The organism is Kitasatospora sp. NPDC048715, from assembly GCF_043198905.1.
GTDB lineage: Bacteria > Actinomycetota > Actinomycetes > Streptomycetales > Streptomycetaceae > Kitasatospora > Kitasatospora lactacystinica.
This window is the reverse complement of sequence record NZ_JBICVH010000015.1, coordinates 182,497-239,546: the sequence shown is the minus strand read 5'-3', so window position 1 is coordinate 239,546 and position 57,050 is coordinate 182,497. Positions and strand designations below refer to the sequence as shown.

Below are 57,050 nucleotides of genomic sequence, written 5' to 3'. Positions count from 1 at the left end.
GCAGCAGGAGCAGCAGGCTCAGCGCGCCGGCCTCGGCCGGGCCGGCCCAGCCGTCGGCGAAGGGCAGCACGGTCAGGCAGACGGCGCAGACGGCGCCGATCGCGGTGTGCAGGGCCATCAGGTAGTCGTCGGCGACCAGGGCGCGGGGCAGCACGGCGGCGGCCGGGACCGGCTCGATGTTCTCCTGGAGCTCGTCCGCGTTGCGCGGCAGCATCGGCAGCCGCAGCCCGGACAGCCGGAACGCCAGCGAGGGCACGAAGGCGCCGACCAGCACGGCCACCACCCCGACCACCGCCACCAGCTGGGCGAGCGTCATCCCGGCCAGCACCAGCACCCCCGACAGCACCCCGAGCAGCGCGACCAGCGCCACCCCGAGGAACAGCGGCGCCGCCGCCCCCACCGCTGCCAGGGCCAGCACCGCCGCCCCGGCCCCGGCCGAGGAGGCCGCCAGGATCCGGGCACCGAGCAGCTCGCCCCCGCCGCCCCCGCCGCCCCCGCCGGACCCGCCCGGCCCGTTCGGCAGCAGCAGCGCGGCGAGCGCCAGGTACGGGACGGCGGCGGCGCCCAGCGCGGCGCCCGCGCCCGCGTCGGCCATCGCCCGGGAGGCGCTGGCCGCGCCGAGCAGCAGCAGGACGGCGACCGCCGCGGCGGCGGCCTCGCGCGGGGCGGCCGGGCCGGACAGGGCGAGCAGCACCCAGCCGGCCGCCAGCGCCGTCAGCGCCAGGGCCAGCGAGAGGACCCGGGTGAGGGCCGGGCGCCAGGTGTCGCCGCGCTCGTTCATGCCGGTGGCGACGCCGTCCACCAGATCGTCGAAGTGCACCTCCGGCAGGGCCTCGTGGCGGGCCCGCAGGTACAGGGCGTCGCCGTCGTGCAGGCCGAGCGCCTCGGCGGTGCGCTCCTCGTCCAGCGGCTCCTCGCCGAGCCGCTGGAGCACCCAGCCGCCGTGCTCCAGGCCCTCCTCGGCGAGCCCGGGCCCGGCGTGCCCGAGGACGGCGGGCAGCAGGTCGGCCAGGGGCACATCGGCGGGGACGGCCAGCTCGAAGGCCGTCCCCGGCGCATGGAACCTCAATCGGCACAGTCCTGCCACGACACTGCTGCTCACGCCGGTCCTCCGGTTCGCTGGGCGGTGGTCCGCCTCTCCGCCCGGATGAACGGCCTGCCCGGCGTGCTGCGTTCAACCGGTGTGCCGCGGCCGAACCCCGCACCGCTGAACCTCCGGTGCCGCGCCGTCCGTCACCCAGAGGGAACGGCCGTGGTGAGAAGGAGCCCTGAGTGAGCGTGGAGCTGATCAACCGGACGCCCCGGCGTCCGGGGCCCGAGATGCCGGACGGCGAGATCCAGCTCCAGGAACCGCCGGGTCTGCCGGAGAAGCAGAGCGGCATGGCCAGCGTGATCAGCATGGCGCCGATGGCGCTCGGCTCGCTGTCGATGGTGTTCATGTTCCTGCACCCGGGCGGCGGCGAGGGCAGCGGCGGCATGCTCAGCTACGTCGCGATGGGCATGATGGCGCTGTCCGCCGTCGGGATGCTGGTCACCCAGCTGATCCGCGGCTCCAGCGACCGCAAGCAGCAGCTGCGCGCCGAACGCCGCGACTACCTGCGCTACCTCTCCCAGATGCGCCGTCAGGTGCGCCGCTCGATCGACGCCCAGCGCAAGGCCCTGGCCTGGCGGCACCCGGCACCGTCCGAACTGGGCTCGCTGGTCGGCACCACCCGGCTGTGGGAGCGACGGGCCTCCCACCCCGACTTCAGCGACGTCCGGATCGCGCTCGGCGCCCAACGCCTGGCGACCCCGCTCGCTCCGCTGGCCACCAAGCCGGTGGAGGACCTGGAGCCGCTCTGCGCCCACGCGCTGCGCCGCTTCATCCACGCCTACGGCACGCTCGCCGACCAGCCGATGGCGATCCACCTGCGCGGCTTCGCCCACCTGCTGCTGCGCTCCGACGACCCCGAGGCCGCCCGCTCGCTGGTGCGGGCGGTGCTGGCCCAGCTCGCCGTGGTGCACGGCCCGGACGAGCTGTGCATCGCCGTCGTCACCGACCCCGAGCGGCGGGCCGAGTGGGAGTGGGCCAAGTGGCTGCCGCACGCCCTGCACCCGACCGACACCGACGGCGCGGGCCCGGTCCGGCTGGTCGCCGGCAGCCTCGGCGAGGTCGAGCAGCTGCTCGGCGAGGAGTTCACCGGCCGTCCCGGCTTCGAGCCGGACGCCGTACCGGCCCGGGACGAGCCGTTCACCGTCCTGGTCCTGGACGGCCCCGGCGCCCACTCCGGCAGCCGCGCCGCGCTGGCCGGTTACCGCAACGCCGTCCTGATCGACCTCGCCGACTCCCTGGAGTGGCGCCCGGCCCGCACCACCCTGCGGCTGCGGATCGAGGACGGCCGGCTCACCATGGTCGGCGCCGACCGCAACCGCAAGGACGTCGTCACCGACCTCGGCCGCCCCGACGGGCTCCCCCTGCCCGCGGCGACCCGCCTCGCCGCCCGGCTCGCCCGCTACCGGATCGCCGACGGCGTCGACGCCGCCGAACCGCTCGCCACCGACTTCGACCTCACCGCCCTGCTCGGCATCCCCGACCTGCACGCCCACGACGTCGAGGCCCTCTGGGCGCAGCGCGGCATCCCGCAGCGGCTGCGCGTCCCGCTCGGCCTCGGCCCGGACGGCCGGCCCGTCGACCTGGACCTCAAGGAGTCCGCCCAGGGCGGCATGGGCCCGCACGGCATGCTGATCGGCGCCACCGGCTCCGGCAAGTCCGAGCTGCTGCGCACCCTGGTGCTGGCGCTCGCCGTCACCCACTCCTCCGAGGTGCTCAACTTCGTCCTGGTCGACTTCAAGGGCGGTGCGACCTTCCTCGGCCTGGACACCCTGCCGCACACCTCCGCCGTGATCACCAACCTCGCCGACGAGGCCGCCCTGGTCGACCGGATGCGCGACGCCCTGCACGGCGAACTCGTCCGCCGCCAGGAGGTGCTGCGCGAGGCCGGGTACGCCTCGCTGCTGGACTACGAGACCGCGCGCGCCGCCGGCACCGCGCTGCGGCCGCTGCCCACGCTGTTCGTGGTGGTCGACGAGTTCAGCGAACTGCTGTCCGCGCACCGGGACTTCATGGAGCTGTTCGTGATGATCGGCCGGCTCGGCCGCTCGCTCGGCGTGCACCTGCTGCTGGCCTCGCAGCGGCTCGACGAGGGCCGGATGAGCGCCCTGGAGTCCCACCTGTCCTACCGGATCGGCCTGCGCACCTTCTCGGCGATGGAGAGCCGCGGCGTGCTGGGCGTCCCGGACGCCTACCAGCTGCCCTCCCAGCCCGGCAACGGCTTCCTGCGCAGCGACATCTCCACCCTCACCCGGTTCAAGGCCGCGTACGTCTCCGGCCCGTACCGCCCCAAGCGCCGTGCCGCCCAGCAGGCCGCCATCGCCGGACAGGTCGTCGCCTACGGCACCGAGTACGTGATGCCCCGGCAGCTGCCGGTGGCGGCGGCCGAGACAGAGGAGGAGCAGGTCTCGGCCGGCTCGCTGCTGGAGATCGCGTCCGGCCGGCTCCGCGACGCCGGGCCGCCCGCCCACCGGGTCTGGCTGCCGCCGCTGGACGTCCCGCCCACCCTCGACGAACTGCTGCCGCCGCTCGTACCGCACCCCGAGCGCGGCCTCACCACCGAGGACCGGGCCCGGCACGGCACCCTCGGCCTGCCGGTCGGCGTGGTCGACCGCCCCTTCCACCAGCTGCGCGACCTGCTCACCGCCGACCTCTCCGGCGCCGGCGGCCACGTCGGCATCGCCGGCGCCCCGCAGAGCGGCAAGAGCACCCTGCTGCGCACCCTGATCACCGGGCTCGCACTCACCCACACCCCGCGCGAGGTCCAGTTCTACTGCCTGGACTTCGGCGGCGGCACGCTCTCCGCGCTGCGCGGCCTGCCGCACGTCGGCGGAGTCACCGGCCGGCACGACGGCGAGCGGGTGCTGCGGACCGTGGCCGAGGTCAACGGGATCATCACCCGCCGGGAGAAGTACTTCGCCGAGCTCGGCATCGACTCCGTCGCGTCCTTCCGCCGCCGGCGGGCCGCGGGCGAGCTGCCCGACGAGACGCACGGCGACGTCTTCCTGGTGGTCGACGGCTGGAACACCCTGCGCCAGGAGTTCAACGACCTCGTCCAGCCGCTCACCCTGATGTCCCAGCGCGGCCTCAACTACGGCGTCCACCTGGTCGTCGGCACCACCCGCTGGGGCGAGATCACCGGCGGTCTGCGCGACCAGCTGCAGACCCGCTTCGAGCTGCGGCTCGGCGACTCCGTCGACTCGATGATCAACATGCGGGCCGCCGCCAAGGTGCCCAAGCTGCCCGGCCGCGGCCTCACCGACGAGCAGCTGCACTTCCTCTCCGCACTGCCCAGGATCGACGGCTCCGGGAACACCGACGACCTCGGCGAGGGCGTCGCCGACCTGGTCGACGCCGTCGCCGCGCACTGGACCGGGCCGCGCGCCCCCGAGGTGCGGATGCTGCCGCTCGTCCTGGACGCCGAGCGGCTGCCCGCCCCCGAGGGCCGGCTGCGGGTGCCGATCGGCCTGGAGGAGACCGAGGTCTCGCCGCTGTGGCACGACTTCGAGGAGAACCCGCACCTGCTGGTGGTCGGCGACAGCGAATCCGGCAAGACCAACCTGCTGCGGCTGATGATCAAGGCCATCACCACCGCCTACACCCCGGCCGAGGCCAGGATCATGCTGGTCGACTACCGGCGCGGCCTGTACGACGCGGTGCCGGAGGAGTACCGGCTCGGCTACGCGGTGGCCGTCGACAAGCTCCGCCAGATCGTGGACGGCGCGTCCCGGGCGATGAAGAACCGCGTCCCGCCCGCCGACATCACCCCCGCCCGGCTCAGGCTGCGCGACTGGTGGACCGGCCCCGAGCTGTTCATCCTCGTCGACGACTACGACCTGGTCGGCTCGGGCAGCGGCGGCCACCCCTTCAACGTGCTGCTGGAGGACCTCGCCCAGGGCACCGAGATCGGCCTCCACGTGGTCGTCGCGCGCGGCGCCAACGGCATCGGGCGGTCGCTGGGCGACCCGCTGATCCGCAAGCTCCAGGAGGTCAACTCGCCCACCCTGCTGATGTCCTGCCCGCCCTCCGAGGGCTACCTGTTCGGCAACCTCAAGCCCCGCCAGTTCCCGGCCGGCCGCGGCCTGTACATCACCCGGCGGCGGACCGTGCAGGTGCAGACCGGGCAGCTGGCGGAGGAGGAGTGATGGGCGCCTCGACGCTGCGGGCGCTCGGCCCGCACTACGTGATCGCACCGCCCGGCGCGGAGGCGGACGGCCTGGCCGAGGCACTGGCGCCGGTACGGGCCGAGCCGCGGGCCCTGCTGCTGCTCGCCGCCGCCGAGGACGCGGCGCCCGTGTTGCTGGCCTCGCTGGACGACCTCGCCCGGGCCGCGCGCGAACGCGACGCCGACGTGCTGGTGCTGGCCGCCTCCGGGCTGGCGGCACTCGGCCCGGACGGCCGCCGGCCCGCCGAACTGCTCGCCAGGCGCTGCGGGTTGACCGTCGTCGCGCCGGACGCGGTGGTCAGCGTCGAGCCGGACGGCACCCTGCCGGCCGTGAACGGGACCTGGTGGCGCTGCCGGCCCGGCGGGGGAGCGGAACCGCTCGGCGGCCGCTGGCCCGCCGCCGCGACCATCACCCCGCTGGCCGGCGGGGCGTTCTGGGTCACCGAGGCGGGGGTGGGGCCCGCCCGGCCCGCCGTGCTGGAGCGGGCCGCCGCACCGCGGGACGGGCTGCTGCTGATCATCGGCGAACCGACCGGGCCGCTGCCCAGCGGTGCCCAACTGGCCAACGCGGCGGTGCTGCTGCAGGAGACGGCCGGACGGGCGGAACACCTCGTGCTGAGCGCGCCGTGGGCCGCACCGGTCGAACTCATCGAACTGGCGGCGGTGTTGGCGGCCTCGCTCGGGCAGGAGGTGCGGGCGGCGATCGGCGTGCCGGTGAGTGCGACGGGGGCCGCCGGGCCCGACGTGCGGACCGTCCACGTGGCGGCGGACGGCGGCGAGGGCTGGGAACCGTACCTCACCGAGCTGGTCGCCCGCCCGAGCGAACGCACCGTCACCGCCGTCGGCTGGCGCACCCGCCCCGACCTGCCCCCGGCCCCCGGGACGGCCCGCTACCCGGCCTTCCCCGGCTGGGAGCTGGAGGCGGTGGCGGCCGGACTGTGGCTGCGCCCGGCCGCCGCCGCGGACCGCGGCCCCCGGCTGCGCCGGCCGGACCCGGCGCGGCCGGTGCTGGTCGTCGGCACGCCGGGCCGGCCGGTGCCGGAGACGGTCTGGGACCACCTCGGTGCGCTGCTGGGCTCGCTCCCGACCGGGGCGGCGCGGCTCGGGCTCGCGGTGGCGGGGATGCTGGACGTGGAGTCGGCGGCGGTGGGGCGGTTCTGCGCGCGGCTGTACGGGCTGGACTGGATCGGGGCGGAGTCGGTGGCGGCGGGTGCGGCGGTGGAGCCGTGGCCCCGGGTCGAGGTCGAGGCCGAGGCTGCGGTGGAGCCGGAGCCGGAGCCGGAGCCTGCGCCGGTGGCCGTGCCCGATCCCGAACCCGAACCGGTGACGGTGCCGGAGCCCGCCGCCAGGGTGTCGACCTCGGGCGGGGCCTTCGTGGCGGAGACCCCGGGGGAAATCAGCGAAGGAACAATATTGCTCCCTGAGGCGATCGGCGAGGAGCCCGAGGCGGCCCCCGAAGCCCCGGCCCCCGAGGCCGGTCCGGCTCCCGAGCCCGAGCCGGTCCGCGAGCCCGAGCCCGAGCCCGACCCGGTCCCCGAGCCCGAGCCCGACCCGGTCCCCGAACCCGTGACACCGGTGGCGCCCGTGACGCCCCCGCCCGCGCCGTCCTCGGCGGGGCCCGCCACCCCCGCCGAGGACGGCGCGGCCCTGGCCGCCCGGCTCGGCCCCGCCTACCAGCGCCTGGCGCGGCGGGCCGAGGACGTCGCCTCCCGGCTGCCCGCCCTGCGCGCCCGGGCGGAGGAGGGCGAGCAGGGCCCCGAACTGGTCGCCGTCCTGCTGCAGCACGGCGACTGCGGCCCGCTGGCCCCGCGCGCCGAACTCCTCGCGGCGGCCCGGTCCGGCGCGCCCGGCCCCTACGGCCCGTACCTGCGCTGCCTGGCCGCGGGCCTGCGGCGGCTGCCCAGCCACTACGGCGGTGTGCTGGTCGCGGGCCCGGCGCAGGACTGCGACCTCGCCGGGTACGCCCCGGGCGCGGTGCTGACCGAGCGGGCCCCGGTGACCGGTCTGGCGGCGCCCGGAGCGGATCTGGGGGAGGACATCGGGATCGAGTTCGCCATCTGGTCCGTCAGCGGCCGCCGCAGCTCGGCCTTCGGCGGTCCGGGCGACCAGCCGACGGTGATCTTCGCCCCGGGCACGGAGTTCGAGGTGGTCGAGGTCGAGCCGGCCGCCCCGGAGGAGGGCCGTCCGGCCCGGGTGCTGCTCCACGAGATCGGCGGCGTCCGCCCGGGCCCGGACCGGCTGCGCACCTGGCTCGCCCGCCGCGACGCCGTCGCCCCCGCCGACCGCGTCCGCCCCGCCGACCCCTCCCGCTACGCCCTGGACCTGGGCGCCGCCTAGAGGTCGAACAGCGCGTCCTGCGGCTCGGGATCGGGTGCGAGCACGGCGCGCAGGCGCCTGACGGCCTGGCGCCACTTCGTGCCGTCGGGCGCCTCGTCCCAGAGCTCGGCGAGCTCGGACGCCCGGGCGACCACGCGGTCGAGTGCCTCGACGGCGAGCGGCCGCAGGTCGGTGGCGAGGACGGGAAGCGCCCGGTCGGGCCAGTAGCTCGTGGTGACCGGTCCGTCGCCCGGGCACCGGGCGGCGATGAGGGCCGCGGCGGCGACGGCCTCCGTTCCCTCGCGGTACTCCAGGTGGTCCCGGGTCCGGACGGTGCGGATCAGCGCCGTGCGGACCAGGGCTTCCCGTGCGTCCTCGGCGGTCTCGTCCAGGGCGTCGGCGAAGTCCGCGGCCGTGTCGTTCTCGAACGGGCCGATGCCCCAGGTGCCCATGGCGCCTCCTCGTGTCACTGTGCGGTGATCCTCGCAGAGGGCACCGACAGCGGCGGCCTCGCGTGCCCCGGTGAACCCCGGGCCGCCGGTCGGCCGTCGGACGGAACGTAGGGCTGTGGTGATCGGCAGGAGGAGTACGGGGATGGGCGAGACGGTGAACGGCGGGTTCCGGCTGGCGGCGGTGTTCGACGCGGTGGATCCGGTGACCGGGCCCGGGTTCGCACCGGACCGGCCGCGGCTGGCGGCGGGCGCGGATCGCGAGGCCGTCGCCCGGTACCTGCGGGCCGGGGCGACGGTGCTGCTGACGCCGATGCTGATGGACGACGTGGTCGACCCGGGGCGGCGCGGCGTCGTGCCGATGGGCTTCCGCACCGACGGCCGGTGGATCTGGACCGACACCGTGACGTACTACCTGGAGGAGTACGGGCTGGCGCCCGACCCCGAGCTGCTCGCCCACGTGCGCGAGCAGCTCGACGAGCCGTGGACGCAGCCCTCGGCGGCGGTGCTGGAACAGGCGGTGTCCTTCGTGCTGTCCCCGCCGGAGTCGGCCGCGGAGCCGGTCTGGACGGTCGGGACCTGAAGCGCGCCGGCCGGCCGAACCGGTCCGGCTGAACCGGTTCGGCCACGCGGGCCGTAGCTCCCCACAGGAGTGTCGTCGAACGCAGGGGATGCATGGTGGGCGAGGAGCAGCGCGGCGAGCCGGAGCGGAGGGCGGGCGGCTTCCAGCTCCCGGCGGTGAACTGGGCGTTGGCGGCCGAGGCGGACCCCGGGGAGCGGGCGGAGCCGGCGCAGGAGCCCGCGAGCGCCGCGACGGCGGTGCTCCCGGCGCCGTCGGCTGCGGCTGCCGGTGCCGGTGCGGGTGCCGCGGGCGCCGCGACGGGCGGGGCACGGACCGGACCGAAGCCCGAGGCCGGATCGAAGCCCGAGGCCGAGGCCGAGGCGGAGCCCGAGTCCGCGGCGCCGACGGGTATCGGGCCGGCGCCGCTGCCGTCCCCCGTCGCGGCCTCGACCGCCCCCGGGGCGCCCGAGGCGGTGGCACTCGCCGCCGTCGCGTCCGCCGAGCCGGCCGGTGACGGCGCCACGGACCCGGGGCCGCGCCCCGGCCGGGTCTCCCGGCCGATGATCGCCGCGGCCGTCGCCGTCGGCCTGGTGCTGGTCGGCACCTCCGTGGTGGTCACCCAGCTGGGCGGCAACGACCCCAAGCACGGGCCGGCCCAGGCCGACGTCCCGCCCGGCTACGGGCAGGGCGGCGGGGACGGCGGCAACGGTTACGTCCCCGGCTTCGACGAGCACGGCGGCACCGGCGGGGGCGCCCCGCCGGACGGGCAGCCGGGTGCGGTGGTCCCGCTGCCCGACGGTTCGGCCGCACCCTCGCCGGGCGACCAGGCGGCCTCGGCTCCCAACGGCGCCGTCGTCCCCAACGGTGCCGGCGGTGCCGGTACGGCCGCCCGTCCCGGCGGCGGCGCGGCCAACCCCGCCCCGGGCGGCGGGACGGACCGCTCCCAGGGCGGTGCGGCGGCCGCCTCGGGCGGCTCGGCCTCCGGCGGCACGGGTGGCGGCGGCGCGGCCAACCCGGCCCCCAACCAGCCCCCGGCGAACCCGCCGGCCGCGCCGCCACCGGCGGCCCAGCAGCCCGCGCCGCCGCCGGCCGCCGCCAAGCCGCCGGCACCGGTCACCGTGATCGCCGGCCCGTACTGCTCGGGCGGCGGCCAGTACAAGACCAACGGCTGGTACGACCAGGGCACCAAGGGCTGGCGCAACAACTCGGGCGGCTACGGCGGCGACGGCTGCAACGGCACGTACGCCTCGATGCCGATGTCCGGCGACGCGAACAAGGACGACAACAGCAACTCGGTGGTCTGGACCTTCACCGTGGACAAGGTCAGCAGCTGCACCCTGTCCGTCTACATCCCGGCCAGCGGCGACGTGAAGCAGGTCGGCGGCAACCCCAGCCTCTACACGGTGCAGAGCGGTGGCGGCCAGATCGGCTCGTTCTCCATCAACCAGACGGCCAGCCGGGGAAGTTGGGTGAACCAGGGCCCGTTCTCCTACCGCGGCCCGATCTCGTTGACGCTGCACAGCCGCGGCCTGGACTGGTCGGGCAGCACCGAGACGTTCGCCCACCACGCCGCCGCCGCCGTCCGCGCCACCTGTACGGCCTGACCCCGCCCGAACCCCCTGAACCACCAGACCAACCCGAACAACCCGAACAACAACGCCCCACGACGAAGGGAACCCCAGGCATGTCGCGCCCGGTGCTGACGGTCTGTGCGGAGCAGCGGGAGCCCGGCTCCTACCGCACGATCGGCGAAGCCCTCCAGGCTGCCCGCAGCGGCGCGGTGATCTCGGTCCGCCCCGGCCGGTACGACGAGAACCTGGTGCTCACCAAGGTGGTGAGCATCACCGCCGAGGACGTCCGGGGCAGCGTGCGGATCAGTCCCCGCCGCGGTTCGGTGGTCCAGGTGCTCACCGAGGCCGTCCAGCTCACCGGCCTGGTGCTCCAGGGGCAGGACGACGACCTGCCCGCCGTCGACGTCCCGCGCGGCCAACTGGCCATGCAGGACTGCGAGGTGATCGGCAACGCGTGGACCGCCGTGCTCACCCGCCAGCAGGGCGAACTCGCCATGCGCGGCAGCCGGGTGACCAACCCGGCCGGAGCCGGGCTGGTGGAGACCTCCACCGGCACCAGCGTGATCGAGGACAGCGTCATCGAGCACCTGGGCACCTCGGCCGTGGTCATCGGCGAGCGGGCCAACCCGACCGTCCGGCGCTGCGTGCTGCGCGACGCGCGCGGCAACGGCCTGTGCGCCAACGGCGAGGCGCGCGGCCTCGTCGAGGACTGCGAGATCTCCGCCACCGACAAGCCCGCCGTCGCCCTGGAGGAGCAGAGCACCACCCGGCTGCTGCGCACCGAGATCCGGGACAGCGCGCTCGGCGTCTTCATCGGCTCCACCGCCCGGGTCGTGCTGGAGGACTGCACCGTCACCGCCGTGCGCGCCCACGGCTACGTCCTCACCAACGGCACCGACCCGCTGCTGCGCCGCTGCCGCGCCGTCCGCCCCCAGGGCCACGGCCTGCACATCGCCGGCCGGGCCCGGGGCACCCTGGAGGACTGCGAGGTCACCGCCCCCGCCCTGGCCGGCATCCACGTCGGCGAGTCGGCCGGGCCCAGCCTGGTGCGGGCGGTGGTGCGCGACGCCGGGACGGACGGCGTCGAACTCACCGGGGAGAGCGCCGCCGAGTTCGACCGCCTGGAGGTCCGGGACGCGGCCGGCGTCGGCATCGTGGTGCGCGACGGCGCCAACCCGCTGCTGCGCCGCAGCACCGTCACCGCCGCCGGCGGCCACGGCATCGAGGCGCTGCGCGACGGGCGCGGCCGGCTGGAGGACGTCACCGTCGTCGACGCCGGTGGGCACGGGGTGCGGATCGCCGACGGCGCCAACACCTACCTCGGCGGCAGCCTGGTGCGCGGCAGCGGGTCCTGCGGGATCTCGGTCGGCGCCGAGGGCATCGCCACCCTGCGCGACGTCGAGTCCGCCGACAACGCCCTGGACGGCGCCGAGGTCGAGCACGGCGGCGACCTGACCGCCACCCGCACCCGGCTGCGGACCAACCGGCGGCACGGGCTGCACCTGCGGTCCGGCGCCCGCGCCACCCTGACCGCCTGCCAGCTCAGCGACAACACCGTGGACGGGCTGCGCTCCGACTCCGTGGAGCCCGTGCGGCTCACCGACTGCGTGGCCGCCGAGAACCAGGGCGCCGGGCTGCGGCAGACCGAGCCGACCGACCGCCTCGCCGTGGAGAACCTCGACAGCCGGGACAACCGCTCTCCGGACGCCCACGGCGCGGCGGCCGTCGCCACCACCGAGCCCGGCGAGGCCCCCGCCGCCGACGGGTCGGACGCCCCGGCCGAGGGCGCCGCGGCTCCCGCGCCGGCCGCACCGCAGGGCCCGCAGGCCGTCCTCCAGACCCTGGTCGGGCTGCAGGGCGTCAAGGAGCAGGTCGCCACCCTGGTCAACCTCAACAAGCTGGCCCGGCGCCGGGAGCAGGCCGGGCTGCCCGCCCTGCCGATGAGCCGGCACCTCGTCTTCGCCGGCCCGCCCGGCACCGGCAAGACCACCGTCGCCCGGCTCTACGGCGCGATCCTCGCCGAGCTCGGCGTGCTGCGCAGCGGCCACCTGGTCGAGGTCGCCCGGGCCGACCTGGTCGCCTCGATCATCGGCGGGACGGCCCTGAAGACCACCGAGGTGGTCAAGGAGGCGCTCGGCGGGGTGCTGTTCATCGACGAGGCGTACACCCTGTCGGCGGGCTCCGGCGGCACCGGACCGGACTTCGGCCGCGAGGCCATCGACACCCTGGTCAAGCTGATGGAGGACCACCGCGACGACCTGGTGGTGATCGTCGCCGGGTACGAGGCCGAGATCCGCGAGTTCCTGGCCTCGAACCCGGGCCTGGCCTCCCGGTTCAGCCGCACCGTCGAGTTCCGGAACTACAGCGACGAGGAGCTCACCACGATCGTCGAGCACGCCGCCGCCGGGCACGGGTACGAACTCGTCGAGGGCACCCGGGAGGCGCTCGCCGCGCACTTCGACCGGATGCCCAAGGGCGCCGACTTCGGCAACGGCCGGGCCGCCCGCAAGGTGTTCGAGGAGATGGTCGACCGGCAGGCCTCCAGGCTCGCCGAACTGGAGCACTTCGACAACGAGGCGCTCACCCGGCTGCTGCCCGCCGACGTGGGCGAGCAGGCCGCCGCCGACGAGGCGAAGGCCGACGAACCCGGCCTGCTCGACCGGCTGCGCGCCATGGTCGGCCTCGCCGCCGCCAAGGAGCAGGTCGAGGACCTGGTCAACCTGACCCGGCAGACCCGGCGCCGGGTCGAGGCCGGGCTGCCCGCCGCCACCATCAGCCACCACCTGGTGTTCTCGGGCCCGCCCGGCACCGGCAAGACCACCGTCGCCCGGCTGTACGGCGAACTCCTCGCCGAGCTCGACGTGCTGCCCTCGGGCCAGCTGATCGAGACCGCCCGCGCCGACCTGGTCGGCCGCTACATCGGCCACACCGCCCAGCTCACCCGGGACGCCTTCGAACGCGCCCGCGGCGGCGTGCTGTTCATCGACGAGGCGTACACCCTGACGCCCCGCAACGGCTCCGGAGGGGACTTCGGGCAGGAGGCCGTCGACACCCTGATGAAGCTGATGGAGGACCACCGCGACGAGGTCGTGGTGATCGTGGCCGGATACCAGGAGGAGATGCGCGGCTTCCTCGCCTCCAACCCCGGCCTGGCCTCCCGGTTCTCCCGGGAGATCACCTTCGACCACTACGCGGACGACGAACTCGTCACCATCGTCCGGGTGCAGGCCGAGGCCGCCGGCTACACCTGCACCCCGGAGACCCTGGCCGCGCTCGGCACGCTGTTCGCGGCCGTCCCGCGCGACCGCTCCTTCGGCAACGGGCGGTTCGCCCGGCAGGTGCTGGAGGCGATGATCACCCGGCAGGCGGGCCGGCTGTCCCGGCTGGACATCGCGGACCTCGACGAGCTCAGCCTGCTGCTGCCGCAGGACATCCCGGCCGAGCGGATCGGCAGCCTCGCATGAAGCGGGCGCCCCTGGCCCGGGCGGTGGCCGCGCCGCTCCTGGCCGGGCTGCTGCTGCCCGTGGCGGGCCCGGCCGCCGCCGACACGCCCGCCGGCCCCGACGCCCTGCCCGGCGTCAGCCAGCAGCGTCGCGACGCGAGCGGCCGGTCGGCCGGCTGCCTGCCGCCGTCGACCAAGGGCACCCAGCTCACCCCCTGGCCGCAGACCTTCCTGCGGCCCGACCGGGTCTGGCCGCTCAGCCGCGGCGAGGGCGTCACCGTCGCCGTCCTCGGCTCCGGGGTCAAGGACGGCAGCGGCCTGCTGGCCGGCCGGCTCGACCTGGCCCAGCTGCCCGGCGGCCCCGACCCCGCCCAGGACTGCGTCGGCCACGGCACCTTCCTGGCCGGCCTGATCGCCGCCGACCAGCGCGAGGGCGCGGGCTTCGCCGGCCTCGCGCCGCGCGCCCGGATCCTCGCCGTCCCGGTCACCAACGACGCCGGAACCCCCTCGGCGGACCTGCTGGCCCAGGGCATCACCGCGGCCGCCGACCGCGGCGCGCGGGTCATCGCGGTCGGGGTGGCGCTGCCGAACGGCACCGACGCCCTGGCCGCCGCGGTCCGCGCGGCGCGCGGCAAGGGCGCGCTGATCGTCGCCCCGGCCGCACCCGACACCGTCCCGACCGACGGCTCCGGAACCGCCAAAGCCGTCCCGGCGGTCTACCCGGCGGCCTACCCCGAGGTGCTCGCCGTCCGCGACCTCGCCCCCGGCGGCGCGCTCCCGGACGGCCCCTCGGCCGTCCCGGTCGGCGGCCGCGTCGACCTCGCCGCCCCGGGCGACGCCGTCACCGGCCCCGGCCCGGCCCCCGGCGGCTACTACACCGGCGCCGGCCCCAGCTTCGCCACCGCCTTCGTGGCCGGCACCGCCGCCCTCGTCCTCGGCTACCGTCCGGACCTGACCGTCGACCAGCTGACCCAGCGCCTGGAAGCCACCGCCTACCGCAGCCCCGACCCCCAGTACGGCCACGGCACCGTCGACCCCGTCGCCGCCGTCACCCGCCTCGCGGCGCCCGGCGCCCCGGCCCCGCCGACCGCGGCCGCCGCCCCCACCATGCCCCCCGTCCCGCCCGCCGGCGACGCCGGTCACCGGGCGGGTCTGATCGCGCTGTCCTCCCTCGCCCTCGTCGCCCTGGTCGCGGCGGCGGGCGCGGTGGCCCCCCGCGCCCGCGCCCGGGGCTGGCGCCCGGGCCGGGCGGAGGAGAGCTGACGGGTCGGCGGGGACGGGAGGGGCCGGCGAGGTCGACTTCCCGCTGGGCTCCCGTGCTTTCCCGCCATTGGCTCGCCCCGCCGCTTCCCCGGAACCCGGCAGGGAAGGCAGGTGGTGCCACCTACCTCCAAGGAGAGCTGTGAATCTTCGGATCGGTAAGGGAACAGCGGCGCTTGTCGCCGGAATCGCGATCACCACGGGCTTCGCGGCCGCACCGACCGCCGGCGCCGCGACAGCGCCTGCGCTGTCGGCCGGGGAGAGGACCTTCGTCAACGTCAACTCCGGCAAGTGTCTGGAGATCTGGGGCGACGCCACCGGCAACGGCGCCCGCGCGGGCCAGTGGGACTGCAACGGATCGGCCACCCAGCAATGGCGGCTGTCCTACAACGGCGTCTGGGCCACCATCGTCAACGTGAACTCGGGCAAGTGTCTGGAGATCTGGGGCGACGCCACCAATGACGGCGCCCGCGCCGGCCAGTGGGACTGCAACGGGTCGGAAACCCAGCAGTGGTACTGGTATTCCACCGGCGAGCTCGGAAACGCGAACTCGGGCAAGTGCCTGGAGATCTGGGGCGACGCCACCCACAACGGTGCGGTCGCCGGCCAGTGGCAGTGCAACGGGTCCGCCACCCAGAAGTGGCGCTGAGCCGCGCCCGGACGCGGTAGCGGGGGCCGCCTGCCGCGCGGGCTTCCCGGCGTGGACCGCGGGGGAAGGCCACCTCGTGAGTGGGCGAGGCGGTGCCCTGCGGCGGATCGCCGTCCTCTCCCCGGCCTCCCGGCCTCCCGGCGCCCGCCGGGAGGCCGGGGAGCGGCTCGGCCCGCGCCCGTCCGGTGGGTCGCTCCCTCTGCGGCCCCGCTCAGCCCCGGCGTTCGGCCATGGCGTCGCCGACGAGGGCGGCGAGTTCGAGGTAGTCGAGGCGGGCCCGGGGGCGCAGGGCGGCGGGGGCCGCCTGGGGGCGGCCCGGGAGCGGGAGGGCGAGGGCGCCGCGGCAGCGGGTCCGGAAGTGGAGGAGGAGGTCGCGGCCGGCGACCGGGCGGTCGGTGGGCGGGGCGGGGGTGAAGACGGCGGTCGCCCCGCGGGCCAGCTGCTCGTGGCCGAGGGCGGTGAGGTGGTCGAGGAGGTCTTCGGCGGTGCGGGCGCCGTCGGCGCTGGCCCGGGCGCAGAGGATCAGCTGGTCGGCCCGGTCGACGGCGGCGAGCTGGACCTCGGCCGGGGCGTCGGTGGTGTCGGCGAGGACGACCGGGTAGTGGCCGCGGGCCTCGTCGAGGGCCTCCCGCACGGCGGCCGGGTCGGGTCGTACGGATCGCAGCACGAGCCGGCCGCCGGTACGGCACTCGCTCCCGGCGGGCCCGGCGGTGGACAGGACGAGCACCGGGTCGGCCCGGTGCTCGGCGAGCAGGGCGCCGAGGACGGCGGCGGCCCCCTCGGCGGGGCCGCCCAGGACGGCGATCCGGTGGCAGGCCCGCAGCGGCACCCGGACGCGTTCGACCAGGCGCCGCCGCCGTGCCTCCCCGCCGCCGGGCAGGACGAGCCGCAGGGCGCGCGGGAGGTCCGTGCCGGGGCGTTGTGCGGGCGGCTCGGGCAGCGGTCCGGGTGCCGCGCCGGTGTCGGTGTGCCGGGCCGGCGGCTCCGCCGGCGGGACGGCCGAGGGCGCCGCCGAGGGGGGTTCGGCGGTCTGGGCGCGGGTGAACAGCTGGCGTTCGGCGGGCGGGATGAGGACGGTGCCGAGCGGGTCGAGCGGGCGCCGGGGCAGCAGGGCGACCGGCTCGGGCCAGGCGGCGGGCGAGTAGTCGGGTGCGGCCGGGGTGGTGCTGCCCGCGCCCGCGGTGCCGTCGGAGAAAGCCATCGGATGACCTCCCGGTCCAGGGTGCGCCGGACCGGTGCCTCCGGTCCGGCCGGCCCGTACAGCCGGGAGTACGGCTGAAGGCGCCGCTCCGGTTCACTGAACCGCCCTCGGTGGGGGGCCCGTTGAGCGGGGCAGGGTGCACGGAGCACCCTGGTCGCATCGGGAGGTCCGCATCGGAAAACCCTCCGCCCCACCGGCTACCGATCGGTACCGTCATCCGGTGGCACCCGGCGCCTGCCGAGTGCCACCGAGTCGGAAGGAGCGTGAGTCCCGTGAACGGGACGGGGGAGGGACGCGGCATGGCCGCGGACGGGCCGGAGGCGCGGGAGTTCGTCGCGGCCCTGGTGCGGGCCGGGGCGCCGAGCGCGGACGGGCCGGCCGCGCTGGCGGTGCCCGAGGCGGAGGCGGAGGAGGTGATCGCGGTCGCCCGGAGGATGGCGCTGCGCGTGGTGCCGGAGGGCCGGTGGTGGCCGCGGCCCGCGACGGCGCTGCTGGACATGGCGACGGCGCTGGTGGTGGACGAGCACCCGTCGGCCCCGCAGTGGTCGGCGGCGGAGCGGCAGCGGCTGACGGGCTGGGTCGCGGTGCTGATCGAGCACCGGGGCGAGGACGGGGTGCAGGAGCTGCTCCGGGCGCTCGGCGGGGGCTGAGACCGCCGGGCCCGGGGCGGTGGGGGCGCCGTCCGGGCGGTGGCGCGGGCGCCGCGGCTCACGGCCGCTAACGACCGGCCAACAGTCGTCGGCGCCCGCCAACGGTGGCACCCGGGACCGGTCCGAGTGCCCCGGGCGGGGGCGTTGGTGCTGCCTTGGTGCGGACTTGGCGGCCTCCGGCAGTGTGCTGTTGCAGCCACCGCCGGGGGATGTCCGGTCGCTGCCCAGCACGCCCTGCCCGTGCTGCGCCCCTGCCCGACCTGAGAGGTAGCGCGTGTCGAAGCCGTCCGTCGCCCAGCCCACGTCCGTCACCCCGTCGTCCGAGGGTCCGGCGGACGCGCCGGAAGGCGTCACCGCCCCGGCCCGTCCGACGCTCGACCCGGACACGCTCGCCGAGATCCACCGGCTGCACGGCGGCTACCTGCTGCGCGCGCTGCTGCGGGCCACGGGCGGGGACCGCGGCAAGGCCGAGGACATCCTCCAGGAGACCCTGCTGCGCGCCTGGCAGCACCCGGAGGCGCTGTCCGCCGGGCCGGAGGCGAGCCGGCCCTGGCTGTTCACGGTGGCCCGCCGGATCGCGATCGACCACTACCGGATGGCCGCCGCCCGCGCCAAGGAGGTGATCGGCGAGCCGATGGAGGACCGGCCGGTCGCCGACGACCCCTACGAGCGGGTGGTGGTGGCCCGGGACATCGCGCTGGCGCTGCGCCGGGTGCAGAAGCACCACCGCGAGGTGCTGGTCGAGCTGCACCTCAAGGACCGCTCGGTGCTGGAGGCCTCGGCCCGGCTGGGGGTGCCGCCGGGGACGGTCAAGTCCCGCAACTTCTACGCGATCCGGGCGCTGCGCCCGGTGCTGGCGGCGGAGCACGGGTACGCCCCGACGGAGCGCGGGGCCGCCTCGGCCGCGGGCTGACCGGGCCGCCGTCCCGTCGGGCGGCACGGGCCCGCCGGCCTCCGCCGGGGCCGGCCGCCGCCCGGGTCAGTCGTCCGCCGGCCGCCGCCCGGTACGGAGCTTGAGCGATGCCTCCAGGCCGGTGGTGAACCCGCTCCGGTAGCCCGCGCGCCGGTCGTGCGAGCGGAAGCGCTCCAGCGCCGAGCGCAGCCTGGCACCCACCTCCGGTTCCCGGCCCCGGGCCGACAGGTGGGCGGCGTAGGACTGTTCGGCCACGGCGTGCAGGTACAGCAGGCCGGCCTCCTCGCACGCGGCGAGCAGCCGGTGCCAGGCGAGGTCGGCGGCGACGTCGCGGACGGTCGGCGGGAGGGCCTGCGCCTCGGTCAGCAGCGACCAGAGGTGGACCTGGGTGACGGGCGTGGCCGGCAGCAGCTCCCGGGCCTCGCGGGACCGGCGCTGGGCGCCCTCCCGGTCCCCGACGGCCAGGCTCACCCAGCCCTGGTGCACCTTGGCGTCGACCAGCCGCCGGCGGTCGCCGGACTCCAGCGCGAGCGCGGTGGCGCCGGCCGCCAGCCGTTCGGCCTCGGCGCCGTTGCCGAGCATCGCGGTGACCATGGCCAGCGTGGCGAGCGCCCGGACGTGCGCGGACACGGCCGCGGGCCCGGTCCCGGACTCGGCGGCGGCCACCGCCCGCCGGGCCGCCTCCGCGCACTCCTGCCGGCGTTCCAGCGCGACCAGGGCCTGCGCCCGGCAGTTGAGCAGCAGGGCGAGCGCGACCGGGTCGCCGCACCGTTCGGCCGCCGCCTGCCCGAGCCGGGCGCAGGCGAGCCAGTCGGTGAAGCGGCCGGCGCCGTAGTAGAGCGAGCCGCAGGTCAGCGCGATCCGCCAGGCGCGGGCCGGGTCGGTGTCGGGGGAGGCGACCAGCGCGGAGAGCGCCGGCTCCTCGGCGTCGAACCAGTCGAGCGCGGTGCGGATGTCGACGGCGGCCGGCAGGGACTGCGCCGGGCCGGCGGGCGGGGCGGTGTCCTCCTGTCCGGGGTCGAGGAAGGAGCCGCAGTGCCGCAGGGCCGTGAGGTAGTGGTCGGCCAGGCGTTCGCGCAGCAGCCGCCGGTGCCGCTCGGGCCGTTCGGCGAGCAGCCCGGCGCCGTAGCGCCGGACCAGGTCGGTGCGGACGTGGCGCCCGGGGGCGGTGCCGGTGAGCAGGTGGTGGGAGGTCAGCTCGCCGAGCGCCCGGTGGGCGGTGGCGGTGTCGCTGCCGAGCAGCGCGGCGCTCGCCGAAGGGTCCAGCTCGCGGCCGGGGTGGGCGGCCTGGACGGTCAGCAGTTCGGCCGCGGGTTCGGAGAGCCGGCGGTGGGTCAGCCGGAGCCGGCCCGCGACGGAGAGCGTGCCGTCGGCGTCCAGGGCGGCCAGCCCGGTCCGCTCGTCGGCGAGTTCGGCGACCAGCTCGGCGATCGTCCAGTCCGGCCGGGCGGCCAGCCGGGCGGCGGCGATCCGCAGGGCGAGCGGCAGACGGTCGCAGAGCCCGGCGAGCCGGGCGGCGGCCTCCGGCTCGGCGCGCAGCCGCTCGGGCGTCAGCGCGCGTTCCAGCAGGTCCAGGGCGTCGTCCTCGGGCAGTGCGGCCAGGCGCAGCAGGGTCGCTCCCTCCAGGGCGACCAGGCCCTCCAGCGCGCCCCGGCCGGTGACCACGGCGGTGCCGGCCGGGCCCGCGGGCAGCAGGTCGGCGACCTGGTCGGCGTCGGCGGCGTCGTCCAGCAGCACCAGCAGCCGCCGGCCAGCGGTGCGTTCGCGGTAGAGCGCCGCCCGGGCGGCGCGCCCGGCGGGGATGCCGTCCCGCGGCACGCCGAGCGCGCGCAGGAAGCCGGCCAGGACGGCCTCGGGCCGGGCCGGGCCGTCCGGGGCGAGGCCGTGCAGCTCGGCGTGGAGCAGGCCGTCCGGGAAGCGGTCGGCGACCCGGTGCGCCCAGGCGGTGACCAGCGCGCTCTTGCCCACCCCGGCCGGGCCGACCACCAGCACCGGGCCGTCCCCGGTCCGGCCGCCCCCGTCGGGGCCCGGCCCGCAGGCCCGGTCGAGACGGGCCAGGTCGCCGGTGCGGCCGACGAAGTCCGGGTGGCGACGCGGCAGTTGGCGCGGAACCAGCGGGACCGGCGGGACCGGCGGGACCGGCGGGGCCTGCGGCGCCGGCTCGGCGGCCGGGGGAGCGGCGGCCGGCGGCTCCACCGTGCGGTCGTCGGCCAGCACTTCGGCGAGCGCCGCCCGCAGCGCCGGGCCGGGGTGGATGCCCAGCTCCTCGGCGAGCCGCATCCGGGCCCGGTGGTAGGCGGTCAGCGCCTCGGCGGGCCGGCCCGCCTGGTGCAGGCAGCGCATCAGCAGCGCCACCAGTTCCTCGCGCAGCCCGTCCATCCGGACGCCCTGCTCCAGCAGCGGCACGGCCGACGCCCCGGCGCCCTGGCCCAGCCGCAGCCCGGCCCAGCGGAGCAGGGCGGCGGTGCGGGACTGCCGCAGCCGGTCCACCGCGGCGGAGCGCAGCGGGGTGTCGGGCAGGTCGGCCAGCGCCTCGCCGCGCCACAGCCGCAGCGCCCCCTCCAGCAGCGCGACCGCCGTGGCGCAGTCGCCGTGGCCGGCCTGCCGGTCGGCGGCGCCGGTGAGTTCCTCGAAGCGCAGCGCGTCCACCTCGTCGGCCGGCCCGGCCAGCAGGTAGCCGGAGTCCCGGGTGTGCAGCTCGAACGGGGTGCCGGCGAGCACCTTGCGCAGCGCGGCGACGTGGCCCTGCACGGCCGCCCGCGCGCTCGGCGGCGGCTGCTCGTCCCACAGCAGCTCGCACAGCTGGTCCACGGTGACCAGGTGCCCCAGCCGCAGCGCCAGCAGCGCCAGCACGGCCCGCCGCTGCGCGCCCGCCACGCTCGTGAAGCCGCCTGCCCCGATCCGCAACTCCACCGGCCCGAGCAGCCGAATCCGCACCAGTACCCCCACTTCACCGCAGAACCGCGCATCACGTCCCGAAGCGGCCATCGGCCCTCGGGGTGGAGCAGTGTAGTGCGAGAAGATGTCCGGTCATGTCGGTCGGTTGTCCCTGCCCCCGGTTGACGCGTCGGGAGCGGCGGATGGTTGCGCCGGCGGGGGATCGGGCCGGAACGCCGTGTCGTACCCCTCGGTCCGGCCGGGGCGCCGTGTCGTACCCGCGCGGTACGGTGCCCGAGGACGGCCCCGGACCGGCGCGAAGGGCCTGACCGGCCCTATCCTCGGTCGGGCCGGGGAGTCGAGGACGGGGGAGGGGAACGGGCGCGTGTACATCGATCTGCTCGGACCGGTGGTGGTGCGGCGGGAGGACGGGACGGCGGTGACGCCCTCGGCGCCCAAGCGCCGGGCGCTGCTGAGCGCGCTCGCCGTGCGGCTGAACCGGACGGTGGCCACCGAGGAGCTGATCGAGCTGGTCTGGGAGGGCTGCGCGCCGCCCACCGCGCGGGCCGCCCTGCAGGGCCATGTCGCGGCGCTGCGCCAGCTGCTGGACGGCCCCGGACTGGAACTCGACACCCGCGGCTCCGGCTACCTGCTGGCCGGTGAGCCCGACCGGATCGACGTGCTGCGCTTCGCCCGGTTCTGCGAGCAGGCGGGCGTGCTGCTCCCCGAGCCCGCCGGCCCGCCGCGGGGCGCCGCGCCGGACCGGGCACTGCCCCTGCTGCGCGCCGCGCTGGACCTCTGGCGCGGTCCGGCGCTCGCCGACTGCGGCTCCGCCCTGCTGCGCGAGCGGACCCTCCCGTACCTGACCGACCTGCGGCTGCGCGCCCTGGAGCTCCTGGCCGACGGCCTGCTCCGGGCCGGCCGGGGCGGCGAGCTGGCCGCCGAACTCGACGAGGCCGCCGACGGCCACCCCGCCCGGCAGCCGCTGGCCGCCCGGCTGGTGCGCTGCCTGGAGCAGGACGGGCGGAGCGCCGAGGCGCGGGAGCGCTACGAGCGGGCGGTGGCCCGGCTCAGCTGGCCGCCCGGCCCCGAACTGCGCCGGGCCGGCGAGCTGGCCGGCGCCCGGCCCGCCGCGGACCGCCGGTTCGTCGGCCGGAGCGTCGAACTCGCCCGGCTGGACCAGGTGTTGCCCGCCGCGCGGGACGGCCGGCCGATCCTGGTCACCGGGCCCGCGGGGGTCGGCAAGACCAGCCTGGTCCGGCAGTGGACGGCCCGGCGCGGCGACGCCTACTTCCCGGACGGCGTCCTCCGCGCCGAACTGCGCGGCTTCGACCCGGACGGGGCGCGCGAACCCGGTGAGGTGCTCGGGGAGCTCCTCACCGCCCTCGGCGTCGACCCGGACGCGCTGCCCGCCGAACCCGAGGACCGCGCCCGCCACTACCGCGAACTGATCGGCGGCCGGCGGATGCTGGTCGTCCTGGACGACGCCGCCTCCTACGAGCAGCTCGCCCCGCTGCTGCCCGACCCGCCGGCCACCGACAGCGAACCCGCCCCGGTCGCGATCGTCACCAGCCGCAGCCGGCTGCGCCACCTGCTGGTCCGTACCGGCGGCATACCGGTGCCGCTCGGCGCGCTCGGCGCCGACGAGGCCGCCGACCTGCTCGCCCGCATCCTCGGCCCGGACCGCACGGCCGGTGAGCCGGAGGCCGTCGCCGAACTCGCCGAGCGCTGCGACCACCTGCCGCTCGCGCTGCGCCTGGCCGCCGCCCGCCTCGCCGCCCGGCCCGACTGGTCCGCGGCCGACCTCGCCGCCGAACTCGCCGACGAGCAGACCGGCCTGGCCGCGCTCTCCGGCGCCGGCGCCGGCACCGACCGCGGCCCGCTCGGCCTCACCACGGCGCTGGACCGCACGTACCGCGCGCTGGCCCCGGACGCCGCCCGGCTGTTCACCCTGCTCGGCCTGCACCCCGGCGCGGAGATCGGCACCGACACCGCCGCCGCCCTCGCCGACCTCCCGCCCGCGACCGCCCGCACCCTGCTGACCCGGCTCGACGCCGTGCACCTGCTGGAGGAGACCAGCCCCGGCCGGTACGCCCGGCGCGAGCTGGTCCGCCGCCACGCCGCCGCGCAGGCCGCCGAACTTGCCTGCGACGAGCGGTACCTGGCCCTCGACCGGCTGATCGCCCACTACCTGGAGGTCACCGCGGACTGGGCGGGCGAGGGGGCGGAGGCCGGGGGCGCGGAGGCCGGGGGCAGCGGGTCGGCGGCGGCCTGGTTCCGCCGCGAGGAGAGCGCCCTGCGCGCCGTCGTGCTCTGCGCCGAGCAGAAGGGACGGCCCACCGCGGCCTGGCGACTCGCCCACCGGGTCGGCCGGTTGTACGAGACCACCGGCCACGACCGGACGCACTGGCGGGCCGTGGTCGAGGCCGGGCTGCGCGCCGCGCACGCGGACCGGGACGAGGCGGCGGTCGCCCGGCTCGGCACCGACCTCGCCGTCCTGCACGTCGACCGCGGGGCCCACCGCACCGCCGCCGACCAGCTGGAGCGGGCGGTCGACGCCGCCGACCGGGCCGGCGACGCGGCGCTGCGCCACCACTGCCGCAGCCGGGTGGCGGCCGCGCTGCTGCGGACCGGCCGGTACGAGCGGGCGGTGCCCATGCTCGGCGACCTGGTGGCCGCCGCCCGCACCCCGGCCACCGACCACCTGCTGGTCCGCGCGCTCACCGACCTCGCCGACGCGCTCGTCCTGGCCGGCGACCCCGGGCCCGCCCTGCGCCACGCCGACGAGGCGGTGCGCGCCGCCACCGCCCGCTCCGGCGGCGCCGAGGCCGTCCTCGCCACCCACAGCCGGGCCCGCGCCCTGCACGCGCTCGGCCGCCGGGACGCCGCGCTCTCCTCGGCCCGGCTCGCCGTCGCCCTCGGCCGCACCGTCGGAGACCCGGCGCTCGAAGCCCGCTCCCACGGCCTGCTCGCCGACCTGCTGGACGCCCTCGGCCGCACCGTCGAGGGCGCGGAGGCGAGACGCCTGGTGTAGGGCCGCCGCCCGCCGGGCCCTGCCCCGGCCGCCCCGGCGGCGGGAAACCGCTGCCGGAGACCGGCCGTCCGTGGCGGAAAACCGCTGATCGGCCGGCGGAACCACAGGCGGAACTATCGGCGGTCCGCTCCCGCGCAACCGCCCCCGCCTGCGTCGCCCCGTCCGCACGCATCCCTCCTGACCTGGGCGGATATCCTGAGGGAGGGGCGACTGGGAGGAATCCGTCCGCCCGGGCATACTTCTGCCTGGAACGAACCGCCGGAGGCGACTCCAGGCAGAAGTGCGGAACTGCGCAGGACCGAGTGAGTGGGGGCGGGGCATGGCGGCCGGGGGCGGTACGGACACGGACGCGAACGGGTTCAGCTGTCTGCTGGCGGGGCACCGGGTGGCCGCGGGTCTGACCCAGGAGGAGCTCGCCGCGGCCGCCGGGGTCAGCCTGCGCGCCCTCGGGGACATGGAGCGCGGTCGCACCCGCGGCCCGCAGCGGCGCACCGTGCGGGCCCTGGCCGAGGCGCTCGGGCTGGACGGCGTGCAGGCGGAGGCGCTGGACCGGGCCGCGCAGTCCGGACGCCCGCGCGGGGTGCGGCCGGGCTCGGCGCCCGCCGGGGGCCGCGCCCGGCCCCTCCGGTCGGCCGCGCACGAGGCCGCCGCCCGTACGGACGCGCCGCGCGCCGCGGCCCCGGCGGTGCCCGCCGCCGGGACCGGCCAGAGCGCCCTCGCGCTGCCCCGCGACATCGCCGACTTCACCGCCCGCGAGGACGCCCTCGCCCTGCTGGCCCGGCTGGCCGAGGACGAGCGGCCGGCCCACCCGCGCGTGGTGCTGGTCAGCGGCCAGCCCGGCCTCGGCAAGACCTCCTTCGCCCTGCACGCCGCCCACGTCCTGGCCCCGCGCTTCCCGGACGGCCAGCTCTCGCTGGACCTCGGCGGCATGTCCTCGCAGCCGCTGCCCGCCCGGGACGCGCTCGGCCAGGTGCTGCGCGCCCTGGGCGTGGCCGATGCCGCGGTGCCCGCCGGGACGGAGGAGCGGGCCGGCCTCTACCGGGCGCTGGTGCGCGAGCGGCGGCTCGTCCTGGTGCTGGACAACGCCGCCGACGAGGGCCAGGTGCGTCCGCTGCTGCCCGGCTCCGGCCCGGCCGTGACCATCGTGACCAGCCGCAACGTGCTGCCCGGCCTGGAGTCGGTGCACCGGCTGAGCCTGGACGTGCTCTCCCCGGCGGAAGCGGCCGGGCTGCTGGCCCGGATCGCCGGCCGCGAGCGGATCGAGGCCGCGCCCGACGCCACCGCCGAGCTGGCCAGGCTCTGCGGCTACCTGCCGCTCGCGCTGCGGATCGCCGGGCAGCGCCTGGTCGCCCGCCCGCAGCAGCCGGTCGCCCACCTGGTGCGCCAGCTCACCGCCGAGGAGAACCGGCTGGACCTGCTGGAGACCGGCGACCTGGCCGTCCGCCCGGCCTTCGAGCTGTCCTACCGGCGACTGCCCGCCGAGTCCCAACTGGTCCTGCGCCGCTGCGCGCTGACCGCCGGGCAGGACTTCACCGCGGAGATCGCCGCGGCCTACGCGGGCCTGTCGGCGGCCCGCACCGAGCTGGTGCTGGAGCAGCTCGTCGACGCCGGGCTGATGCAGGCGGCCACCCCGGACCGCTACCGCCTGCACGACCTGGTGCGGCTCTACGCGGGCGAGCGGCTGACCGCCGACGAGACGGGCCAGGAGCTGGCCGAGGCCCGCACCCGGGCCGGCCGCTGGATCCTCGGCCGGGCGGCCGAGTACGGACTGCGGTTCGACCCCGACCACGCCACGGACGCGGCCGGCACCGGCGGCGGCGCGCCCCCGCACCTCACCGAGGCGGCCGCCTGGCTGGAGTACGAGCACCCCGAGTGGCTGGCCGCCCTGCACCAGGCGCAACTGGCCGGCCGCTACCGGGAGGTGGTGGACACCGCCGAGGCGATGCACTGGTTCTCCGACCGGCTGCTGAGCTGGGGCATCTGGGCGGAGGTGTTCCAGCTCTCGGCGGACGCCGCCCGCGCGACCGGGGACCAGCGGGTGGAGGCGGTGCACGTCAACTACCTGGCCTGGACGTACATCACCTGCCTGCACCGCTACCAGCGCGGCATCGAACTGGCCACCGAGGGGCTGGAGCTGGCCCTCGCGGTGGGCGACCGGGAGCAGCAGGGCTGGGCGCTCACCTACCTCGCCTCGGGCCTGCGCCACCTCCAGCGGCACCGGGAGGCGACCGACGCCTTCCAGCGGGCGGCGGACGCCTTCGCCGAGCTCGCCAGCCGCTCGGCGATGATCGGCCGGCTGGTCACCCTGCGGGGCGCCGCCAACTGCCTGCGGGAGTCCGGCCGGGCGGAGGAGGCGGTGGATTCGCGCCGGCGGGCCCTGGCCGGGGCGCTGGAGCTGGTGGAGCGCTGGTCCTCGCCGCTGATGCACCTGCTGGCGGCCATGACCGCGCACGAACTCGGCCTGGACCGCGCGGCGTTGAGGCGCTGGCCGGCCGCCGAGAAGGCCTACCGGCAGGCCCTGGTGCACTTCGAGGCGGTGGGCCGCCCGGACAGCATGACCAAGACGCTGACCGAACTGGGCACCGCGCTGATCGAGCAGGGCCGCGCCGAGGAGGCCCGCGAGCTGCTGACCGAGGCGCTCACCGACCTGAGCGCGGAGGGCCCCCGCGCGGCGGGCGCCCGGCACTGACCGGTTCTCCCGAGGCGCCCGGCCGGTGGTGCCCGCAGCCGGTCGGCCGCACCCGGAAACGCCCCGGCCCGCCTCCGGTCCCAACGGAAGCGGGCGGGCGCGCGGGTCGGAGCGGCCGGTCGGACCTGTGGGACCGGTGGGACCGGTGGGACCGGTGGGACCGGTCAGATCCGGGTGTCCTCCACCACCGGCAGCGGGTCGACCGGGGCCGAGGCCGGTGCGGAGGCGGGCGCGAAGGCCGTCCGCGGGGCGACGGTGGGCTGCTTGCCGCAGAAGGCCGGCTCCAGGGTGTTCATCAGACCCTGGGTCACCGAGCCGTTGTTGGAGGCGTTGGCGAAGACCACCACGCTGCGCCGACCGTCCGGGGTGGTGAAGGACTGGCTGTTGAAGCCCTGCACGATGCCGCCGTGCCCGTACACGTCCCCGCAGGAGAGCGAGATGCGGCGCAGGCCCAGGCCGTAGGAGATCTTCGCGGTGGGCGTGGGCAGGGCGGCGGTCATCTGCTGGAGCGAGGTGGTCGAGACGAGCCCGCCGTCGTCGCCGGCCGTCAGCGCGGTGAGGAAGCGGTCGAGGTCCTCGGCGGTGGAGATGACGGCCCCGGCGGCCCAGACCCAGGAACCGTTCTGCTCGGTGGAGTTCAGCAGCGGCTTGGTGCGGTCGTCGTTGGTGAGGTAGCCGGTGACGTGGGCGCCGCGGATCGCCTGGTCGGGCACCACGAAGGAGGTCCTGCGCAGGCCGAGCGGCTGGATGATCCGCTCGTTCAGCACCTCCGGGAAGGGCTGGCCGGTGAGGTGCTCGACCGCCAGGCCCATCAGCACGAAGTCGGTGTTGGAGTAGGAGTAGCGGGTGCCGGGGGTGTACTGCAGGCCGTGCTTGACCGACATCGCGACCAGCTCGCGCGGGTCGTAGACCGTGCTGCGGATGCGGGCCTCGAAGGCGCTGGTGGTCTCCTCGCCGGCCTGCTCCAGCAGGTCGTTGGTGTGGTCGAAGATCCCGGCCCGGTGCTCCAGCACCTGGCGGCCCGTCATGGTCCAGCCCTCCGGGAGGGTGCCCGCGGGCAGGTACTCGCGCAGCGGCCGGTCGAGGTCGATCCGGCCCTCCTGCGCCAGCTGCATCACGAGAACGGCGGTGAACATCTTGCTGTTGCTGCCGACCCGGAACCTCCACGAGGAGTTCATCGGGGTCCCGTCCAGGTCGGCCAGGCCGACGTTCACCGAGCGGGTCCGGTCGCCGCCGTCGTGGTCGCGGATCACCGCGAAGGCGCCCGGGGCGCCGGCCGAGACGGTGGCCTGGAGGGCGGCGCGCACACCGGCGAGGTCGGGGGCGGTCGCGGCGGTGGTGTCCTGGCCGGCGGCCGCGGCGGGCAGGGCACCGGTCGCCACCAGGACGGCGCCGGCGGCGGCCACCGCGAGCGGGCGCAGAAGGCTGGTCTTCGCCATGTTCCTCGGTTCTCTCGTGAGCTGACGCGGCGTCGGACCGCGTCGTTCGAAGATCACTATCACCGGCCCGGGCGGTCCGTGGCAATGTGAACCGGTTCGCCCGCATTTCGCGTTGTCGATGCGGCGGTCGGCGGCCGCACCGTTCGTTTCCCGCGCCGGGGCCAAGGTTTCACCTGCCGTCGTCTACCCGCGTCGAACTCCGCGCCCGATGCTGTTCGGGCGCTTTGCGCCCGGTCGTACCCGGGCGCCGCACCCCGGACGCCGCACACCGGCGGCAGGCACCTCCCGTCCCGAGCCCGGCTCGCCGGGCCGTCTTCCACCCGAGGAATTGTCATGACTTCGTCCACGAAGGCCCTGAGCGCCCGCTCCCGCCGCACCGCGACCGCGATCGGCTCCGCCGTCGCCCTGCTCGCCGCCTCCGCCGGCCTCTGGGCGGCCACCGCCACCACCGCCCAGGCCGCCGCGCTGCCCACGCCCGACCACATCGTCGTCGTGGTGATGGAGAACCACGCCTACACCCAGGTCATCGGCAGCAGCAGCGCCCCGTACATCAACAACACCCTGAAGGCGGGCGGGGCCAACCTCACCCAGTCCTTCGGCATCACCCACCCGAGCGAGCCGAACTACTACGCGCTGTTCTCCGGCTCCACCCAGGGCACCGTCGACGACAGCTGTGTGACGGTCGGCGGCTTCCAGGCCGCCAACCTCGCCTCCGAGGTGATCGCCGCCGGCAAGACCTGGGGCAGCTACAACGAGTCCCTGCCCAGCCAGGGCAGCACCGTGTGCAGCAGCGGCAGCTACGCCCAGAAGCACAACCCCTGGTTCGGCTTCGGCAACGTCCCGCTCGGCTCCGCCAAGACCTTCGCCCAGTTCCCGGCCGACTACAGCACCCTGCCGAACGTCTCCTTCGTGGTGCCGAACCTCTGCAGCGACATGCACGACTGCTCGGTCGGCACCGGCGACACCTGGATCAAGAACAACCTGGGCGCGTACGCCACCTGGGCGCAGACCCACAACAGCCTGCTGGTCGTCACCTTCGACGAGGACAACAAGCTGTCCGGCAACCGGATCCCGACCGTGATCTACGGCGCCCACGTGACGCCCGGCAGCAGCAGCGCCACCACCTACAACCACTACAACGTGCTGCGCACCCTGGAGGACCTGGCCGGTGCCTCCGGCCACGCGGGCAACGCGGCCTCCGCCGCGGACATCACCGGCATCTGGAACTGAACGGCGGCGGTCAGGCCCTGATCCCGGCCGGGTCCTGTTCCGGGCTCCGGTCCTGTTCCGGGGCCTGTTCCCGGGCCTGGTCCGGCTCCTGATCCGGGGTCCGAGCCCGATCGTGAGCCCGGGTCCGGGCCGGTGGCCGTTCGGTCGCCGGCCCGGGCGCGGGCGCGGTTCCGGCGGCCTGCCGGGCGCCGTACCGCCGGACGCCGGGCACCGCCGCCGTGCCCGCGCAGACCGCCGTCACCAGCCCCGCCACCGCCAGCAGCGGCACCCGGTCGCCCCAGGCGTCGGCGGCCAACGGCGCCAGGACGTACCCGAGCGGGGCGCCGGCCAGCGACAGCAGCCAGTCGTACGAGGTGACCCGGGCCAGCGCCCCGGGCGGGAACTCCTGCTGGACCACCGTCTCCCAGACCGGGTTGAGGAAGCCCAGCCCGGCCATCGCCACCGCCTGTGCGGCCACCGCGAGCGGCGCCGGGGCCGGGAGGGCGAGCGCGAGCAGCGGCAGCCCGTACAGCGCGAGGGCGAGGTTCCCGGCCAGCACCGGGCGGCGGGGCCGCAGCCGTCCGGCGATCAGCGAGCCGGCCAGCAGACCCACCGCGCCCGCCTGGGTCAGCGCCACCCAGGCGCCGTCCCCGCCGAGCCGGGTGGCGGCGATCAGCGGGCCGAGGGTGAGCAGCACGGAGCTCGCGCCGTTCCACACCCCGTGGGCGATCAGGCTGGTCCAGTACCAGTCCCGGGAGCGCACCTCGCTCCAGCCCTCGGCGAGGTCCCGGCGCAGCGAGCGCGGTTCGCCGGGCACGTGGTCGATGCGGAGCCGGGTCAGCAGCGCGGCGCTCAGTGCGAAGGAGGCGCCGTCCAGCACGAACGCCCAGCCGGGCCCGGCGGTGTACACCAGCAGTCCGGCGAGGGCCGGGCCGCCGAGCCGGGCGGCGGCGGTGGCGGAGCCGAGCAGGGCGTTGGCGCGCAGTCGCAGCTCGCCCCGGACGGTGGCGGCGACCAGTGGGGAGGCGGTGGGCATGGCGAAGGCGGAGGCGGTGCCGCCGACCGCCGAGGCGAGCGCGACGTGCGCCAGGTCCGGGTTCCCGCCGAGCAGTTCGAGTCCGACCAGCAGTTGGGCGGCGGCCCGGACCAGGTCGGTGGTGAGGGCGACGAGACGCGGGTCGAAGCGGTCCCCGACCACGCCGCCGACCGGCAGCAGGAGCAGTCTCGGCACCATCGCGCAGCCCAGGACGAGGCCGAGTGCGGCGGCCGAGCCGGTGGCGCGGGTGACGGCGATGGCCAGGGCGGCCGGGACGACGGAGTCGCCGAGGGTGGAGAGGGTCCGTCCGACGAAGAGCAGGCGGAAGCCGCTCAGGTTCAAGGGGTGTCGTGTCACGCGCCGCACTGTATTTCGCTGCCGAAATTTCGGCAACGAATATTTTTGCGCCGTTGTTTCTGCTGCGGTTTGTAGACTCCTCCCATGGCCGAGCACCCTCCCGAGCAGCCCACTGCGCCCCGCGACCGGACGGGCAGCCGTGACCGGACGGGGGCCCGGGACTGGACGGACGGCCACCTCGACCGCTGGCAGCCGGTGCTGCCCGGCCTCGACCCGGACATCGAGGCCTCCGTCACCCGGATGTCGCGACTCACCCGCCACCTCGGCCGGGTCCGCGAACAGGGCGTCGCCGACTACGGCCTGCACAAGCACGAGTTCGACACCCTGCACGTGCTCGCCGGCCGCGGCGGCCACGCCGCCCCCTCCGACCTCCGGGCCGACCTCAACCTCGCCCCCGCCTCGGTCACCGGCCGGCTGGAGACCCTGGAACGGCGCGGCTTCGTCCTGCGCACGCCGTCCACGGAGGACCGCCGGAAGGTCGACATCGTGCTGACCGAGGCCGGACGCGCCGCCTGGCAGGAGGCCCTGGACGTGGTGGGCCGGGAGGAGCGGCGGCTGCTGGGAGTGCTCTCCGAGGAGGAACGGCGCACGCTGGCGGACCTGCTGCGGAAGGTGATGCTCGCTCAGGAGGGCGAGCGGTAGGCCCCCCGGGCGGGCGGCCGGGCGGCCGGGGTCGACCCGCGGCGTCCGTCCCTGGTATCGATAGGGGCGTGCGATTCGAACTTGTGCCGGTGCCGGACGGCGTGGGGGCGCGGCCCCGGGACGGGCGGGGCTACCCGGTGCCCGCGATCACGCCGTGGCAGGGCGACGTCCCGCAGTTCGCGCTGACCGACTACGGGCGCAGCGCCGACTGCGCGCTGGAGCGGCGGTGCTCGGTGTGCGGGCGGTTCATGGACCGCGGACCGGTGTGGCGGGTGGTCGGCGCCGCCGAGAGCGCGGCGATCGCCGGGGCGCTCGCGGCCGGGCAGCCGTACCGCAACCTCGCGCCCACCATGGAGGGCCCGGGCCACCGGTCCTGCATGCTCTACGCCGCCATGGTCTGCCCGTACCTGGCGCGCCCCAACGCCCGGCGGCGGGCGAGCACCGGGGACACGGCGGACGAGCTGACCTCGGCCGCCGTCCGGGGCGCGGCGCGCGGCGGCACGGGCGCGGTGGTCGGGTTCGGCGACTACGAGTACGCCGTCACCGGGACCCGGGTGCTGTTCCGCTTCCTCGACGTGGTCGAGTTCCTGCCGCACGAGTCGGCCGACGAGCACCTGGCCGAGCTGCGAGCCGAGTTGGCGAAGCCTCGGTAGCTCTCGTGGCCCGTGCCGCCCCGGTGGCCCGGCCGGCGGAGCTGCCGGCCGGGCGGGTTCGGGGCCGCGGGGGTCAGACCGCCCGGGTCTGCGCCCAGTCGTAGAGGCGGCGGGCGCCGTCACCGAGGCGGGTGGCGTACGAGGTGCCGGCCGGGCCGCCCGCGAGTTCCTCGGAGGTGGTGGTGACGCCGACGAGGGTGCCGGTCCCGGTGGCGGGGTCGAACCCGGTGAAGTGGGGGCCGCCGCTGGCCCCGTGCGACATGTCGCAGGGCTCGCCCCACAGCAGCGGGGCCTTGGGTCCGGGGCGGCTCGGTCCGGCGCAGTGGATCAGGCGCGAACCGGTGTACTTGCCGTCGGGGTTGTTCAGCCGGTCCTTCGGATACCCGAAGGAGTGGACGAACTCGCCCTCGACGGGCGGGGTGAACGCGATCCGCTGGCTGCCGGTCACGTCCGCGACCCGCCGCCCCTCGGCCGAACGGTTCGCCACCAGGACCGCGGCGTCGTGGCCGGCCACGGCGACCCCGTCCGACCCGGTCCCGCTCGGTGCGGAGTCCCAGCGGGAGGAGGTGGCCATGGTCCTGATGCTGAAGCCGCCGAGCGGCTTGGTCCCGTTGCGGTACCCGGGCACGAAGTAGAGGTTGTGGTTCCAGGTGTCGGCGGCGGCGGGCGCCCCGACCCCCCGCAGGCAGTGGGCCGAGGTGACGACGGTGCTGCGGTTCGCGCCGGCGACGACCGTCGCGGTGCAACTGCCGTCGTAGCCGTCGGAGAAGGTGAAGAAGAGCCGGCCGACGCTGCGGGTCACCGCTCCGCCGTGGGTCCACACGGCCCCGGGGTCCGGGGTGTCCGCGGGCAGCGGCCGCGGGTCGTCGGGGGTGTTGTCGTCCTCGGGCACGGGCGTGATCTCGGGGACCATGGCACCCGCCAGCTTCATCCGGGCGGGGGTCCAGTAGGCGTCGACCAGGTCGCGCTCCTGCGCGGTGGTGGCGCCGGCGTGCGTCGTGACGGTCTCCCGCTCCGCGGCGAGGGCGGCGTTCGGCAGCAGCACCGCCGCCGTGGTCGCACTCAGCAGGAGGGCGCCCACGGCGGCGAGCCTGCGGGGCAGTGCGCGGTCGGTGGTCGGTGTTCCGGTCGGTGTTGCGGGTGTCTTCGGCATGTCCGGCACGCTAGGCGCGGGACGTCAGACTTTTGTGTGGAACGGGTCTCGGCCGTCCGTCGAGAGGATCAGGTTCCGGTAACGGCGTCTCGGTCCTGTACCGGTGGCCTCCGCTCTGCCTGAGCCGGCATCAGGGGCGGTAGGAGGGCAGGCCCTTGACGGTGGAGACCTGGGTCGGCGCGGCCGAGCCGTCGGCGGGCAGGGTGCTGATGCCGTCCGGGGTGCGGACCGCGATGGTCCTGCCGTCGGGGGACCAGGCGGGCTGGGTGTAGTCGGTGGTGGCCGACGGGGTGAGGTCCTTCTCGGCCTTCTGGTCGATCCGGGTGGAGCGGGTGAACAGGTGGTCGTGCCCGTTCACCGAGCGGACGAAGACGAGGTGCTCGCCGTCCGGGGCGAGGGCCGGCTGCGAGCCCTTGCCCAGGTCCCGGGTGGCCGGGCGGATGTAGTCGTCGTACAGGTACACCTCGTTGGTCGGGGTGTTGGCGTAGACGATCTCGCCCCGGTGGCCGCCCGCGTTGGCCCAGGTGTTGCCGGTCTGCGGCGGCTGCGGCACCGGATCGCCGCCGCCCTCGGAGATGTGCGGGGTGAGCACCTCGGGGGTGGCGCCGGGGGACTTGGTGGGGACCTTCTCCAGCCGCAGCGTGCCGCCCTTGTCGGAGGTGAAGACGATCGCGGCGAACCGATCCAGCGCGTCGCCGCCGGCGGTGACGCTCGGGTCGGCGGTGGCGTGCTGCCAGGTGGGGTGGGACCAGGTCTCGCCGCCGGGGTTCCTGGCGAGGACGACCTTGCCGGTGCCGTCCGGGTTGGCGGTCATCAGGTCGCCGTTGCCGTTGACGAAGGCGGCCTTCTTTCCGTCGGGGGACCAGGCCAGGTCCCGGACGACGGTGCCGAAGTCGACGGTGGTGCCGTTCAGTGCGACGGTCGCCGTGCCGGTGGAGATGGTCAGGTGGTTGGCGGCCGAGGTGCCGTTGACCTCCTTGCCGCCGCCGGGCGCGGCGCTGCCGGAGGGGGCGGAGGAGCCGGGTGCGGCCGTTCCCGGCGACGCCGCCCCGGGGGCGGTACCGGCCGGGGCGGCGCCGCCGGTCGGAGCGGCGGTGGGGGCGGAGTCGCCGTTCTCGGGGCCGCAGGCGGAGACCAGGACGGCGCCGACGCCGACCATCAGCGCGATCGCCGCGGTGGTGCCGAACCGGTTTCGCACGGAGCTGTTGCGCACGGACATCTTCCTGGTCCCCCTTGTGTGCTGTTCGCCTTCGACCAGGAGCCTCGCAGTGCGAGGTCAGCGGCGGATGTGCGCCGTGTCACAGCCGTGGAACAGCGGGGGGAGTGCCGTGGCCCCGTGGCGGGGGCGGTTCAGAGGCCGAGTTCGGTGAGGCCCGGGTGGTCGTCCGGGCGGCGGCCGAGCGGCCAGTGGAACAGGCGCTCCTCGGCGGTGATCGGCAGGTCGTTGATGGACGCGTGCCGACGGGCCATCAGGCCGTCGCGGTCGAACTCCCAGTTCTCGTTGCCGTAGGAGCGGTACCAGCGGCCGTCGCCGTCGTGCCACTCGTACGCGAAGCGGACCGCGATGCGGTTGCCGTCGTGCGCCCAGAGTTCCTTGATCAGGCGGTAGTCGAGCTCGCGCTGCCACTTGCGGGTGAGGAAGTCGGCGATCCGCTCGCGGCCGGCGAGGAACTCGGAGCGGTTGCGCCAGCGGCTGTCCGGGGTGTAGGCGAGGGCGACCCGCCGGGGGTCGCGGGTGTTCCAGGCGTCCTCGGCGGCCCGGACCTTCCGGCGGGCGGTCTCCTCGGTGAACGGGGGCAGGGGCGGGCGCTGCTCGGTGCCGGTCTCGGGCATGGATGCTCCTCGGAATGGGCGTTCCACCGGTGAGAACGATCGTTCTCACTCTGCTGGATACGATAGGAGAATCATCGTTCTCACGCAAAGGGCACGGCAGATGGAGCAGGAAGACCCGCGGACCCGAATCCTCGACGCGGCCGAGGAGCTGTTCTACGGGCAGGGCATCCAGGCGGTCGGCATGGACGCCGTCCGGGCCGCCTCCGGCATGACCATGCGCCGCGTCTACCAGCACTTCCCGTCCAAGGGCGAGCTCGTCGAGGCCTACCTGCTGCGCCGCGACGGCCGTTGGCGGGCGAGCCTCGCCGAGTACGTCTCGCGCACCGGCGGCGACCCGCGGGAGCAACTGCTCGCGGTCTACGACTGGCTCGGCCGGTGGTTCGCCGAACCCGGTTTCCGGGGCTGCGCCTTCGTCAACTCGCTCGGCGAACTGGGCGCCGTCAGCCCCGCGGTGGTGGCCGCCGCCCGGCACCACAAGGCGGAGTTCGGGAGCTACCTCGCGGGCCTGGCCCAGGCCGCCGGAGCGCCGTCCGCCACGGCCGTCCACCTGACCCTGCTGGCCGAGGGGTCGATCACCAGCGCGGCCGTCCACGGCGATCCGACGGCCGCCGCCGACGCGAGGGAGGCCGCCCGGCTGCTGCTGGCCGCGACGCCGGGGCGGTAGCCGGGGGAGGGGGCGACGGCCGGCGCCGGGGGCGAGCGCACCCCGTCGCCCCGTGGCGACGGCCCCGTGCGGGGCCGTCGTTGCCCCTCGGCAGCGGGTGGTGCCGATGGTGTCGACGGTGCCGGCGGTGCGGAGGGGACGCCACGCGGGGCGACCGTTCCCGGCCGAACCGCACCGGGCGAGTGCTTTTCGCCCGAACGCGCGTTTATCGCCCATTGATCGCCACCGCCTAGCCTCGGGCGCATGGACGAGAGAGCGGCCGAGCGGCCGGGGGCGTCGCCCGAGGGGCGGATGACGGAGCAGGACACCGAGCGGTTCCGGCGGTTGCTGGCGCGGCTGGAGGACTCGCTGGTGGTGGACCGGAAGGCGGCGGGGCGCGATGCCTGAGTGCGCCGAGGCGCCCGAGTGCGCCGGGCCGGGTCCGGTGGCGGTGCTGCCGGTGGCCGTGCTGCCGCTCTGGCGGCGCGGGGAGGCCGGGCAGGAGCGGAACGCGGACCGGCCCGGGGTGCTGCGGGGGCACCCCGGGCCGGTGGTGGGCGGTCGGGAGCGGGAGGGCGGCGCCGACCGGAGGGACTGACCGGTCAGCTGCAGCCGCAGTCGCACGAGCAGCAGTCGCACCCGTCGCAGCAGTCCCCGTCGCAGCACTGGCAGCAGTCGCCGCAGCCGCCGCAGTCACCGCACTCGCAGTCGTTCCGCACGCAGAAGCCCTCGCGGCGCTCGCGGCTGAACGGGTCCTCGTGGTCGCAGCAGAGCAGCTGGCAGGTGCAGGCCATCAGCGCCCACATCGCGCACCCGGCGAGCAGGTTGCGGGGGTTCGGCGGCTTCTGGCCGGGCGGCGTGAACCCCGGGCCCTGCGGCACCCACGGCGGGATCGGCGCCTGGCCGGGCGGCGTCTGCTGCGGCGGCGCCTGGTGCGGGTGCTCGCCGGTGGCGGTGCCCGCCGCGTCCGGGCGGCGGCAGGCCGCCCCGTGCCGGGCCGGTCCGAAGACCCGCTCCACCGCCCGCTCGGTCTCGTGCGCGAGCAGCACGTGCACGAGGGTGCGGTCGGTGAGTTCGACCTCGCGCAGCGCGAGCCGGATGCCGTGGACGGCGTCGCGGCAGAGCCGTTCGGCCTCGGCGCGGTCGGTGCCGGTGGCGGTCAGCGGGTTCCAGGCGCCCGAGGCCGCGTCAGCGGCCTGGTCCTCGGCGGCGTCGAGGAGGTGGGCGAGCCGGCCGAACAGCCGTCCGGCCTCGGCGAGCGGGGCGGCGTTGCCGGGGCGCCCGGCGATCACGGCGGTGTGCGCGAAGGCGGCCGAGGTGGCGGTCTCGGTGGGCTCGGTGACCAGCAGGACGGACCCGCCGGGCCGCAGCGAGCGCTCCAACTCGCCCTGCCGGGAGGCCGCGTCGAGCAGCACCGCGGTGTCGAAGCCGACCGTGGAGGCGCTGCCCGCGCTCTGCCGGTCCCAGCGCCGGGTGACGGCACGGGCTCCGGCCGCGACCGGGCGGCGGGCGAAGACGCCGTCGCGGTCCTCGACGTGGTCGCGGATCTTGACCGAGGCGAGTGCCAGCGAGACGGCGGCGGCGAGCCGGGCGCCCTCGCCCTTGGCGACGGAGGCGGTCCGCATGCCGCGCAGCGGGCAGGGCCCGGCGGTGCGGCGCCAGGAGGAGTCCTCCCGGGCGGCCTGGGCCTCGACCAGCACGGAGATGATCAGACCGTCGTAGTTGGTCGCCGTTCGCGCCAGCTGCCCGTGGTCGTCCCGCAGTGCGAGGCAGAGCCCGCACAGGTGGGCCATCCAGGAAGTCTGCAGGCGCTCCGACAATCGGTGCCTGCACGGTCTGATGATGCCGAACACGCTGGTCCCCCTTGCTTCACGGGCCGCCGACCGGCCACGATCCGCCGCACATCATATGATCGGCGCCCCGTTCGGGCCGAGGCCCCGTCAAGCCCCGGAGACCGGGCGGAGGTGGCGGACGCACCTCCCCAGGGGTGCGCCACTCGCCGCCCGCCACTCGCCGCCCGCCACTCGCCCCGCCCCCGCCCCCTGCCCGCCGTCCCGGCTGCGCCGGCCGGCCGGAGTCGCGGGCCCGGACCCGGTGAGATGATCTCAGATCCGGGATAGCATCGCGAATATGGGAATCGACACGGCCGCCGACGAGCGGTTGGCGCAACGGCTCGCCGAGCTGAGGCTGGAACGCGGATGGACCCTGGAGGAGTTGGCGCGGCTGGCGGACGTCAGCCGCTCGACGCTGTCCCGGGTGGAACGGGCGGAGGTCAGTCCGACGGCCGCGCTGCTCGGTCGGCTGTGCGCCGTGTACGGGCGGACCATGTCGCGGCTGCTCGCCGAGGTGGAGTCCGGCCCGGCCCGGCTGGTGCGGGCCGGGGAGCAGCAGGTCTGGCGGGACGGGACGACCGGGTTCGTCCGCCGGTCGGTCTCGCCGCCGCACGGCTCGCTGCGGGCGGAGATCATCGAGGGCCGGCTGCCGGCCGGCGCGGACATCGCCTACGACCGCGCCTGTACGCCCGGCCGGGAGCACCACCTGTGGCTGTTCGAGGGGAACCTGGAACTGACCGTGGACGGGGAGCCGCAGCCGCTGGGCCCCGGCGACTGCCTGCGCTACGTCGGCGTCACCAGCCGCTTCCGCAGCCTCGGCCCGGGCGAGGCCCGGTACGCGCTGGTGGTGGTCGAGCCGTGAGCGCCGCCGCCGACCCGATAGCCGGGGAGCCCGGGGAGCCCGGGGAGCCCGGAAAGCCCGAGGGCAGCAGGGAGCCCGAGGACAGCACAAAGCCCGGAGGATCCGGAAAGCCCAAGGAGCGCTTCGACGCCGCCGGGCGCCGGATCCTGCTGGTCTGCGTCGCGGGCGGCTTCACCACGCTGCTCGACCAGTCCGTCCTCAACACCTCCATCCCCGCCCTGCGCGAGACCCTGCACGCCGGGCCCGCCGACCTCCAGTGGATCGTCGCCGGCTACTCGCTGGCCTTCGGCCTCGCGCTGATCCCCGGCGGGCGGCTGGGCGACGTCAAGGGCCGCAAGTGGTTCTTCGTCACCGGCCTCGCCCTGTTCACCCTGGTCAGCCTGGTCTCCGCGACCGCCACCGAGCCCGGGGTGCTGATCGCCGCCCGGCTGCTCCAGGGCGCGGGCGCCGGCCTGGTCAACTCCCAGATGATCGGCACCCTCCAGGACGTCTTCGACGGCCAGCTGCGGGCCCGCGCCCTCGGCATGTACGCCGTCACCGGCGGCCTCGCCTTCGCGCTCGGCCCGCCGATCGGCGGCGCCGTGCTGGCCCTGGCCGGCCCCGAGAACGGCTGGCGGCTGACCTTCCTGCTCAACGTCCCCTTCGGGCTGGCCACCGTCGTCCTGGCGGCCCGCCACCTGCCGAAGCCCCGCCCCAGCGCGCGCGGCGCCAACCTCGACCTCCTCGGCCTGCTGCTGGTCGGGGCGCTCACCCTCGCCCTGATGCTGCCCTTCGTCCGGCCGCCCGGCTGGACCGGCTGGCTCGCCTTCGCGGCCACCGCCCTGCTGCTGCTCGGCGCGCTCGTCTGGTGGCAGCGCCGCTACGCCCGGGCCGGCGGCCGGCCGCTGATCCACCCGGCCCTCACCCGCTCCGCGCCGTACGCGCTCGGGACGGCCACCGCGATGGCCCAGTTCGGCTCCTCGCTCGCGGCCTCGCTGGTCCTGACCATGTTCCTGCAGGACGGCCTCGGCCTGTCCCCGATGGGCGCCGCGCTGGTCGCGCTGCCCTCCGCCGTGGCCATGGGCACGGCCTCCGCGCTCGCCTGGCGGGTCGTCCAGCGCTACGGCCGGCGCACCGTCACCGCCGGGATGGTCGGCTCGGGGCTCGCCATGCTGCTCAGCGGGCTGCTCGCGCACTGGGCGCCCGCGGCCGTCCTGCCCTGGCTGCTGGCGCTGCTGCAACTGCTCGGCGGCGCCTCGGTCGGACTGATGGGCTCCACCAACCAGGCGTTCGTGCTGCGCCACGCGCCCGCCGAGGCGGCCGGGGTGAGCGGGGCGATCCTGCAGATGGCGCAGCGGATCGCGGCGGCCGTCGCGATCTCGGCCCTGTCCGGGGTCTACCTGCGGGAGACCGCCGGCGGCGGCGGGCACCGCTCGGCCTTCCTGACGGCGAGCACGGTGTGCGCCGCGGTGGCCGGACTCGCCGTCCTCGCCTCGGTGTTCGCCGGCCGCGCCGCGGCCCGCGAGCAGCGCGAGGGCGAGCCGGTCGCGATCCGCCGAGGGCGAACGCCGGTCCGCTAGCCGGTGGTCCGTGCGTACCGTGGCGGGCATGACCGACGCCGTACGGAACCGGACCGTGGACCTGCCCGGGGTGACGCTCGCCTACCGGGAGAGCGGACGCCCCGGCGGTCCTCCCCTCGTCCTGCTGCACGCCCTCGGCGAACGCGCCGCCGACTGGGCACCCGTCCTGCCCGGGCTCGCCCCCGGCCACCACGTGTACGCGCTCGACCTGCGCGGCCACGGCGGCAGCTCGCGCACCGCCGCCTGCTCGCTGGAGGCGATGCGGGACGACGTGCTGGCCTTCCTCGACGCCCTCGGACTCGCCCGCGTCGACCTGGTCGGCCACTCGATGGGCGGCGCCGTCGCCTACCTGCTCGCCCAGGCCGCGCCGGAGCGGATCGACCGGCTGGTCCTGGAGGACATCCCCGCGCTGTACCCGCGCCCGGCGAGCGCGCTGCCCGAGGATCCGGACCCGGACGTGCACTTCGACTGGGCGATGGTCCGGGCCGTCCGGGCCCAGCTCGACGACCCCGACCCGGCCTGGCGGGCGGGGCTGGCGGGGATCACGGCCCGCACCCTGGCGGTGGCCGGCGGCCCGGCCAGCCACATCCCGCAGGAGCGGATCGCCGAACTCGCCCGGCTGATCCCGGACTGCCGCCTGGTCACCGTCGAGGCCGGGCACCTGGTGCACGGTGCCCGGCCCGCCGAGTTCGTCGCCGCGGTGGCGCCGTTCCTGGCCCGCTGAGGCGCACGGCCGGTGAGCCGCGGGCCCGCTGAACCGCGGGCCCGCTGAGCCGCCGACCCGCTGAGCCGCCGACCCGCTGAGCCGCCGACCCGCTGAGCCGCCGACCCGCGGCCGGGCGGGTCAGACGCCGTGTTCGACGGGCAGCCGCCCGTTGCGCACCGCCGTCAGCAGGTCGGTGTGGTCGGCCTCGGTGCGGTCCGCGTAGGCGACCGCGAAGGCGGCGACCGCCTCGTCCAGGGTCTCGCCCTTGCCGCAGTACCCGGCCAGCAGGCCCGGGTCGGCGGTGTGGGAGTGCGCCCGGGCCAGCAGGGCGCCGGTGATCCGGGCGTAGTCGTCCAGCTGGGACGGCTGCAGGGCGGCCGGGTCGACGCTGCCCTTGCGGTTGCGGAACTGCCGTACCTGGTAGGGGAGTCCGTCGACCGTGGTCCAGCCCAGCAGGGTGTCGCTGACCACCTGCATGTGCTTCTGCCCGAGCACCACCCGGCGGCCCTCGTGCCCGTCCGGCCCGGACCGCGGCCCGGCCGGCAGGTACGGCAGCAGCGCGGAGGGACGCGCCTCCTTCACCTGCAGCACCAGCGGCTGGTCCCGGTGGTCGGTGAGCAGCACCACGTACGAGCGGGTGCCCACGCTGCCGGTGCCCACCACCCGGAACGCCACGTCCTGCACCCGGTAGCGGGACAGCAGGGTGCGCACCTCGGCCGGCACCGTCTCGACGTACGGGCCGAGTGCGTGCGCGACGGCGCGGGCGGTCGCGTCGGTCACCTCGGTGAGCACCGGGGGAGCGGCCGTGAAGCGCCAACCGCCGTCCGCGGTACGGGCGGTGCTGCGGGCGGCGAACCGCGCGCTGGTGTTGCCGAGCGCCTTCGCGCCGACCTTGCGCAGCACCTCGGCGAGGTCGTGCGCCTCGGCGAAGGAGACCAGCTGCTCGTCCGCGATGGCGTTCCAGGCGTCCAGCCCGGGGAGTTTGGCGAGCGTGCGCACCGTCCGGCGGTAGGAGCCGGCCGCGTGCTGGGCGGCCTCGCGCGCGGTGCTCTCGCTCGCCCCGGCCTCGCGGGCGGCCAGCACCAGGCTGGCGGCCAGCCGCTTGAGGTCCCACTCCCAGGGGCCGGGGACGGTCTCGTCGAAGTCGTTGATGTCCAGCACGATCTGGCCGCGGGCGTCGCCGTACAGACCGAAGTTGGCGGCGTGCGCGTCCCCGCACAGCTGCGCGCCGACCCCGGTCACCGGGGTGCCCGCGAGGTCGGCGGCCATCAGCCCGGCCGACCCGCGCAGGAACGCGAACGGGCTCGCGGCCATCCGGCCGACCCGGATCGGTACCAGCCGGGCTATTCGGCCCGTGTTGGAGGTCTCCAGCGCGGACACGGCGGTCGGCCGGTCGGGCGCGGGAGCGAACTCCGCGTGCCGCTCCCGGGGCACCCTCGCCCGCAGCTCCTTGCCGCGCTCCCGCGCCCTCCCGTCCTGCGCCGGGGCGAACCCGGCCACCGCGAACCCGCGCCGGGTCCGCTCGTCCCGCCCCGCCGCCGGCCCCGACCGATCCTCGGCCGCCTCGGCCCCACCCACGTGCGCCACTTGTCCCGCCCGTCCCTTCCGGTCCTCATCCCGCCCGCGACCTGCGCGGACGTTCGTCGGGGGGAGTGACGTGCGGCGTCGCGCGGTGGTTCCGGGGGAAGGGGGTCCGGTTGCGGGGCGCAGGTGGCGCGGGTCGGGATCGGGCGCGGGGCGGAGCGTCTGGGCTCCGGTGGGCGGTGGGCGGTGGGCGGTGGGCGGTGGGCGGCGGGCGGCCGGGGCGGAGTGCGTGCCGCGCGGGGTAGCGTGGGGCGGGTGGACGATCTTGGGGGGAAGGGCCTTCGGGTGCGCCTGGCGGCAGGGGCCGCCGCCGCGCTGACCGTGGCGGCCGGGCTGGGGGTGCGGGCGGCGCTGGGCGGGGACCTCGCCAAGGACGCCGGGGACGCGCTCTACACCGTCCTGCTGTACGCCCTGCTCGTGCTGGCCGCGCCGAGGCTGCGCCCCGGCCGGGCCGCCGTCCTGGCCGCCGCGCTGAGCTGGGCCGTGGAGCTGTTCCAGCTCACCGGCCTGCCGGACGCCTGGGGGCGGCACAGCGTCCTGGCCCGGCTGGTACTGGGCTCGACCTTCAACCCGCCGGACCTGTTCTGGTACCTGGTCGGCGCGGGCTGTGCCGGAGCGCTCCACCGGCTGCTGCGGACCTCCCGGGTCGCAGCGGCCGGCGGAGCCGTTCGGTGGAGCCATCCGGCGGAGTGAACCACTGGAGTGAACCGACGGACCGTCAGAGCGGAAGCAGCTCCGGCCGCTTGGGCTCGACGTGGTCACCCGAGGACTCGCCGCGCAGGCGCCGGCCTACCCAGGGCAGCAGGTGCTCGCGGGCCCACTGGATGTTCTCCCGCCGCTGGTCGGCGGGGGTGAGCACGCGGGCGTCCGGCCACGGGGCCTCCGGGTCCTGCGCGGTGCGCAGGCCCAGCGAGCGGGCGGCCAGCAGGGCGACCCGCTGGTGGCCCTCGGGGGACAGGTGCAGGCGGTCCTCGCTCCACGCGCGGCGGTCCTGCACCGCGCGCAGCGACCACAGGTCGGCCACCTGGCAGCCGTTGCGGTCGGCGACGGCGCGCACGTGACCGTTGTAGGTGGCGATCTTGCCGCGCAGGTGCTTCAGCAGCGGCACGTCCTTGGTGTCGAAGCCGGTGCAGACCAGCACCGTCCCGGCGTTCTCGGTGAGCTGGACGACGGCGGCCTCGAAGCGTCCGGCCACCTCGTCCGGGTCGCTGCCCGGCCGGAGGATGTCGTTGCCGCCCGCGCAGAAGGTGACCAGGTCGGGCTGGAGGCGGCGGACCTGCGGCACCTGCTCGGCGGTGATCTGGTCCAGCAGCCGGCCGCGCACGGCGAGGTTGGCGTAGCGGAAGTCGCCCGGCGGGCGTCCGTCGGCGAGGATCCCGGCGAGCCGGTCGGCCCAGCCGGCGAACCTGCCATCGATGCCGGGGTCGTTCAGACCCTCGGTGAAGCTGTCCCCGAGGGCGGCGTACGAATCGAGGTCAAGGGTCTCCTGGAGATTCGGCATGAAAGAGATAGTTCACCCAATCAAGTGACCTACGCCACCGTAGGTGACCCCGGCGGCACGTGAGATGGGCCACGTACCCGCACCGGGCGATTCCGCCCGCAGAGACCCGGTCCCCGGAAAGCGCAAGATCGGCACCCCCTTCCGCTTTCCGGCCCGTCCGGCGGATGCTCGAAGGGAGCGGCCGGCTCCGGCCGCAGTCCTCCTGGGGGAAGGCATCCATGACCACCGACCTGCGCCCCGTTCCGCCCGAGAACTGGTCCATCGACGACCGCTGCACCAACTGCGACGTCGCCCGGCAGCTCGCGCCCGGCCTGGTCCGCGAGCACGAGGGCCGCTCCGAGCTGGTCCGCCAGCCGCGCGACGCGGCCGAGCGCCGACAGCTGCTCGCCGCCGCCCACGCCTGCCCGACCCGCTCCATCCGCCCCGGCACCGGGCCGCTGGACCCGGCCGAGGACCCGTTCCCGCTGGCCCTCGCCGACGACCTGCTGCTGCTCGGCCACAACTCCCGCCGCATCGCGGGCGCCAACTCCTACCTCTGCCGCCGCCCGACCGGCTGGGTGATGGTCGACACGCCGCGCTACAGCGAGGCCCTGGCCGCCCGGTACGCCGCGCTCGGCCCGGTCACCGACGTCCTGCTCACCCACCGCGACCACGCCGCGCACGGCCGGGCGTACGCCGACCGCCTCGGGGCCCGGCTCTGGATCCACGAGGGCGACCTGGAGGCCGCGCCCGACGCCGACCGGGTGCTGCGCGGCACCGGGCCGACGGAGGTCTCGCCCGGCCTGGTCGCCCACCCGTTCCCCGGCCACACCCGGGGCAGCGTGCTCTACCTCGCGGACCAGCGGTACTGCTTCAGCGGCGACAGCCTGTACTGGTCCCGCACCACCGGGGACATCGAGGTGGCGGAATCGGTGACCTGGTACTCGATCGAGGAGCTCGCCGCCTCGCTGCGGCGCGGCCTCGGCGTACTGCGCTTCGAGTGGTTGCTGCCCGGCCACGGCGGGCGGCGCCGGATGTCCGCCGAGGAGGCGGACCGCCGGCTGCGGGCGCTGGCGGAGCGGTGCCGGGAGCTGCGGCCCGGGCCGGTGGACTTCGGCGCGGTCCGCTGGTAGCCGGGCGCCGGAGGGCCGGTGCGCCGGTGCCTGCGCCGGGTGCGCGGGGGCGTGCGACCGCCGGGAGCGCCCGCCCGGGTGTGCGAACGGTTCCGCCGGGGCAGCCGCCTTGGGAACGAAGGTGTTCGGCCTCGCGAACCCCGAACTCCGTGCGACGAACTCCCCGCGATCCAAGGATGGTTGAGTCATGCTCACGCAGACACCGGAGCGCCAGGCCCGGCCGCGGCGCTACCTGATGTGCCGGTCGACGCACTTCACCGTGGACTACGCGATCAACCCGTGGATGGACCCGTCCCAGCCCACCGACACCGCGCTCGCCCTGCGCCAGTGGGAGCGGCTCTACTGGACGTACCGCCGGCTCGGCCACACCGTCGAGCTGATCGACCCGGTGCCCGGCCTGCCCGACATGGTGTACGCCGCCAACGGCGCCACCGTGCTGGACGGCCGGGCCCTGGTCGCCACCTTCCGCCACCCGGAGCGGGCCGCCGAGTCGGACGCCTACCTGGCCTGGTTCCGCGAGCACGGCTACCGCGAGGTGCGCCGGGCCGGGCACGTCAACGAGGGCGAGGGCGACCACCTGGTGGTGGGCCGCCGGGTGCTCGCCGGGACGGGCTTCCGCACCTCGCGCGCCGCGCACGCCGAGGCCGGGGAGCTGTTCGGCGTCCCGGTGGTCAGCCTGACCCTGGTCGACCCGCGCTTCTACCACCTGGACACCGCACTGGCGGTGCTTGCCGACGACCACGTCATGTACTACCCGGAGGCGTTCGACGCCGACAGCCGCTCGGTGCTGCGCGCGCTGTACCCGGACGCGGTCCTCGCCGACCGGGCCGACGCCGAGGTGTTCGGGCTCAACGCGGTCTCGGACGGCCGCCGGGTGCTGCTGCCGGAGGCGGCCAAGAACCTGGCCGGCCGCCTGGCCGAGCACGGCTACCAGCCGGTCCCGGTGGACGTCTCGGAGCTGCTGAAGGGCGGTGGCGGGGCGAAGTGCTGCACCCTGGAGCTCAGGCCGCGGTGACACGCCCTACCCGGCGTCCCGTTCCGCCGCCGTGACCAGCAGCACCTCCAGGGTGCGCGGCCCGTGCACCCCCTCCACCCGGTCCAGTTCGATGTCGCTGGTGGCGGACGGCCCCGAGATCCAGGTCTGCGGGCGCACCGGATCGAGCCGCGGCAGGGCGAGCGGCACCGAGGCGACGACCTGCTCCGGCGCCCGCACCACGCAGACGTGGTGGTCGGGGACGAGCGAGAGCAGCCGCCGGCCCTGGCCCGGACCGGCGTCCAGCACGATCGTCCCGGTCTCGGCGACGGCCAGCGCGCAGCCGGTCACCACGCTGTCCGCGGTGTCCAGCCGGGCGGCGGTCGGCGTCCCGTCGTCCGGGAGGAGCGCGACCCCCTCGGCCTCGGCGGCGGCGAGCCAGCCGGCCGGCAGACCGTCCGGCACCACGACCGTCCGGCTGCCCCGCTCGACCAGCAACCGGGCGATCAGCCACGGCAGTTCGTCCTCGCGGCAGCGGTGCACCAGGGCCCGGTAGTCGGCCAGGTTGCGGTGCAGCAGGTCGAGCAGCGCCGCCGGGTCGTCCGTCGGCACGTGCGCCGTCAGGTAGTCGCGGGGCGGCGGCTGTTCGGCCACCCCGGCGGTGTCGCCGAGCGCGGCCCGGATCCGGCCGAGGATCAACTCCCGCGAGTCGGAAGGGCTGTCGGGTCGCGTGCGGTCGGGGGTGGTCATGTGCGGTTCCTCCGCCACCAGTCGCGGAACGGTTCGGCGGGCACCTCCGGCAGGTCCCGGGTGTCGGTCCAGGCCCGCCCGGGCCCGGGCAGCCGGCGCGGGTGCAGCGCGCGGGTGCGCCCGGCCAGCCGCTCGGCGGCGGTGAGCGCCGCCGGGTGGTCCAGCACGAAGCCGGCCGCCGCCATCGCGGCCCGCTCCAGCGGGTGCCCGCCCTGCTCGACCACCCGCTCGCGCAGGTGCACCAGCACCTCGGGGATGTCGATCGCCACCGGGCAGACCTCGTAGCAGGCCCCGCAGAGCGAGGAGGCGTACGGCAGCGAGGCGTCCACCGCGCTCGCGGTGCCGCGCAGTTGGGGTGACAGGACGGCACCGATCGGCCCCGGGTAGACCGAGCCGTAGGCGTGCCCGCCGGCCCGCTCGTACACCGGGCAGACGTTGAGGCAGGCCGAGCAGCGGATGCAGCGCAGCGCCTGGCGGCCGATCCGGTCGGCGAGCGCGGCGGTGCGGCCGTTGTCCAGCAGCACCAGGTGGAACTCGGACGGGCCGTCGCCCTCGGTCGTCCCGGTCCACAGCGAGGTGTACGGGTTCATCCGCTCGGCGGTGGAGGAGCGGGGGAGCAGTTGGAGGAAGACCTCCAGGTCCCGCCAGGTCGGCACGACCTTCTCGATGCCGACCACGGAGATCAGGGTCCGCGGCAGGGTGAGGCACATCCGGCCGTTGCCCTCGGACTCGACCACCACCAGGGTGCCGGTCTCGGCGACCATGAAGTTGGCGCCGGAGACGGCGACTTCGGCGCGCAGGAACTTCTCCCGCAGGTGCAGCCGGGCGGCCTCGGCGAGTTCGGCGGGGGAGTCGGTGAGGCCCTCGGGCGCCGGGCGGCCCCAGGAGGCCATCCGGTCGGCGAAGATCTCCCGGATCTCGGCCCGGTTGCGGTGGATCGCCGGCACCAGGATGTGCGAGGGCCGGTCTTCGCCCAACTGCACGATCAGCTCGGCGAGATCGGTCTCGTAGGCGGTGATCCCCTCGGCCGCCAGCGCCTCGTTGAGCTCGATCTCCTGGGTGGCCATCGACTTGACCTTGACCACCTCCGTCCGTCCGGTGGCCCGGACCAGCCCGGCGACGATCCGGTTGGCCTCCTCGGCGTCGGCGGCCCAGTGCACGGTGCCGCCGGTCGCCGTGACGTTCTCCTCCAGCTGGACCAGGTAGCGGTCGAGGTGGCGCAGGGTGTGGTCCTTGATCGCCTTCCCGGCGGTGCGCAGCTCCGCCCAGTCGGCGAGTTCGGCGACGGCCCGGGCCCGCTTGTCCCGGATGGTGCGGGTGGCGTGCCGGAGGTTGGCGCGCAGCCGCTCGTCCCGTACGGCCCCGGCGGCGGCCTGCGGGAAGGCGGGCATGCCGAGGAAGGTGCCGGCCGGGTTCCCGGTCCGTTCGCTGCGCGCGCTCATGCGGACGGCCTCCAGGGGTGCTCCTCGGTACTGGCCAGGATCTCCGCCAGGTGCAGCGGTCGCAGGGGCGCGCCGGTGCGGCGCAGGGTGCCGCCGAGGTGCAGCAGGCAGGAGTTGTCGGCGCCGCACAGGACCCGGGCGCCGGTGCCGAGCGCGTTGGCGAGCTTGTCCTCGGCCATGGCCGCCGAGACCGCCGCGTTCTTGACCGCGAAGGTGCCGCCGAAACCGCAGCACTCCTCGGCCCCGGGCAGCTCGACCAGTTCCAGGCCCTCGACGGCGCCCAGCAGCCGGCGCGGGCGCTCGCCGAGGCCGAGCAGGCGCAGGCCGTGGCAGGACGGGTGGTAGGTGACGGTGTGCGGGAAGTACGCGCCGACGTCCTCGACGCCGAGCACGTCGGTGAGGAACTCGGTCAGTTCGACCACCCGGGGCACCAGGCCGGTGGCCAGGTCGGCGAGTTCGGTGCCCCGGCCCTCGGCGGCGGCCCGGGCGCCGATCCGCGGGTAGTTGTCCCGGACCATCGCCACGCAGGAGCCGGAGGGCGTCACCACGTGGTCGTACCCGGCGAAGGCCTTCGCGGTCCGCCGGACCAGCGGCTCGCAGGCCCTGCGGTAGCCGGTGTTGTACTGCGGCTGACCGCAGCAGGTCTGCCCGGCGGGGAAGTCCACCGCCACGCCGAGCCGTTCCAGCAGCCGGACGGTGGCCACCGCGGTGGCGGGGAACAACGCGTCGTTGACGCAGGTGGCGAACAGCGCGACACGCATCCGGGCTCCCTTCTGCCGAACTCCCGCCGGACGCACCGGTGTACGGACGTGCGGACACGCGGAGGGCGCCGGCAGCCGAACGGCACCGGGCCGCTCGTGATCGTACCGAGCGGACCGGTGCCGCGGGGGGACCTCAGGACCTCAGGACCTCAAGGCCTCAGGACCTCAGGACCTCAAGGCCTCAGGACCTCAGGACTTCAGGACTTCAGGACTTCAGGACTTCAGGGCCTCGGAACCTCAGGCGCCGAGCCAGAGGTCCGGGCCGAACACCTCGTAGTGGATGTCCGCCGCCGGGACGCCCGCGGTCAGCAGCTGCTCGCGGACGGCGCGCAGGAAGGGGAGCGGCCCGCACAGGTAGGCGGTGGTGCCGGCCGGGACCTCGACGGTGGAGAGGTCCACCAGGCCGGTGCGCTCGGCCGGCCACTCGCCGAGCGGCTGCTCGTAGAAGACGTGCGAGGTGGCGTTCGGCAGCGTGGTGGTGAGCCGCGCCAGCTCGGCCCGGAAGGCGTGGCTCAGCTGGTCGCGGTCGCCGTGCACGGAGACGATCCGCCGGGTGGAGCCGGTGGTGGCCAGGTGGTCGAGCATGGCGGTCATCGGGGTGTTGCCGATGCCGGCGGAGGCGAGCAGCACCGGTCCGTCGCCGTCGGCCAGCGCGATGTCGCCCAGCGGGGGCGCCAGGTCGATCGGGTCGCCGGCCTTCAGGTGGTCGTGCAGGTGGCCGGAGACCTCGCCGCCGTCCTCGCGCTTGACGCTGAAGCGCAGTGCGCCGTCGGCGCCGCCGGAGAGGCTGTACTGGCGGATCTGGTGGGCGCCGTCGGCCAGTTCGGTGCGCACGGAGACGTACTGGCCGGGGCGGAAGGCCGGCACCGGACGGCCGTCGGTCGGGCGGACCAGGTAGGTGGTGACGGCCTCGGTCTCCTGGACGCGGGCGACCACGGCGTAGGGGCGCCACAGGTCGGCCGGGTCGCCGCCGGCGGCGACCTCGGCGCGCAGCCGGTCCTCGACGGCGATCAGCGCGTTGGCCATCAGCCAGTAGACCTCGTCCCAGGCGGCGGCGACCTCGGGGGTGACGGCCTCGCCGAGCACCTCCACGATGGCGGCGAACAGGTGCTCGTGGACGATCTTGTACTGGTCGTCGGCGATGCCGACGGAGACGTGCTTGTGGGCGATGCGGGCGAGCATCGCGTCCGGCCGCTGGTCCGGGTTGGCGATCAGGGCGGTGGCGAAGGCGGCTATCGAGCCGGCCAGGGCCTCGCGCTGGCTGCCGTTGGCCTGGTTGCCCCGGTTGAAGAGGTCGCGCAGCAGCTCCGGGTGCGCGGCGAACATCCGGTCGTAGAAGCGCGGGGTGATGTCCCCGATGGCGGCGCCCACGACGGGCAGGGTGGCCTCGATGACCTCGGCGGACTTCGCGGACAGCATCAGACGACTCCTTATTGGTATCTGAGATTCGCATTAAAGGCCGCAAGGGGGTGCGCGGCCCCGGGTGGGCTGATCAGCCGGTGGGTCCGGCGGTGTCAGGGGGTCCGGTGGTGAGGCTGAGCAGGACCGGTCCGGTGGGGGAGGCCACCAGGTCGGCGACGGAGAGGTGGTCGAGCGCCGCGAAGAACGCCTCCTGGGCGTTCCGCAGCGCCCCGCGCAGCCGGCACGCGGCCCGCAGCGGGCACGGCGGGTCGTCCTCGCAGCCGACCACGTCGCCGACCCCCTCCAGCTCCCGCAGCAGCAGTCCGAGCGAGCCGGTGCGCCCGGCGAAGGTGAGCATCAGCCCGCCGCCGCGACCGCGCCGGGCCTCCACCACCCCCAGGTGCTGCAGCCGGCTGACCACCTTCGCCGCGTGGGTGTACGGCACACCGACCGACTCGGCCACCTCGCGGGTGGTCGGGTTGTCGCCCTCGCCCAGGACGGCCAGTCGCATGGCGATCCGCAGGGCGATGTCGGTGCTCTTGGTCAGCCTCACGTTCGGAACGCTACCGAATACGACTCTCCAACTCCAATTTTCTGCACGACTCCGACCGGGGCCGCGGTCACGTTGCCCTCGGGGAGGCGGGCGCGGGGCCTCGCTGTGTCGCGCTGCGATCGGATCTGAACATTTGGCGACATTAGTAGTCACTCCCTGACGGAAAGTCAGAGAGCCTCCTACGCTTCCCCCTGCTCCGAACACCACCACATCCGCACCACCCGTACGTGTCGAGCAGCAGGAGAGATCCATGAGAACACCCCGCACATCCCGTGCACCCCGCATATCCGGCGCACCCCGTACCCGGACGGCCGTGGCCGCGACAGTCGCGACCACGGCCGCACTGCTGTCGCTGCCCGCGACGGCCGAGGCCGTCACACCGCCGCCGGCCGTCGCCGCGCACGTGGCGGTGGCGCCCTACCCGGCGGGCGTCGCGCTGACGCCGGACGGCGGCCACGCCTACGTGACCAGCCAGAGCAGCGGCGCGGTCAGCGTGCTGGACACCGCGACCAACACCGTGTCCGGCACCTTCACCGCCGGGAGCGGCTCCTACGCCGTCGCCGTGTCGCGCGACGGGCACCGGGCCTACCTGACGCACCACCTGGACAACACCGTCAGCGTCGTGGACACCGCGACCAACGCCGTCACCGCGACCGTCCCGGTCGGCGCCCAGCCCTGGGGCCTCGCCCTCGCGCCGGACGGCTCCCGGGCCTACGTGAGCAACGCCGCCGCCAACACGGTGAGCGTGCTGGACACTTCGTCCGGCACCGTGACCGCGACCGTGCCGGTCGGCGCCGAACCGCACGGGCTGGCCGTCTCCGCGGACGGCGCGCGGCTGTACGTCGCCGCATCCGGGGAGAAGGCCGTCACCGTCGTCGACACCGCGAGCGGCACGGTGAGCGGCACCGTTGCGGTCGGCCACGGCGCCTTCGGGCTCGCGCTCAGCCCGGACGGCACCCGGCTGTGGGCCGCCGACGGCGACGACGGCACCGCCGCGGTGATCGACACCGCGGCCGGCACGGTCCTCGGCACCGTAGCGGTCGGCTCCGGCCCCTACGCCGTGACGCTCTCCCCGGACGGCGCGGCGGCCTACGTCTCCAACTACGCCGACAACACCCTGAGCGTGGTGGACACCGCGAGCCGGACGGTCACCACGACCGTCCCGGTGGGCGCCGCTCCGTACAGCCTGGCCCTGACCGCCGACGGGCGGCACGGCTACCTCGCCGACTTCACCGGCAACGCCGTCGACGTGGTGGACTTCCCGCTGCCGGTGCCGGACGTGACCGCGATCAGCCCGAACGGCGGCTCCGGGACGGGCGGCACCACGGTGACCGTCACCGGCACCGACCTGGCCGGCGCCACCGCCGTGACCTTCGGCGCGGCCGGCGCCGCGACCTCGTTCAGCTGCACCCGGACCAGCTGCACCGCGACCGCCCCCGCGACCACCGTCACCGGGCCGGTGGACGTGCGGGTCACCGGGCCCGGCGGCACCAGCGCGGCCGTCGCCGCCGACCGCTTCACCTACACCGCCCCCGCCGCCCACCTGGGCGTCGCGCTCACCGCGACCCCGGTGACCGGCCTGCTGTCCAGCCGGGTCGACTACACCGTCACCCTCACCGGCCAGGGCCCCGACCCGGTCGCCGCGGCCACCGTCACCGCCGACCTGCCCGCCGGACTGACCACGACCTCCGGCGACTGCACCGTCGCCGCCGGGAAGCTCGGCTGCACGCTGACCGCGCCACTGGCCAAGGGCGCGAGCACCACCCGGCACTTCTCGGTCGGGGTCGGCCTGTTCTCGCTGCTCCGCAGCTGGGACGTCACCGTGGCCCGCACCGCCGGGGCGCCCGCCGACCCGTCGCCCGCCACCAGCCGGGCCACCCGCAGCTGCTCCGCGATCCTGGGGCTGCTGATCACCTGCAAGTAGCGCCCGCCCGCCGCGCACGGGCAGCCGCACCGGGCCCCGCCGAGACCCTTCGGCGGGGCCCGGTGCGCGAAGGCCCTGGACGAAGTGTCCGATCCGGACGTACAGTCCGACCATGTCTGCGGAAAACCCCGACCCACGCGTGCCGACCTGGTCCCCGGTCTGCCGCGCCGTGGCCCTGCTGCTCGGCCCGTACGCCGAGGTGGTGCTGCACGACACCGCCACCGACCGGGTCCTCGCCATCTGGAACCCGATGACCCCCCGGGCCCCCGGCGACCCCTCGCTGCTCGGCGAACTGGACGGGATCGACCCCTCCGCCCCCGACGTCTACGGCCCCTACGAGAAGCTGCTGCCCGACGGCCGGCGGCTCTCCTCGGTCAGCGCCGTGCTGCGCGACGAGGCCGGAAAGCCCACGGCGGTGCTCTGCGTCAACCTCGACCGGGGCCCGCTGGAGCAGGCCGCCGCCCTGCTGGCCGGCTTCGCCGCCCCCACCACGCCGCGCCCCGAACCGCTCTTCGAGCGCGACTGGACCGAGCGGATCAACGACGTGGTCGGCGGGTACGTCCGCGACCGGGGCCGCCCCTTGGAGCGGTTCACCCGCGAGGACCGGCTCGCCGTCCTGACCGAACTGGACCGGGCCGGGGTGTTCGCCGTCCGGCGCGCCGTCCCGGTCGTCGCCACCGCGCTGCGGATCTCCCGTTCCACCGCGTACAGCCTGCTCGCCGAGCTCAAGCAGCACCCGGCGGGCCCCGCCAAGGAGTACCACCAGTGACCCAGCTCCCCGACTTCCGGCTCGAAACCCACTTCTCGCGCTGGGAGTTCACCGCCCGGTACCACCTCACCGCCTCCGACGCGCAGACCATGACGATGGCCGAACTGCTCGCCCTGGCCGGCCCCGAGGACCGCGAGGCCTGGGACACCCTGGCCCTCGGCTACACCGAGACCTTCGGCGACCCCGGACTGCGCCGCGCCGTCGCCGGGATGTACGAGCAGGTCGGCGAGGACGACGTGATCTGCTTCGGCGGCGCCCAGGAGGGGCTCAACCTCGCCATGCAGGTGCTGCTCGAACCGGGCGACCACGCGGTGGTGCTGACCCCCAACTACCAGTCCGCCGAGACCGTTCCGCTCTCGCTGTGCGAGGTCACCGGCGTCGCGCTGGACGCGGAGCGGGACTGGGCGCTGGACCTGGACGCGGTCGAGGCGGCGCTGCGCCCCAACACCAGGGTGCTGTCGGTCAACTTCCCGAACAACCCGACCGGCAAGGTGATCGACGCCGCCGACTTCGTCCGGCTGGCCGAGCTCTGCGACGAGCGCGGCATCCGGCTCTTCTCGGACGAGGTCTACCGCGGCCTGGAGCACGACCGGGCCCGCACCCTGCCGCAGGCCGCCGACCTCTCCGAGCGGGCCCTGTCGCTCAACGTCACCTCCAAGTCGCTCGGCCTGCCCGGCCTGCGGATCGGCTGGATCGCCTGCCGGGACCGGGAACTGCGCTCGCGCCTGGAGCGGGCCAAGCACTACACCACGATCTGCAACTCGGCGCCGAGCGAGGTGCTGGCCCGGATCGCGATCACCGCCCGCGAGCACATCCTGGCCCGCAACCGCGCGATCATCGCCGAGAACCTGCCGCGGTTCGACGCCTTCTTCGCCGAGTTCGCCGAGCTCTTCGAGTGGCGCGCGCCGGACGGCGGCTGCGTCGCCTACCCGCGCTACCGGGGCCCGGGCGACGTGGCGGAGTTCTGCACCGCCCTGGTCGAACAGGCGGGCGTGCTGCTGCTGCCCGCCGACGTCTTCCGCTCGGAGCTGACCCCGACCCCGGCCGACCGCTTCCGGATCGGCCTCGGCCGCCGCGACCCGGGCCCCGGCCTGGCGGCCTTCGGCGACTGGCTCCGCAAGCGCTGAGGCGCACCCGGGCCGGACCCGGGGCGGACGCGAAGCGGCCGGGGCGCCGGCCACCGAGGGGAGTCGGCGGCCGGCACCCCGGCCCGTCAGGGGTGCCGCCCGGGAGTGGTCAGAGCTTCTGCCAGGCCGGCTTGGCGGCGTAGGTGTCGCGGAAGTAGTCGGCGAGCTTCAGGCGGGAGGCGGCCGCCTCGTCCACCACCACGGTGGCGTGCGGGTGCAGCTGGAGCGCCGAGGCGGGGACGACCGCGGACAGCGGGCCCTCGACGGCGAGCGCGACGGCCTCGGCCTTGGCCTCGCCGGTGGCGAGCAGCACCAGGTGGCGGGCCTCCAGGATGGTGCCGATGCCCTGGGTGATGACGTGGTGCGGGACCTCGTCGATGCTGTCGAAGAAGCGCGCGTTGTCCACCCGGGTCTGCCGGGTGAGGGTCTTGATCCGGGTCCGGGAGGAGAGCGAGGAGCAGGGCTCGTTGAAGCCGATGTGGCCGTCCGTGCCGATGCCGAGCAGCTGGAGGTCGACGCCGCCGGCCTCGGCCAGCGCGCGGTCGTAGGCGACGGCCGCCGCGGCGATGTCGGACGCGTTGCCGTCCGGGCCCAGGAAGGAGTCCTCGGTCAGGCCGAGCGGCTCCACGACCTCGCGCAGCACCACCGACCGGTACGACTCGGGGTGGCCGGCGGGCAGGCCGACGTACTCGTCCAGCTGGCAGATGCGCGCCTCGGCGGCGTCCAGCCGGCCGTCGCGGACCCGCTCGGCCAGGGCCTGGTAGATCGGCAGCGGGGTCGAGCCGGTCGCCACGCCGAGCAGGGCGTCGGGCTTGTCGGTCAGCAGATCGGTGATCGCCGCGGCGATGAGGTCGCCGGCCGCACGGGCGTCAGGGACGATCACGATTTCCATACTGGGTCCACCGTTCTGAGGCGAGTCTGAGGTCTAGACCTCCGAGGTCTAGACCAGTTTGCCGTGAAGGGGTGCCCCAGGTCCACCCGGGTCCGACTGGCGGGCGATCTTCCGCCCCTGCCCGTTCTGCCAGGTCGGAACGGCCGGGGCCGGCCGTCGGGGGATGTCCCGACGGCCGGCCCGGTGTTCGTGTCCTCTACGGCTTCCCGCTCACCGGTCGTCCGGACGGCTGCCCGGTCGTACGGACGGCGTGGGGCGGGCGGCCGCGGCGCCTCTGCGGCCCCGCGGTCAGAACGGGTTGGTACAGGTGGTGACCTGCTGGGCGACGTCCAGCGCGGGGCCGGCGGTCGCGCAGATCATGCGGGGGGCGGTGGTGGCCACCCGCGGGGTGACCGCCTCGGCGGAGCCGAACCGCACGGTGGTCGCGGCGGCGACCGTCTTCCACGGGCTGCCCCAGGCGGCCTGGGTGCGGATCTCGACCCGAACCAGCGTCAACTGGCCCCGGTCGGCGCTGACCCGGGCGACTCCCACGATGCCCTCGCCGTCGGCCTGGTGCGAGACGCAGGGCTGGTTGAGCACCGCGGCGCAGGCCGCGCCGTCGGTGCCGGACGTCGCCGTGGCCGCCATGGCCGGGGCCGCCGTCAGGCCGGCTATCCCTGCCGCTGCCATGACCACAGCTGCGATCCGAGCGCGCATGATGCGAACCTCCTTGGAAATTAAGGGAATCTCACTCCTTGAGATGAGTCTTGCACACATTGTGAACCCGGTGTGTGTGCGTTGCGTCACACTCATGGTGACGGTTCAACTACATCCTGCAACCATTCGCCGCCCGTTCAGCACACGGACAACTCCAGTCCTGACGGACGATCGGTTCATCGGGAAGCTGCGGGTGGCATCGGCAACCCGCCCACGGCCCGGCGGGGTTGGCGGTGCCCCGGTGCCCCGCTCACCCGTCCGGGTGGCGGGTTGCCCCCGGGGCGAATCGGACGGATACCATCGAGCCGATCCCACGGAGGTGCCGCGTGGACACGGTCATCGTGCAACTTCCCGGCCCGGGGCCCGAGGTGGCGCCCGGCGAGACCCCCGGCCTGCTGCGGATGGGCCCGGGCGAGACCGCGGTGTTCGGGCGCGGGGAGCCCGGCCGGCCGGTCCCCATCCCGCTGCCCGACCAGGGCGTCTCCCGCCGGGCGGGAGAGGTGGTCGCGGCCGAGGACTACTGGCGGCTGTCCAACTTCAGCACCTCGGCCACCTACGTGGTGGAGAACCTGGAGGGCGCGGGGGAGCACGTCAAGGTCGCGCCCGGCCGGATCGGCGCGCCCGTCCCGTTCGAACTCTCCCGGGTGCTGCTGCCCGCCCTCGGCGGGCCCGCCGCCTTCAAGGTCTTCGCCCCGCAGCACGCCTACCTCGACGGTCGGCCCGGCGGCGCCGAGGGCGAGCGCACCGTCAGCCCGTTCGCCCTGGACCCGACC

Annotated in this window: 46 protein-coding genes (2 of these 46 only partly in view); 27 read left to right on the top strand and 19 right to left on the bottom strand. The window is 75.9% G+C overall.

The window, feature by feature from the left end:
* Positions 1-1,069, bottom strand: partial view of a type VII secretion integral membrane protein EccD gene (eccD, locus tag ACGFSC_RS27450; RefSeq protein ID WP_359899430.1) — the 5' portion only. Its footprint begins 308 nt before the window's first position; the window shows 1,069 of its 1,377 coding nt (coding positions 1-1,069); it begins with the start codon at positions 1,067-1,069; its stop codon lies off the left edge, out of view.
* Positions 1,070-1,272: 203 nt separating this feature from the next.
* Between eccD and eccCa the strand changes: the two genes are divergently transcribed.
* The gene (eccCa, locus tag ACGFSC_RS27445) at positions 1,273-5,235 is read left to right on the top strand and encodes a type VII secretion protein EccCa (RefSeq protein WP_380355883.1); all 3,963 of its coding nucleotides are present in this window, start codon (positions 1,273-1,275) and stop codon (positions 5,233-5,235) included.
* On the top strand, positions 5,235-7,592 hold the full coding sequence (locus tag ACGFSC_RS27440; RefSeq protein WP_359899429.1) for a hypothetical protein: 2,358 nt from the start codon (positions 5,235-5,237) through the stop codon (positions 7,590-7,592). Before eccCa ends, ACGFSC_RS27440 begins: the two co-directional genes overlap by 1 nt.
* Here ACGFSC_RS27440 and ACGFSC_RS27435 read toward each other — a convergent pair.
* Positions 7,589-8,023 (bottom strand): DUF4259 domain-containing protein, encoded by a 435-nt coding sequence (locus ACGFSC_RS27435; protein WP_359899427.1) that lies wholly within the window; start codon positions 8,021-8,023, stop codon positions 7,589-7,591. The two genes, ACGFSC_RS27440 and ACGFSC_RS27435, sit on opposite strands and share 4 nt — an antisense overlap.
* Positions 8,024-8,165: 142 nt before the next feature.
* Between ACGFSC_RS27435 and ACGFSC_RS27430 the strand changes: the two genes are divergently transcribed.
* The 5 genes from ACGFSC_RS27430 to ACGFSC_RS27410 all read left to right on the top strand — a co-directional run bounded on the left by ACGFSC_RS27430 (position 8,166) and on the right by ACGFSC_RS27410 (position 15,504).
* A complete protein-coding gene (locus ACGFSC_RS27430; protein ID WP_359899425.1) occupies positions 8,166-8,603 on the top strand; it encodes a hypothetical protein in 438 nt (145 codons plus the stop codon).
* Positions 8,604-8,695: 92 nt separating this feature from the next.
* Complete coding sequence (locus ACGFSC_RS27425; RefSeq protein WP_359899423.1) at positions 8,696-10,186, top strand: hypothetical protein; 1,491 nt, start codon at positions 8,696-8,698, stop codon at positions 10,184-10,186.
* 80 nt (positions 10,187-10,266) lie between these two features.
* On the top strand, positions 10,267-13,617 hold the full coding sequence (locus ACGFSC_RS27420; protein ID WP_359899421.1) for a right-handed parallel beta-helix repeat-containing protein: 3,351 nt from the start codon (positions 10,267-10,269) through the stop codon (positions 13,615-13,617).
* Positions 13,614-14,858, top strand: a complete 1,245-nt coding sequence (locus tag ACGFSC_RS27415; protein ID WP_359899419.1) for a S8 family serine peptidase — start codon at positions 13,614-13,616, stop codon at positions 14,856-14,858. Before ACGFSC_RS27420 ends, ACGFSC_RS27415 begins: the two co-directional genes overlap by 4 nt.
* Positions 14,859-14,997: 139 nt before the next feature.
* Positions 14,998-15,504: an RICIN domain-containing protein gene (locus tag ACGFSC_RS27410; protein ID WP_359899417.1), complete on the top strand. Its 507-nt coding sequence runs from the start codon at positions 14,998-15,000 to the stop codon at positions 15,502-15,504.
* 211 nt (positions 15,505-15,715) lie between these two features.
* On the opposite strand, the gene ACGFSC_RS27405 is transcribed toward ACGFSC_RS27410, so the two are convergent.
* Positions 15,716-16,705, bottom strand: coding sequence for a hypothetical protein (locus ACGFSC_RS27405; protein ID WP_359899415.1), 990 nt, complete (start codon positions 16,703-16,705; stop codon positions 15,716-15,718).
* 272 nt (positions 16,706-16,977) lie between these two features.
* Between ACGFSC_RS27405 and ACGFSC_RS27400 the strand changes: the two genes are divergently transcribed.
* Both ACGFSC_RS27400 and ACGFSC_RS27395 read left to right on the top strand, forming a co-directional pair.
* Positions 16,978-17,355 carry a hypothetical protein gene (locus ACGFSC_RS27400; RefSeq protein ID WP_359899413.1) on the top strand — a complete coding sequence of 126 codons (378 nt, stop codon included), beginning with the start codon at positions 16,978-16,980 and terminating at the stop codon, positions 17,353-17,355.
* Between the two features lie 274 nt (positions 17,356-17,629).
* Complete coding sequence (locus ACGFSC_RS27395) at positions 17,630-18,268, top strand: sigma-70 family RNA polymerase sigma factor (RefSeq protein ID WP_359899411.1); 639 nt, start codon at positions 17,630-17,632, stop codon at positions 18,266-18,268.
* A 66-nt stretch (positions 18,269-18,334) separates the two neighbouring features.
* Here the strand turns inward: ACGFSC_RS27395 and ACGFSC_RS27390 are convergent, their stop codons facing one another.
* A complete protein-coding gene (locus ACGFSC_RS27390) occupies positions 18,335-21,205 on the bottom strand; it encodes a BTAD domain-containing putative transcriptional regulator (protein WP_359899409.1) in 2,871 nt (956 codons plus the stop codon).
* A gap of 325 nt (positions 21,206-21,530) precedes the next feature.
* Here ACGFSC_RS27390 and ACGFSC_RS27385 point away from each other — a divergent pair, with 325 nt between their 5' ends.
* Together ACGFSC_RS27385 and ACGFSC_RS27380 are read left to right on the top strand one after the other, a co-directional pair.
* The gene (locus tag ACGFSC_RS27385; RefSeq protein ID WP_359899407.1) at positions 21,531-24,179 is read left to right on the top strand and encodes a BTAD domain-containing putative transcriptional regulator; all 2,649 of its coding nucleotides are present in this window, start codon (positions 21,531-21,533) and stop codon (positions 24,177-24,179) included.
* A 319-nt stretch (positions 24,180-24,498) separates the two neighbouring features.
* Positions 24,499-26,868, top strand: a complete 2,370-nt coding sequence (locus ACGFSC_RS27380; RefSeq protein ID WP_359899405.1) for a tetratricopeptide repeat protein — start codon at positions 24,499-24,501, stop codon at positions 26,866-26,868.
* Between the two features lie 164 nt (positions 26,869-27,032).
* Here the strand turns inward: ACGFSC_RS27380 and ACGFSC_RS27375 are convergent, their stop codons facing one another.
* Positions 27,033-28,307: a serine hydrolase domain-containing protein gene (locus ACGFSC_RS27375; RefSeq protein ID WP_359899403.1), complete on the bottom strand. Its 1,275-nt coding sequence runs from the start codon at positions 28,305-28,307 to the stop codon at positions 27,033-27,035.
* A gap of 333 nt (positions 28,308-28,640) precedes the next feature.
* Between ACGFSC_RS27375 and ACGFSC_RS27370 the strand changes: the two genes are divergently transcribed.
* Positions 28,641-29,537 (top strand): alkaline phosphatase family protein, encoded by an 897-nt coding sequence (locus ACGFSC_RS27370; protein ID WP_359899401.1) that lies wholly within the window; start codon positions 28,641-28,643, stop codon positions 29,535-29,537.
* A gap of 10 nt (positions 29,538-29,547) precedes the next feature.
* Here ACGFSC_RS27370 and ACGFSC_RS27365 read toward each other — a convergent pair whose 3' ends face one another.
* Positions 29,548-30,909, bottom strand: a complete 1,362-nt coding sequence (locus tag ACGFSC_RS27365) for an MFS transporter (protein ID WP_359899399.1) — start codon at positions 30,907-30,909, stop codon at positions 29,548-29,550.
* An 84-nt stretch (positions 30,910-30,993) separates the two neighbouring features.
* On the opposite strand from ACGFSC_RS27365, the gene ACGFSC_RS27360 reads away from it, so the two are divergent.
* Together ACGFSC_RS27360 and ACGFSC_RS27355 are read left to right on the top strand one after the other, a co-directional pair.
* Complete coding sequence (locus ACGFSC_RS27360; RefSeq protein WP_359899397.1) at positions 30,994-31,551, top strand: MarR family transcriptional regulator; 558 nt, start codon at positions 30,994-30,996, stop codon at positions 31,549-31,551.
* A gap of 68 nt (positions 31,552-31,619) precedes the next feature.
* Entirely contained in the window at positions 31,620-32,204 is a 585-nt protein-coding gene (locus tag ACGFSC_RS27355) for a hypothetical protein (RefSeq protein WP_359899395.1), read from the top strand.
* A 73-nt stretch (positions 32,205-32,277) separates the two neighbouring features.
* On the opposite strand, the gene ACGFSC_RS27350 is transcribed toward ACGFSC_RS27355, so the two are convergent.
* The 3 genes from ACGFSC_RS27350 to ACGFSC_RS27340 form a co-directional block, all read right to left on the bottom strand.
* Positions 32,278-33,357 carry a hypothetical protein gene (locus tag ACGFSC_RS27350; protein ID WP_359899394.1) on the bottom strand — a complete coding sequence of 360 codons (1,080 nt, stop codon included), beginning with the start codon at positions 33,355-33,357 and terminating at the stop codon, positions 32,278-32,280.
* A 130-nt stretch (positions 33,358-33,487) separates the two neighbouring features.
* Positions 33,488-34,570 (bottom strand): hypothetical protein, encoded by a 1,083-nt coding sequence (locus ACGFSC_RS27345; RefSeq protein ID WP_359899392.1) that lies wholly within the window; start codon positions 34,568-34,570, stop codon positions 33,488-33,490.
* 137 nt (positions 34,571-34,707) lie between these two features.
* Entirely contained in the window at positions 34,708-35,190 is a 483-nt protein-coding gene (locus ACGFSC_RS27340) for a nuclear transport factor 2 family protein (RefSeq protein WP_359899390.1), read from the bottom strand.
* A gap of 100 nt (positions 35,191-35,290) precedes the next feature.
* Here ACGFSC_RS27340 and ACGFSC_RS27335 point away from each other — a divergent pair, with 100 nt between their 5' ends.
* The 3 genes from ACGFSC_RS27335 to ACGFSC_RS27325 all read left to right on the top strand — a co-directional run bounded on the left by ACGFSC_RS27335 (position 35,291) and on the right by ACGFSC_RS27325 (position 36,431).
* Positions 35,291-35,854 carry a TetR/AcrR family transcriptional regulator gene (locus ACGFSC_RS27335; protein WP_359899388.1) on the top strand — a complete coding sequence of 188 codons (564 nt, stop codon included), beginning with the start codon at positions 35,291-35,293 and terminating at the stop codon, positions 35,852-35,854.
* Between the two features lie 243 nt (positions 35,855-36,097).
* Entirely contained in the window at positions 36,098-36,241 is a 144-nt protein-coding gene (locus ACGFSC_RS27330) for a hypothetical protein (protein WP_359899386.1), read from the top strand.
* Positions 36,234-36,431, top strand: coding sequence for a hypothetical protein (locus tag ACGFSC_RS27325; RefSeq protein ID WP_359899384.1), 198 nt, complete (start codon positions 36,234-36,236; stop codon positions 36,429-36,431). The genes ACGFSC_RS27330 and ACGFSC_RS27325 overlap by 8 nt, the downstream gene beginning before the upstream one ends.
* A gap of 4 nt (positions 36,432-36,435) precedes the next feature.
* Here the strand turns inward: ACGFSC_RS27325 and ACGFSC_RS27320 are convergent, their stop codons facing one another.
* Positions 36,436-37,686 (bottom strand): DUF5685 family protein, encoded by a 1,251-nt coding sequence (locus tag ACGFSC_RS27320; protein ID WP_359899382.1) that lies wholly within the window; start codon positions 37,684-37,686, stop codon positions 36,436-36,438.
* Positions 37,687-37,963: 277 nt separating this feature from the next.
* Here ACGFSC_RS27320 and ACGFSC_RS27315 point away from each other — a divergent pair, with 277 nt between their 5' ends.
* From ACGFSC_RS27315 to ACGFSC_RS27305, 3 genes are read left to right on the top strand one after another with little or no spacing between them, the layout of a single operon-like run.
* The gene (locus ACGFSC_RS27315) at positions 37,964-38,527 is read left to right on the top strand and encodes an XRE family transcriptional regulator (RefSeq protein ID WP_359899380.1); all 564 of its coding nucleotides are present in this window, start codon (positions 37,964-37,966) and stop codon (positions 38,525-38,527) included.
* The gene (locus tag ACGFSC_RS27310) at positions 38,524-40,086 is read left to right on the top strand and encodes an MFS transporter (protein WP_359899378.1); all 1,563 of its coding nucleotides are present in this window, start codon (positions 38,524-38,526) and stop codon (positions 40,084-40,086) included. Before ACGFSC_RS27315 ends, ACGFSC_RS27310 begins: the two co-directional genes overlap by 4 nt.
* Positions 40,087-40,114: 28 nt before the next feature.
* Positions 40,115-40,810 (top strand): alpha/beta fold hydrolase, encoded by a 696-nt coding sequence (locus tag ACGFSC_RS27305; RefSeq protein WP_359899376.1) that lies wholly within the window; start codon positions 40,115-40,117, stop codon positions 40,808-40,810.
* 120 nt (positions 40,811-40,930) lie between these two features.
* On the opposite strand, the gene ACGFSC_RS27300 is transcribed toward ACGFSC_RS27305, so the two are convergent.
* Complete coding sequence (locus ACGFSC_RS27300; protein ID WP_392864056.1) at positions 40,931-42,379, bottom strand: DUF2252 domain-containing protein; 1,449 nt, start codon at positions 42,377-42,379, stop codon at positions 40,931-40,933.
* Positions 42,380-42,631: 252 nt separating this feature from the next.
* Here ACGFSC_RS27300 and ACGFSC_RS27295 point away from each other — a divergent pair, with 252 nt between their 5' ends.
* Complete coding sequence (locus tag ACGFSC_RS27295) at positions 42,632-43,069, top strand: DUF2809 domain-containing protein (RefSeq protein ID WP_359899374.1); 438 nt, start codon at positions 42,632-42,634, stop codon at positions 43,067-43,069.
* A 25-nt stretch (positions 43,070-43,094) separates the two neighbouring features.
* On the opposite strand, the gene ACGFSC_RS27290 is transcribed toward ACGFSC_RS27295, so the two are convergent.
* Positions 43,095-43,877 carry an SGNH/GDSL hydrolase family protein gene (locus tag ACGFSC_RS27290; RefSeq protein WP_359899372.1) on the bottom strand — a complete coding sequence of 261 codons (783 nt, stop codon included), beginning with the start codon at positions 43,875-43,877 and terminating at the stop codon, positions 43,095-43,097.
* A gap of 218 nt (positions 43,878-44,095) precedes the next feature.
* Between ACGFSC_RS27290 and ACGFSC_RS27285 the strand changes: the two genes are divergently transcribed.
* Complete coding sequence (locus tag ACGFSC_RS27285; RefSeq protein ID WP_359899370.1) at positions 44,096-44,989, top strand: 4Fe-4S domain-containing protein; 894 nt, start codon at positions 44,096-44,098, stop codon at positions 44,987-44,989.
* A 187-nt stretch (positions 44,990-45,176) separates the two neighbouring features.
* Entirely contained in the window at positions 45,177-46,004 is an 828-nt protein-coding gene (gene ddaH, locus ACGFSC_RS27280; RefSeq protein ID WP_359899368.1) for a dimethylargininase, read from the top strand.
* 6 nt (positions 46,005-46,010) lie between these two features.
* Here the strand turns inward: ddaH and ACGFSC_RS27275 are convergent, their stop codons facing one another.
* From ACGFSC_RS27275 to ACGFSC_RS27255, 5 genes are all read right to left on the bottom strand, one after another.
* Entirely contained in the window at positions 46,011-46,712 is a 702-nt protein-coding gene (locus tag ACGFSC_RS27275) for a lactate utilization protein C (RefSeq protein ID WP_359899366.1), read from the bottom strand.
* The gene (locus ACGFSC_RS27270) at positions 46,709-48,154 is read right to left on the bottom strand and encodes a LutB/LldF family L-lactate oxidation iron-sulfur protein (RefSeq protein WP_359899364.1); all 1,446 of its coding nucleotides are present in this window, start codon (positions 48,152-48,154) and stop codon (positions 46,709-46,711) included. Before ACGFSC_RS27270 ends, ACGFSC_RS27275 begins: the two co-directional genes overlap by 4 nt.
* The gene (locus ACGFSC_RS27265; RefSeq protein WP_359899362.1) at positions 48,151-48,915 is read right to left on the bottom strand and encodes a (Fe-S)-binding protein; all 765 of its coding nucleotides are present in this window, start codon (positions 48,913-48,915) and stop codon (positions 48,151-48,153) included. The genes ACGFSC_RS27270 and ACGFSC_RS27265 overlap by 4 nt, the downstream gene beginning before the upstream one ends.
* Positions 48,916-49,152: 237 nt before the next feature.
* Positions 49,153-50,334: a globin domain-containing protein gene (locus ACGFSC_RS27260; protein ID WP_359899360.1), complete on the bottom strand. Its 1,182-nt coding sequence runs from the start codon at positions 50,332-50,334 to the stop codon at positions 49,153-49,155.
* Between the two features lie 73 nt (positions 50,335-50,407).
* Complete coding sequence (locus tag ACGFSC_RS27255) at positions 50,408-50,869, bottom strand: Rrf2 family transcriptional regulator (RefSeq protein WP_359899358.1); 462 nt, start codon at positions 50,867-50,869, stop codon at positions 50,408-50,410.
* Positions 50,870-51,182: 313 nt separating this feature from the next.
* On the opposite strand from ACGFSC_RS27255, the gene ACGFSC_RS27250 reads away from it, so the two are divergent.
* The 3 genes from ACGFSC_RS27250 to ACGFSC_RS27240 all read left to right on the top strand — a co-directional run bounded on the left by ACGFSC_RS27250 (position 51,183) and on the right by ACGFSC_RS27240 (position 54,689).
* Positions 51,183-52,793 carry a beta-propeller fold lactonase family protein gene (locus ACGFSC_RS27250; RefSeq protein ID WP_359899356.1) on the top strand — a complete coding sequence of 537 codons (1,611 nt, stop codon included), beginning with the start codon at positions 51,183-51,185 and terminating at the stop codon, positions 52,791-52,793.
* Positions 52,794-52,905: 112 nt separating this feature from the next.
* Positions 52,906-53,562, top strand: a complete 657-nt coding sequence (locus tag ACGFSC_RS27245; protein WP_359899354.1) for a PAS domain-containing protein — start codon at positions 52,906-52,908, stop codon at positions 53,560-53,562.
* The gene (locus ACGFSC_RS27240; protein ID WP_359899352.1) at positions 53,559-54,689 is read left to right on the top strand and encodes a pyridoxal phosphate-dependent aminotransferase; all 1,131 of its coding nucleotides are present in this window, start codon (positions 53,559-53,561) and stop codon (positions 54,687-54,689) included. The genes ACGFSC_RS27245 and ACGFSC_RS27240 overlap by 4 nt, the downstream gene beginning before the upstream one ends.
* Before the next feature lie 109 nt (positions 54,690-54,798).
* On the opposite strand, the gene nagB is transcribed toward ACGFSC_RS27240, so the two are convergent.
* Together nagB and ACGFSC_RS27230 are read right to left on the bottom strand one after the other, a co-directional pair.
* Positions 54,799-55,581, bottom strand: a complete 783-nt coding sequence (gene nagB / locus ACGFSC_RS27235) for a glucosamine-6-phosphate deaminase (RefSeq protein WP_359899350.1) — start codon at positions 55,579-55,581, stop codon at positions 54,799-54,801.
* A gap of 288 nt (positions 55,582-55,869) precedes the next feature.
* Positions 55,870-56,277, bottom strand: a complete 408-nt coding sequence (locus ACGFSC_RS27230) for a hypothetical protein (protein WP_359899348.1) — start codon at positions 56,275-56,277, stop codon at positions 55,870-55,872.
* Positions 56,278-56,603: 326 nt separating this feature from the next.
* On the opposite strand from ACGFSC_RS27230, the gene ACGFSC_RS27225 reads away from it, so the two are divergent.
* Positions 56,604-57,050, top strand: the 5' portion of a protein-coding gene (locus ACGFSC_RS27225; RefSeq protein ID WP_359899347.1) for a serine/threonine protein kinase. 315 nt of this gene lie beyond the right edge of the window; 447 of the gene's 762 nt are visible here — the first part of the coding sequence; it begins with the start codon at positions 56,604-56,606; its stop codon lies beyond the right edge, outside the window.

Coding starts and splice junctions, on each gene's coding strand:
- ACGFSC_RS27440 (WP_359899429.1), top strand. CDS start 5,235: ATGGGCGCCTCGACGCTGCGGGCGCTCGGCCCGCACTACGTGATCGCA.
- ACGFSC_RS27435 (WP_359899427.1), bottom strand. CDS start 8,023: ATGGGCACCTGGGGCATCGGCCCGTTCGAGAACGACACGGCCGCGGAC.
- ACGFSC_RS27430 (WP_359899425.1), top strand. CDS start 8,166: ATGGGCGAGACGGTGAACGGCGGGTTCCGGCTGGCGGCGGTGTTCGAC.
- ACGFSC_RS27425 (WP_359899423.1), top strand. CDS start 8,696: ATGGTGGGCGAGGAGCAGCGCGGCGAGCCGGAGCGGAGGGCGGGCGGC.
- ACGFSC_RS27420 (WP_359899421.1), top strand. CDS start 10,267: ATGTCGCGCCCGGTGCTGACGGTCTGTGCGGAGCAGCGGGAGCCCGGC.
- ACGFSC_RS27415 (WP_359899419.1), top strand. CDS start 13,614: ATGAAGCGGGCGCCCCTGGCCCGGGCGGTGGCCGCGCCGCTCCTGGCC.
- ACGFSC_RS27405 (WP_359899415.1), bottom strand. CDS start 16,705: ATGGCTTTCTCCGACGGCACCGCGGGCGCGGGCAGCACCACCCCGGCC.
- ACGFSC_RS27380 (WP_359899405.1), top strand. CDS start 24,499: ATGGCGGCCGGGGGCGGTACGGACACGGACGCGAACGGGTTCAGCTGT.
- ACGFSC_RS27375 (WP_359899403.1), bottom strand. CDS start 28,307: ATGGCGAAGACCAGCCTTCTGCGCCCGCTCGCGGTGGCCGCCGCCGGC.
- ACGFSC_RS27370 (WP_359899401.1), top strand. CDS start 28,641: ATGACTTCGTCCACGAAGGCCCTGAGCGCCCGCTCCCGCCGCACCGCG.
- ACGFSC_RS27360 (WP_359899397.1), top strand. CDS start 30,994: ATGGCCGAGCACCCTCCCGAGCAGCCCACTGCGCCCCGCGACCGGACG.
- ACGFSC_RS27350 (WP_359899394.1), bottom strand. CDS start 33,357: ATGCCGAAGACACCCGCAACACCGACCGGAACACCGACCACCGACCGC.
- ACGFSC_RS27340 (WP_359899390.1), bottom strand. CDS start 35,190: ATGCCCGAGACCGGCACCGAGCAGCGCCCGCCCCTGCCCCCGTTCACC.
- ACGFSC_RS27335 (WP_359899388.1), top strand. CDS start 35,291: ATGGAGCAGGAAGACCCGCGGACCCGAATCCTCGACGCGGCCGAGGAG.
- ACGFSC_RS27330 (WP_359899386.1), top strand. CDS start 36,098: ATGGACGAGAGAGCGGCCGAGCGGCCGGGGGCGTCGCCCGAGGGGCGG.
- ACGFSC_RS27325 (WP_359899384.1), top strand. CDS start 36,234: ATGCCTGAGTGCGCCGAGGCGCCCGAGTGCGCCGGGCCGGGTCCGGTG.
- ACGFSC_RS27315 (WP_359899380.1), top strand. CDS start 37,964: ATGGGAATCGACACGGCCGCCGACGAGCGGTTGGCGCAACGGCTCGCC.
- ACGFSC_RS27305 (WP_359899376.1), top strand. CDS start 40,115: ATGACCGACGCCGTACGGAACCGGACCGTGGACCTGCCCGGGGTGACG.
- ACGFSC_RS27290 (WP_359899372.1), bottom strand. CDS start 43,877: ATGCCGAATCTCCAGGAGACCCTTGACCTCGATTCGTACGCCGCCCTC.
- ACGFSC_RS27285 (WP_359899370.1), top strand. CDS start 44,096: ATGACCACCGACCTGCGCCCCGTTCCGCCCGAGAACTGGTCCATCGAC.
- ddaH (WP_359899368.1), top strand. CDS start 45,177: ATGCTCACGCAGACACCGGAGCGCCAGGCCCGGCCGCGGCGCTACCTG.
- ACGFSC_RS27275 (WP_359899366.1), bottom strand. CDS start 46,712: ATGACCACCCCCGACCGCACGCGACCCGACAGCCCTTCCGACTCGCGG.
- ACGFSC_RS27270 (WP_359899364.1), bottom strand. CDS start 48,154: ATGAGCGCGCGCAGCGAACGGACCGGGAACCCGGCCGGCACCTTCCTC.
- ACGFSC_RS27265 (WP_359899362.1), bottom strand. CDS start 48,915: ATGCGTGTCGCGCTGTTCGCCACCTGCGTCAACGACGCGTTGTTCCCC.
- ACGFSC_RS27260 (WP_359899360.1), bottom strand. CDS start 50,334: ATGCTGTCCGCGAAGTCCGCCGAGGTCATCGAGGCCACCCTGCCCGTC.
- ACGFSC_RS27245 (WP_359899354.1), top strand. CDS start 52,906: ATGTCTGCGGAAAACCCCGACCCACGCGTGCCGACCTGGTCCCCGGTC.
- nagB (WP_359899350.1), bottom strand. CDS start 55,581: ATGGAAATCGTGATCGTCCCTGACGCCCGTGCGGCCGGCGACCTCATC.
- ACGFSC_RS27230 (WP_359899348.1), bottom strand. CDS start 56,277: ATGCGCGCTCGGATCGCAGCTGTGGTCATGGCAGCGGCAGGGATAGCC.